The sequence below is a fragment of the Streptomyces sp. NPDC059373 genome (assembly GCF_042751495.1).
Classification (GTDB): Bacteria; Actinomycetota; Actinomycetes; order Streptomycetales; family Streptomycetaceae; genus Actinacidiphila.
Genome location: NZ_JBHYXC010000051.1, coordinates 1 through 45,033 on the forward strand (window position 1 = coordinate 1; position 45,033 = coordinate 45,033).

38 protein-coding genes and 1 pseudogene are annotated in these 45,033 nt (G+C 71.0%); 15 read left to right on the plus strand and 24 right to left on the minus strand.

The features are described from left to right. Nucleotides 1-180 precede the first annotated feature (180 nt). A complete protein-coding gene (locus ACFXJ5_RS36660; RefSeq protein ID WP_384641297.1) occupies nt 181-1,266 on the minus strand; it encodes a branched-chain amino acid aminotransferase in 1,086 nt (361 codons plus the stop codon). A gap of 217 nt (nt 1,267-1,483) precedes the next feature. After that, entirely contained in the window at nt 1,484-2,521 is a 1,038-nt protein-coding gene (locus ACFXJ5_RS36665) for a 3-isopropylmalate dehydrogenase (protein WP_384641300.1), read from the minus strand. A 128-nt stretch (nt 2,522-2,649) separates the two neighbouring features. Between ACFXJ5_RS36665 and ACFXJ5_RS36670 the strand changes: the two are divergent. Together ACFXJ5_RS36670 and ACFXJ5_RS36675 are read left to right on the plus strand one after the other, a co-directional pair. Then, nucleotides 2,650-4,248: pseudogene (locus tag ACFXJ5_RS36670) on the plus strand (purple acid phosphatase family protein). A gap of 468 nt (nt 4,249-4,716) precedes the next feature. Then, complete coding sequence (locus ACFXJ5_RS36675; protein ID WP_384641303.1) at nt 4,717-5,337, plus strand: hypothetical protein; 621 nt, start codon at nt 4,717-4,719, stop codon at nt 5,335-5,337. Here the strand turns inward: ACFXJ5_RS36675 and ACFXJ5_RS36680 are convergent. Together ACFXJ5_RS36680 and ACFXJ5_RS36685 are read right to left on the minus strand one after the other, a co-directional pair. Further along, the gene (locus tag ACFXJ5_RS36680) at nt 5,277-6,275 is read right to left on the minus strand and encodes a DMT family transporter (RefSeq protein ID WP_384641306.1); all 999 of its coding nucleotides are present in this window, start codon (nt 6,273-6,275) and stop codon (nt 5,277-5,279) included. The two genes, ACFXJ5_RS36675 and ACFXJ5_RS36680, sit on opposite strands and share 61 nt — an antisense overlap. Beyond that, the gene (locus ACFXJ5_RS36685) at nt 6,275-7,036 is read right to left on the minus strand and encodes an aspartate/glutamate racemase family protein (RefSeq protein ID WP_384641308.1); all 762 of its coding nucleotides are present in this window, start codon (nt 7,034-7,036) and stop codon (nt 6,275-6,277) included. Before ACFXJ5_RS36685 ends, ACFXJ5_RS36680 begins: the two co-directional genes overlap by 1 nt. 201 nt (nt 7,037-7,237) lie before the next feature. Between ACFXJ5_RS36685 and ACFXJ5_RS36690 the strand changes: the two genes are divergently transcribed. Further along, on the plus strand, nt 7,238-8,188 hold the full coding sequence (locus ACFXJ5_RS36690; RefSeq protein WP_384641311.1) for a LysR substrate-binding domain-containing protein: 951 nt from the start codon (nt 7,238-7,240) through the stop codon (nt 8,186-8,188). 28 nt (nt 8,189-8,216) lie between these two features. Here ACFXJ5_RS36690 and ACFXJ5_RS36695 read toward each other — a convergent pair whose 3' ends face one another. Genes ACFXJ5_RS36695 through ACFXJ5_RS36705 form a run of 3 tightly spaced genes read right to left on the minus strand, consistent with a single transcriptional unit; the run spans nt 8,217 to nt 10,545 of the window. Then, a complete protein-coding gene (locus ACFXJ5_RS36695) occupies nt 8,217-8,639 on the minus strand; it encodes a hypothetical protein (protein WP_384641313.1) in 423 nt (140 codons plus the stop codon). Then, nucleotides 8,636-9,562: a fatty acid desaturase family protein gene (locus tag ACFXJ5_RS36700; protein WP_384641316.1), complete on the minus strand. Its 927-nt coding sequence runs from the start codon at nt 9,560-9,562 to the stop codon at nt 8,636-8,638. Before ACFXJ5_RS36700 ends, ACFXJ5_RS36695 begins: the two co-directional genes overlap by 4 nt. A gap of 23 nt (nt 9,563-9,585) precedes the next feature. Continuing rightward, nucleotides 9,586-10,545: an iron-containing redox enzyme family protein gene (locus tag ACFXJ5_RS36705; RefSeq protein WP_384641319.1), complete on the minus strand. Its 960-nt coding sequence runs from the start codon at nt 10,543-10,545 to the stop codon at nt 9,586-9,588. Nucleotides 10,546-10,787: 242 nt separating this feature from the next. On the opposite strand from ACFXJ5_RS36705, the gene ACFXJ5_RS36710 reads away from it, so the two are divergent. From ACFXJ5_RS36710 to ACFXJ5_RS36740, 7 genes are all read left to right on the plus strand, one after another. Then, a complete protein-coding gene (locus tag ACFXJ5_RS36710; protein ID WP_384641322.1) occupies nt 10,788-10,928 on the plus strand; it encodes a hypothetical protein in 141 nt (46 codons plus the stop codon). An 82-nt stretch (nt 10,929-11,010) separates the two neighbouring features. Next, on the plus strand, nt 11,011-11,286 hold the full coding sequence (locus ACFXJ5_RS36715) for a hypothetical protein (RefSeq protein ID WP_384641325.1): 276 nt from the start codon (nt 11,011-11,013) through the stop codon (nt 11,284-11,286). Further along, nucleotides 11,283-12,932 carry a B12-binding domain-containing radical SAM protein gene (locus ACFXJ5_RS36720; RefSeq protein ID WP_384641328.1) on the plus strand — a complete coding sequence of 550 codons (1,650 nt, stop codon included), beginning with the start codon at nt 11,283-11,285 and terminating at the stop codon, nt 12,930-12,932. Before ACFXJ5_RS36715 ends, ACFXJ5_RS36720 begins: the two co-directional genes overlap by 4 nt. Then, a complete protein-coding gene (locus ACFXJ5_RS36725) occupies nt 12,929-13,849 on the plus strand; it encodes a multinuclear nonheme iron-dependent oxidase (RefSeq protein ID WP_384641331.1) in 921 nt (306 codons plus the stop codon). Before ACFXJ5_RS36720 ends, ACFXJ5_RS36725 begins: the two co-directional genes overlap by 4 nt. Then, the gene (locus ACFXJ5_RS36730; RefSeq protein WP_384641334.1) at nt 13,846-14,619 is read left to right on the plus strand and encodes a hypothetical protein; all 774 of its coding nucleotides are present in this window, start codon (nt 13,846-13,848) and stop codon (nt 14,617-14,619) included. Before ACFXJ5_RS36725 ends, ACFXJ5_RS36730 begins: the two co-directional genes overlap by 4 nt. After that, a complete protein-coding gene (locus tag ACFXJ5_RS36735; protein ID WP_384641337.1) occupies nt 14,616-15,896 on the plus strand; it encodes an MFS transporter in 1,281 nt (426 codons plus the stop codon). The genes ACFXJ5_RS36730 and ACFXJ5_RS36735 overlap by 4 nt, the downstream gene beginning before the upstream one ends. Then, nucleotides 15,893-17,191, plus strand: coding sequence for a hypothetical protein (locus tag ACFXJ5_RS36740; RefSeq protein WP_384641340.1), 1,299 nt, complete (start codon nt 15,893-15,895; stop codon nt 17,189-17,191). Before ACFXJ5_RS36735 ends, ACFXJ5_RS36740 begins: the two co-directional genes overlap by 4 nt. A 20-nt stretch (nt 17,192-17,211) precedes the next feature. Here ACFXJ5_RS36740 and ACFXJ5_RS36745 read toward each other — a convergent pair whose 3' ends face one another. From ACFXJ5_RS36745 to ACFXJ5_RS36755, 3 genes are read right to left on the minus strand one after another with little or no spacing between them, the layout of a single operon-like run. Then, nucleotides 17,212-17,724, minus strand: a complete 513-nt coding sequence (locus tag ACFXJ5_RS36745) for a DinB family protein (protein WP_384641343.1) — start codon at nt 17,722-17,724, stop codon at nt 17,212-17,214. Beyond that, a complete protein-coding gene (locus tag ACFXJ5_RS36750) occupies nt 17,721-18,638 on the minus strand; it encodes a LysR family transcriptional regulator (RefSeq protein WP_384641346.1) in 918 nt (305 codons plus the stop codon). The genes ACFXJ5_RS36745 and ACFXJ5_RS36750 overlap by 4 nt, the downstream gene beginning before the upstream one ends. Before the next feature lie 55 nt (nt 18,639-18,693). Next, nucleotides 18,694-18,861, minus strand: coding sequence for a hypothetical protein (locus ACFXJ5_RS36755; protein WP_384641349.1), 168 nt, complete (start codon nt 18,859-18,861; stop codon nt 18,694-18,696). Nucleotides 18,862-19,021: 160 nt separating this feature from the next. Here ACFXJ5_RS36755 and ACFXJ5_RS36760 point away from each other — a divergent pair, with 160 nt between their 5' ends. Continuing rightward, the gene (locus tag ACFXJ5_RS36760; RefSeq protein WP_384641352.1) at nt 19,022-20,128 is read left to right on the plus strand and encodes a LuxR C-terminal-related transcriptional regulator; all 1,107 of its coding nucleotides are present in this window, start codon (nt 19,022-19,024) and stop codon (nt 20,126-20,128) included. 3 nt (nt 20,129-20,131) lie between these two features. Here the strand turns inward: ACFXJ5_RS36760 and pruA are convergent, their stop codons facing one another. Further along, nucleotides 20,132-21,763, minus strand: coding sequence for an L-glutamate gamma-semialdehyde dehydrogenase (gene pruA, locus ACFXJ5_RS36765; protein WP_384641400.1), 1,632 nt, complete (start codon nt 21,761-21,763; stop codon nt 20,132-20,134). Between the two features lie 19 nt (nt 21,764-21,782). Beyond that, complete coding sequence (locus ACFXJ5_RS36770; RefSeq protein ID WP_384641354.1) at nt 21,783-22,712, minus strand: proline dehydrogenase family protein; 930 nt, start codon at nt 22,710-22,712, stop codon at nt 21,783-21,785. A 137-nt stretch (nt 22,713-22,849) separates the two neighbouring features. Between ACFXJ5_RS36770 and ACFXJ5_RS36775 the strand changes: the two genes are divergently transcribed. Further along, nucleotides 22,850-24,016: a PucR family transcriptional regulator gene (locus ACFXJ5_RS36775; RefSeq protein WP_384641357.1), complete on the plus strand. Its 1,167-nt coding sequence runs from the start codon at nt 22,850-22,852 to the stop codon at nt 24,014-24,016. Here the strand turns inward: ACFXJ5_RS36775 and ACFXJ5_RS36780 are convergent. From ACFXJ5_RS36780 to ACFXJ5_RS36815, 8 genes are all read right to left on the minus strand, one after another. After that, entirely contained in the window at nt 23,997-24,479 is a 483-nt protein-coding gene (locus ACFXJ5_RS36780) for a phosphate-starvation-inducible PsiE family protein (protein WP_384641360.1), read from the minus strand. The genes ACFXJ5_RS36775 and ACFXJ5_RS36780 overlap by 20 nt on opposite strands. Before the next feature lie 84 nt (nt 24,480-24,563). Then, nucleotides 24,564-26,156 carry a DUF2079 domain-containing protein gene (locus ACFXJ5_RS36785; RefSeq protein WP_384641364.1) on the minus strand — a complete coding sequence of 531 codons (1,593 nt, stop codon included), beginning with the start codon at nt 26,154-26,156 and terminating at the stop codon, nt 24,564-24,566. Nucleotides 26,157-26,266: 110 nt separating this feature from the next. Next, nucleotides 26,267-27,856 carry a phosphoglycerate dehydrogenase gene (serA, locus tag ACFXJ5_RS36790; RefSeq protein ID WP_384641367.1) on the minus strand — a complete coding sequence of 530 codons (1,590 nt, stop codon included), beginning with the start codon at nt 27,854-27,856 and terminating at the stop codon, nt 26,267-26,269. A gap of 434 nt (nt 27,857-28,290) precedes the next feature. Continuing rightward, entirely contained in the window at nt 28,291-29,289 is a 999-nt protein-coding gene (gene ilvC / locus ACFXJ5_RS36795) for a ketol-acid reductoisomerase (protein WP_384641370.1), read from the minus strand. A gap of 76 nt (nt 29,290-29,365) precedes the next feature. Beyond that, nucleotides 29,366-29,893: an acetolactate synthase small subunit gene (ilvN, locus tag ACFXJ5_RS36800; protein WP_384641373.1), complete on the minus strand. Its 528-nt coding sequence runs from the start codon at nt 29,891-29,893 to the stop codon at nt 29,366-29,368. A gap of 20 nt (nt 29,894-29,913) precedes the next feature. Next, nucleotides 29,914-31,794 carry an acetolactate synthase large subunit gene (locus ACFXJ5_RS36805; RefSeq protein ID WP_384641375.1) on the minus strand — a complete coding sequence of 627 codons (1,881 nt, stop codon included), beginning with the start codon at nt 31,792-31,794 and terminating at the stop codon, nt 29,914-29,916. A 204-nt stretch (nt 31,795-31,998) separates the two neighbouring features. Next, nucleotides 31,999-34,836 (minus strand): putative bifunctional diguanylate cyclase/phosphodiesterase, encoded by a 2,838-nt coding sequence (locus tag ACFXJ5_RS36810; protein ID WP_384641378.1) that lies wholly within the window; start codon nt 34,834-34,836, stop codon nt 31,999-32,001. 274 nt (nt 34,837-35,110) lie between these two features. After that, nucleotides 35,111-36,061, minus strand: coding sequence for a 2-hydroxyacid dehydrogenase (locus tag ACFXJ5_RS36815; protein ID WP_384641381.1), 951 nt, complete (start codon nt 36,059-36,061; stop codon nt 35,111-35,113). 47 nt (nt 36,062-36,108) lie between these two features. Between ACFXJ5_RS36815 and ACFXJ5_RS36820 the strand changes: the two genes are divergently transcribed. From ACFXJ5_RS36820 to ACFXJ5_RS36830, 3 genes are all read left to right on the plus strand, one after another. Then, nucleotides 36,109-37,101, plus strand: coding sequence for an aldo/keto reductase (locus tag ACFXJ5_RS36820; protein ID WP_384641384.1), 993 nt, complete (start codon nt 36,109-36,111; stop codon nt 37,099-37,101). Nucleotides 37,102-37,208: 107 nt separating this feature from the next. Then, entirely contained in the window at nt 37,209-38,375 is a 1,167-nt protein-coding gene (locus tag ACFXJ5_RS36825; protein ID WP_384641387.1) for a PQQ-dependent sugar dehydrogenase, read from the plus strand. Nucleotides 38,376-38,414: 39 nt separating this feature from the next. Further along, complete coding sequence (locus ACFXJ5_RS36830; RefSeq protein WP_384641389.1) at nt 38,415-38,612, plus strand: DUF6191 domain-containing protein; 198 nt, start codon at nt 38,415-38,417, stop codon at nt 38,610-38,612. Here ACFXJ5_RS36830 and ACFXJ5_RS36835 read toward each other — a convergent pair. From ACFXJ5_RS36835 to ACFXJ5_RS36850, 4 genes are all read right to left on the minus strand, one after another. After that, the gene (locus ACFXJ5_RS36835) at nt 38,609-41,653 is read right to left on the minus strand and encodes an AAA family ATPase (protein WP_384641403.1); all 3,045 of its coding nucleotides are present in this window, start codon (nt 41,651-41,653) and stop codon (nt 38,609-38,611) included. The two genes, ACFXJ5_RS36830 and ACFXJ5_RS36835, sit on opposite strands and share 4 nt — an antisense overlap. A 50-nt stretch (nt 41,654-41,703) precedes the next feature. Next, a complete protein-coding gene (locus ACFXJ5_RS36840) occupies nt 41,704-41,889 on the minus strand; it encodes a hypothetical protein (protein ID WP_384641391.1) in 186 nt (61 codons plus the stop codon). Nucleotides 41,890-42,019: 130 nt separating this feature from the next. Beyond that, nucleotides 42,020-42,643 carry a hypothetical protein gene (locus ACFXJ5_RS36845; protein ID WP_384641394.1) on the minus strand — a complete coding sequence of 208 codons (624 nt, stop codon included), beginning with the start codon at nt 42,641-42,643 and terminating at the stop codon, nt 42,020-42,022. Continuing rightward, on the minus strand, nt 42,621-44,861 hold the full coding sequence (locus tag ACFXJ5_RS36850; protein WP_384641397.1) for an MMPL family transporter: 2,241 nt from the start codon (nt 44,859-44,861) through the stop codon (nt 42,621-42,623). The genes ACFXJ5_RS36845 and ACFXJ5_RS36850 overlap by 23 nt, the downstream gene beginning before the upstream one ends. Nucleotides 44,862-45,033 lie beyond the last annotated feature (172 nt).

Consider the following 45,033-nt stretch of genomic DNA (forward strand, 5'->3'; position numbering starts at 1 on the left):
TTTTGCCTTTGGGGTTTGTGGGTTGTCTGTCGGCCTGTGTCTTGGGACGAGTGGGGGGGGTCCCCCCGGCCGAAGGCTGGGGGAGGGCTGGCACAACACGGCCCCAACCACCCACCGCCGTAGTGCGCGCCCGCCGCCTCAGGCGGACGGCCTACCCCCGACGCGGGTTGGCGCTCGGCGTCAGCCGAGCGGGTGCATCCAGCCGTGGGGGTCGGCGGCGCGGCCGGTCTGGATGTCGAGGAGGGCCTTGCGGAGTTGCATGGTGACGTCGCCGGGGCGGCCGGCGGACTGGGTCCAGTCGCCTTGGGCGGACTTGACGGTGCCGACGGGGGTGATGACGGCGGCGGTGCCGCAGGCGAAGACCTCGGTGAGGGTGCCGTTCTCGGTGTCGCGCTTCCACTGGTCGATGGAGACGCGGCCCTCCTCGGATTCGTAGCCGAGGTCGCGGGCGACGGAGAGGAGGGAGTCGCGGGTGATGCCAGCGAGGAGCGAGCCGGTGAGCTCGGGGGTGATGATCTTGTTGCCGTACACGAAGTACAGGTTCATGCCGCCCAGTTCCTCGACCCACTTGTGCTCGACGGCGTCGAGGTAGGCGACCTGGTCGCAGCCCTTCGCGGCGGCCTCGGCCTGGGCCAGGAGGGACGCGGCGTAGTTGCCGCCGGTCTTGGCGTCGCCCATGCCACCGGGGACGGCGCGCACGCGGTCCTCGGACAGCCAGATGGAGACCGGCCGGACCCCGCCGGGGAAGTAGGCGCCGGCCGGGGAGGCGATCACCATGAAGAGGTACTCGTTGGCGGGCTTGACGCCGAGGCCGACCTCGGTGGCGAACATGAAGGGGCGCAGGTAGAGGCTCTGCTCGCCCTCACTGGGGACCCATGCCTTGTCCTGCGTGACGAGGGCGTCGACGGCGGCGATGAAGGTCTCGACGGGCAGTTCGGGCATCGCGAGCCGACGGGCGGAGGCCTGGAAGCGCTGGGCGTTGGCCGCCGGCCGGAACGTGGCGACGGAGCCGTCGGGCTGGCGGTAGGCCTTGAGGCCCTCGAAGATCGTCTGGGCGTAGTGGAGCGTCATGTTCGCCGGGTCGATGGACAGCGGCGCGTACGGGACGAGCTGAGCGTCGTGCCAGCCGCGGCCCTCGGTCCAGCGGATCGTCACCATGTGGTCGGTGAAGTGCCGGCCGAAACCGGGGTTGGCCAGGATCGCCTCGCGCTCCGCGTCGGACAGCGGGTGCGAGGAGGGCTTCAGCTCGATCGTGGGCGTCGTCATGTGTGTGATGTCCTTTGCCGTCAAGGCCGTCAGGTTCAAGGCGGACCGCACCCGCCGTCCTCCTGCTACTGCTAGGACGTCCGAGTTTCCCCTCGCACAGCGGCCCCACCGCCGATTATCGCAGCGGTGGGGCCGTGGTCGTGCATGCGCGGCCCGAGAGGTGCTCTGTCAGTCGCCGGGCCGACTGCTGGGGTGGTGGAGCGGTTACTCCCGGCGGTCAGCCGGCTACTCGCGCCGCGAGCGCGTCGCCGACCTCGCCGGTCGACCGCACGCCTGAGCGCTCGGCGAGGTCCGCGGCGACAGCGGTGTCGATCCGCGCGGCCTCGTCGGCATAGCCGAGGTGCTGGAGCAGCAGGCCGACCGACAGGATCGTGGCCGTCGGGTCCGCCTTTGCCTGGCCCGCGATGTCCGGGGCCGAGCCGTGCACCGGCTCGAACATCGAGGGGTACTCACCGCTGGGGTTGATGTTGCCGCTGGCGGCGACGCCGATGCCTCCGGAGACGGCGGCGGCTAGGTCGGTGATGATGTCGCCGAAGAGGTTGTCGGTGACGATCACGTCAAAGCGCTCGGGCTGCGTGACGAGGAAGATCGTCGCCGCGTCCACGTGCAGATAGTCGGTCGTGACCTCGGGGAAGTCCTCGCCGACCTGGTGGAAGATGTTGGTCCACAGGTGACCGGCGTGCACCAGCACGTTGTTCTTGTGGACGAGCGTCAGCTTCTTGCGCGGGCGGGCCTGGGCGCGGGTGTACGCGTCCCGGACCACGCGCTCGATGCCGAACGCGGTGTTGAGGCTGACCTCGGTGGCCACCTCGTGCGGGGTGCCGGTGCGGATACTGCCGCCGTTGCCGGTGTAGGGACCCTCGGTGCCCTCGCGGACCACGATGAAGTCGATCTCCGGGGAGCCGGCCAGCGGTGTGGGGACACCGGGCAGCAGCTTGCTCGGCCGGAGGTTGACGTGGTGGTCGAAGGCGAAGCGCAGCTTGAGCAGGAAACCGCGCTCCAGGACGCCGGACGGCACCGACGGGTCGCCGATCGCGCCCAGCAGGATCGCGTCGTGCGCCTTGAGCTGCTCCAGGTCAGCGGCGGTGAGGGTCTCGCCCGTCGCGTGGTAGCGCTTGGCGCCGAAGTCGTACTCCTTGGTCTCCAGTTTGACGTCCTGCGGGAGGACGGCGGAGAGGACCTTGAGGCCCTCGGCCACGACCTCCTGGCCGATACCGTCACCGGGGATCACTGCGAGACTGATGGTGCGAGACATGCCGGTACCTTACTCCGCGTCCCATGGAATGACACTTGATGTCCGCATGGCGGACACTTGAGCCGCCGGTCAGATGCCGTTCATCCGTTCGACGGCCGGTAGTTGACGCGGGGTGGCAACTTTGCCCCATGGACACACCACGTATGGGGATCGACGACAGACTCGCCGACCGCATGAGCATGGCCGAGCAGCACGAGTACCTGCGGACGAAGCTCTCCCGCCGCAAGATGATCCGCGGCGGCGTCGCGGCCGCCGGACTGGCCGCCGGGACGGGCCTGCTGGCGTCCTCGGCCTCCCCGGCCTACGCGGACACGGGATCGGCGGGTTCACCCGATCTGCTGACCTCGCCCGCCACCGGCCATGTGGACGGCTCGCTGGTCGCGCCGTTCGGCCGGCACCTCGCCCTCGGCGCCGACCCGAAGACCCAGTTCCGGATCTCGTGGCAGGTACCGCTCGCGGTGAAGAAGCCGTTCGTCCGGATCGGGCTCAAGCCCTGGGACCTCGGCCGCAAGATCGAGGCCGAGGTGCGTACGCTGCACACCCCCGCACTCACCTCCGCGCTCCCGGCCGTCGACCAGTACTACCTGCACGCCGCGCTGGACGGGCTGCGCCCCGGCACCACCTAATACTACGGCGTCGGCCACGAGGGCTTCGACCCGGCGACGGCGCAGGCCTTCGCGACCATCGGCTCCTTCACCACCGCCCCCGCGCGGCCCGAGCGCTTTGTCTTCACGGCCTTCGGCGACCAGGGCGTCAGCTACCACGCCCTCGCCAACGACAGCCTGATCCTGGCTCAGAACCCGTCCTTCCACCTGCACGCCGGTGACATCTGCTACGCGGACCCCTCGGGCTCGGGGCACGACACGGACACCTACGACGCGCGCACCTGGGACCAGTTCCTCGCCCAGACCGAGTCGGTGGCCTCCCGGGTCCCCTGGATGATCGCGGTCGGCAACCACGACATGGAGGCCTGGTACTCCCCCAACGGCTACGGCGGCCAGGAGGCCCGCTGGACCCTGCCGGGCAACGGCCCCGACGCCGCGAAGTTCCCGGGCGTGTACTCCTTCACGTACGGCAATGTCGGCGTGGTCTCGCTGGACGCGAACGACGTCTCGTACGAGATCCCGGCCAACCTCGGCATCAGCGGCGGCCTGCAGACCGAATGGCTGGACAAGGAGCTGGCCCGGCTGCGGAAGCGCAGTGGCGTCGACTTCATCGTGGTCTTCTTCCACCACTGCTCGTACTCGACCACCACCTCCCACGCGTCCGAGGGCGGGGTGCAGGAGGCGTGGGTGCCGCTGTTCGAGAAGCACGGTGTCGACCTGGTGATCAACGGCCACAACCACGTGTACGAGCGTACGGACGCGATCAAGGCCGGCGCGGTCTCCAAGAAGGCGCCCATCGGCACGACTGTGCGCTCCGAGACCGACGGCATCGTCTACGTCACGGCGGGCGGCGCGGGCCGGAGCCTCTACAGCTTCCCGGTGCCGGACAGCTACGAGGGCCACGTCGCAGACGTGGACAGCGTGGACACCTGGCACTCGGGCAAGGACGGCAGGGTCAACGAGACGGTGGAATGGTCCCGGGTGCGCTACACGGGCTACTCGTTCCTGGCGGTCGAGGTCCAGCCGGCCACGTCCGGGCACACCACGACGCTCACGGTGTCCGCGCTGGCGGAGACCGGTGAGCGGGTCGACCACTTCACGGTGGCCCGCAAGGCGAAGTAAGCGAAGTCAGCGGTCAGCCGTTGGAAAATGCAGGCAGCAGGGGGGGCCGGGCCGCGCGTCAGCGCGGCTCATGCCCCGTGCGGCCACCGTTGTCGCGGCGGTCGAGGGCGCGCTGGAGGGCTTCGGCGGCGTTCTTGCGGGCGGTCTCGTCCATGGTGAACAGCTCCAAGGGAATCGGAGTCGACAGGTCGCCATAGAACGGGCGGGGAGCAGACGCACGGCAGGGGGTGGCCCTGCGCCAACTGGCGCGGCTCTCATCCGCCGATCGCTGGTGGAGCGAGACGTTCGGCTCCTACAAAGTTAGGACAGCTCCGGCCGTCTGTCTCCACAATTACTCGGACTTCCTACTATCTGAGACGGACCCGTCGTGTTCCTGCCATGCGGGTAGCCGACGTCCTGCTCACATGCCGTCTCCGGCCGGCCCGATGCCATAGTCGGGGCAATGACCGCGCCAGAGAAGGCTGCCGCATGACTGACCCCTCGCATCCCACCGCCAGCGCGTTCGTCTACTGCCGCGTGGAGGGTTCCTGGAGGATGGGCGTCCGGATGCTGGCACTGGGTCCGCTGACCGCCGCGCGCAGTGCGCAGTGGGGGACGCCGAGCCTGCCGGTGGCGCAGGCGGAGTCGCCGGACGCCGTGGCCTTACGGGCGGTGACCGAGCAGTTGGGCGTGGTCGCGCGGCTGGTGACCTCGCCGGTGCCGGTGCTGCCGGACCGGCGGCCGGGCCGGCCGAAGCGCCCGGACCGGCCCTGCGGCGGCGCCCCGTGGTGGGTGGTCCACCTCCCGGCCCCGGCGGACGCATGGCTGTCCGGGCCGCATCTGCACGTGGACCACCAGTACGTGGCCGTGGCGGGCCGGCCCGCCGATCCGGCGCCGTCACATCTGGGCCCGTTCCTGTGGGTGGCCGCCGACCAGCTGCTGAAGCTGCCGGTGCGCAGCGACGTGAAGATGGTGGGCCGCTCGCTCTTCCGGGGGCTGGACGGCGTGCTCGCAGGAGAGCCGGATCCGGCTCTCCTGGACACGGTCGTCTACGGCCTGAGCCGGACCCGCACGGTGCTCGAGGAGTCCGCCGAACCCCCGGCGTGGTGAACCCGCACCGGCGGCAGATCCGCCGGCTTCGGGGCGGACGACGCCCCTGAACGCGCCTCCCGCGCGACGATGAACACCCCGGTGACGACCAGCAGCATGCCCACCACGTGGTACGTGTGCAGCGCCTCGCCGATGAACAGCACCGACAGGATCGCCCCGCTGACCGGGGTCATCGCGGTGAAGGCCGACGCGACGGTGACGTCCACGCTGTCCATGCTGTCGTACATCAGGACCACCGCGAGCCCGTTGATCGCGACGCCCGTGTAGACCATCAGCGCCCACGTCTGCCAGGAGATGTGGGAGTGCAGCACCCCGTGGAACTCGAAGCCGGCCGGCACCAGGAAGAGCAGCGCGCCGGTGACCGACAGCAGCAGGGAGAGCTTCGCCGGGGGGATGGGCCGGGTCAGCAGCTTGCCGAAGGTCATGAAGACCGCCTCGCACAGCACGGCGCAGACCAGCAGCAGCGAACCCAGCGCCACATTGCTGCCGGCCTCCCCGCCCGAGGACCTGGAGGCCAGCACATTGATGCCCACCGCACCGACCACCGCCACGGCGATGCCCATCACCCGGCGCGAGGTCATGGACTCCTTGAGGAACACCAGGGCCACGAAGCTCATCGAGATCGGCACCATGCCGAGTACGACGCCGGATTCGATGGCGCCGGTGTATTTGACGCCGTACATCGCGAAGACGCTGAAGAGGAAGACCCCGAGCAGGCTCTGGGCCAGGATCACCGTGCCGTCGCGGCGGCTGGGCCGCTCCCAGCGGACGCCGCGGTACTTGGCGCCGACGTACACCGCGAGCACCACGCTCGCGCTGACCAACCGTACGAAGGTGGCGGTGAAGACCGGCACCTCACGCAGGATGATCTTGCTGGCGACGAGATAGGAGCCGAGGAGCGCCGTCGCGAGGGTCATCTTGAGATACGCGGCGCGCATCAGCGGCTCCCGGTGAGGGCCGGAGCGGCGGTCCGGCCGAGGGCGTGGGCGACGATCGCAGCCGTGTGCACCTCGACGGTGTCGAGCAGCGGGGCGTCGATGTCCTGCGGCCGGATCACCAGCGGGATCTCGGTGCAGGCCAGGACGAGGACGTCGGCGCCGCCGCGCAGCAGGTCGCGGGCAATCCGCAGGAAGCGCTCGCGGGTGGCGGGCGAGACGTCGCCGCGGGGCAGTTCGGTCTCGATGGCGTTCTGGACGAAGGCGCGGTCGGCGGGGGCGGGGACGGCCACCTTCATGCCCTGGGCCTCGAACTCGTCCCGGTAGAAGGCCTCTTCCATGGAGAAGGACGAGCCGAGCAGCCCCACGGTCGCCGCCCCGCGCCGGGCGGCCTCGTCGGCCGTGCAGCGGCAGATGTTGACCAACGGCAGCCGGATCCGCGACTCGACGTCGGCGGCGAACTCATGGACGGTGTTGCAGCAGATGGCGACGAAGTCGGCGCCCGCCGCCTCCAGTCGCTCGGCGGACTCGACGAGGGCGTCGGTCACGGCGGGCCCGTTGCGGGCGGCCAGCCACTCCACCATCGGCTGGAAGTCCAGGCTGTCCAGCACGATGCGGGGCGAATGCGCCCTGCCGAGCCGCTGGTTGACCATGCGGTTGATGCGGTCGTAGTAGGTGATGGTGGACGGGAAACTCAGGCCTCCGATGAGGCCGATCTTGAGCAGTCCCCCGGCGGCACCGCTGTCGTTCGTGCTGTCAGCCATAGGGCCCTCCTTTTACCCGTCACGCTAGGAGGACCAGGCCAAGGGCCCCAGGACCGTACGGAATTCCTGCACGGACGCGGCCGTGCGCGACCCGCGCAGCCGCCCGGAAAATCCGCTTTCTGCCCCTCGTGTTGCCGCCATTCAGCAATACGACGACCGGCCACCACTGCCGGGAGGCTCCCGGTCGCCCAACCTGGCTGTGTGACGAGCCTGAAGCAACTCAAGACATTAAGGGCGCTGCAGCAGCACGGCACGGTGCACGCGGCCGCCGCAGCGCAGAACCTCTCCCCCTCGGCCGTGTCGCAGCAACTGCAGGGGCTGTCCGAGGCGTGCGGCTTTCCGCTGGTCGAACGGCATGGCCGGGGAATCCGGCTGACCCGGGGCGGGGCGGAGATCGCGGGGCTGGCCCACGAGATCATCGCGCTGTGGGAGAGCGCGCTGGGGTCCGGCCGGGAACGCCCCCGGCTGCCCGGCGCGCCGGCCCGGCGCATGGTGCGCATCGGGGCGTTCGCCTCGGCGCTCCAGCTGTGGGTGCTGCCGGCCGTGCAGAGTCTGCGCGGCACGGTCCCTTTCCGGCTGGAGATCTTCGAGACCGAGCAGCAGGAGGCCGAGCAGCTGCTCGGCACCGGCGAGCTGGATGTGGCGGTCGCCGCCTGCGACGCCGGGCAGCCGGCCCACGGGCCGCTGCTGGCCTACCGTCCGCTGCGGGACGAGCGGTTCGCCCTCGTGGTGCCGGCCGCCTGGCCGCAGGCGGCGGCGGACGGGACGCGGCTCGCGTCCTTCGCGCGGGCACCCTGGGTGCTGCCGAGGCCCGAGTCCAAGCTGAACGAGCTGGTGGTCTCGCGCTGCGCCCATCAGGGCTTCCGGCCACGGGCGGTGGCCCGCACCGGGGACTGGCGGCTGATGCAGGAGATGGCCGTCTCGCTGGGGGCGGCGGCGCTGGTGCCCCGCTCCTGCCTCACCGGCGCGCCCGGGCTGCGGGTGGTGGACATCGCCGCCGAGGGGCTGCCCAGGCTGTCCATCGGCCTGCTGACCCGTACGTCCGCCGTGGCCGCGCCCTGGTTCGCCGTGCTGCACCGGCAGTTGCTGGCGGCGTCTGCGGCCTCCAGCGGCGCCGTGACCACTGCGGCCTCCTCCCCCGCCGCCGCGTGACGGTGGAGGAGGAGGCCGCCGGGGGTGGTCAGGCCGCCGCGCTCAGACTGCCGTGAGCGGCGCGGCCTCCGCGCCCGGCCGCTGTACGGAGTCCGGCGTCGGCGATCATCCGGCCGAACCGGCTCCGTGCGGCGGCGATCTCGGCCACCACGGTCTCGCCCACCACCCGGTCCACCGGCGCGGCGTCGGGCAGTTCGAGTTCCCAGCTCGCCCACCACGTCCCGCCGGCCGGCCGGGCCTCCCGGAAGGTCGACTGGAAGGCCAGCCGCGTTCCTCCCCGGGACGCGGCTTCCAGGGTCACGCTGAAGTCCGCCTCCGGGACCTCGACCCGGATCACATCCCCCACGCAGGACATCCGCAGGGCGCCGGCCACCGCCTCGCCGCTGAGCAGCCGGGAGTGGTGAATGGCGGTGCCCTCGACCCTGATCCGTGCCTCACTGATCCGCTTCATCGCGCGCTCCTCGCGTTACGCCGGGCCTCCTTGGCCACGAGCCGGAAGAAGTCGGCGTACGACCGCTCGACGTACGCCGCGTGGATCTGCACCTCGCCGTGCCGCTCGCGCAGCCGGTTGATGGGGACGACCATGGCCGCGTGGTGCTCGACGTGCAGGTTGTTGCCGTTGGTGAACCAGGTGCTGAGCCAACTCCCGCGTATGGACCGGGTGTTGCGCAGCACGTCGGTGGTGTCGGTGTCGCACAGGATGTGCTCGGGCAGCTCCAGCAGGAAGTGCATCGGGATCGCGAAGAGCAGCGGCAGCACCCACAGCCGCAGTACGGGCCCGCCGGCGCCCAGCAGCGCCGCACCGGCGGCGCCGGCCATCACCACGCCGAGCAGCCGGTACTCGGCGACGACCTCGCGGCGGCGGCGCTCGGCGATCTGCCCGAGGTCGTACGTCCACCGGCCGGTGAAGCTGCGGCCGATCTCCCCGAGCACGGTGAGCACGCGGACGTAGTCGAAGGAGCCGCGCGCTAGCATTCCCCAGGTCAGCGGCTGCCGGGTGTCGAAGCCGAAGAACTCCGAGTCCTCCGGGGTGCCCAGGCTGCGGTGGTGCTGGAGGTGCCGCACCCGGTAGTGGCTGTAGACCACCAGCAGGGGGAGGCCGAGCGGGATGCCGGCGATGCGGTGCGCCTTGGAGTTACGGAAGGCGGAGTGGTGCAGGCACTGGTGCTGGAGCTCCACCATGTGGGTGTACACCGCGCCGAGAACAAAGGCCCCGGCGATCGCCGCCGGCCAGGACGGCCGCAGCGCCAGCCAGCCGCCGGCGGTCAGCAGCACGGCGACCACCAGCAGTTTGCCGACGAAGACGGCCTGGTCGGAGGAGGTCACCCGGACTTTGCGGAAGAGCAGCAGCGAGCGCTGTTGCTCAGGTGCCATGGTCGACATCGCGCTCCCCTGGCTCAGGCGGACCGGACGGCGCGCATGGCCGCCCAGATCTGCCGGTAGTAGGCGTTGGCGATCCGGACCCGGGTCAGGATGCCCAGGCTGATCTCCCGCATCAGGTCGGGCGAGCGCTCGACGAGCGGGGTGAAGACGCCCTTGAACCACTCCTCGCCGTGGTCGGCGTCCACGTGGACGTGGATCCGCTGGTAGTCGATGACGTCCTCGGGCACGCCGAGCCGGCGGCAGCCGTCGACCATCGCCTGGAAGCGTGGCGACGCGCTCTGCTCCAGGACGCCCATGGCGCCCAGCGCCCGCGGGTTGAGGTGGCGGTGGATTCCGTAGGTGAGCAGGAGTGACGCGTTCTCGTAGGCCTCGCTGCAGTGCAGGTTGGTGAAGTCGACGCCGTTGCGGGCGAGGTGGGCCCGCATGTAGATGGCCGAGTGCTCGAACATCCTGGTGTGGACGTGCGCGATGTCGCCCTCGCCCATCTCGTCCCAGTAGTTCTCGGCGATGGTGAGTTTGGTGTGGCCCTCGGTGCCGATCTGGACCAGGGCCATCAGGTCGTCGAACTTGCTGTCCACCAGCTCCTCGCCCATGAAGAACAGGGCGATCTCGTTGAGGGTGGCCTCGTCGGCGAGGTAGGCACAGAATTCCGGCTGGGTGTGCCGGTCGGCGGTCTCCAGGAACCAGCTGCGGAACTCCTCCGGGGTCGTCGGCAGCGAGTCCTCGTCGACCTGGGCGTCCTCCCAGGCCAGCCAGGCCGTTTCGATGGCGGTGATCTGCGGGTCCGCATTGAGCCGGGGTATGGCGGCGAAGTTCTCCGGGCCGGCCATATAGGCGACGTAATGGGAGTGCAGTTTACGGAACAGCCGCAGCCGGGTCGCGGCGTCGGGCGTTCCGCTCGCGGGGAACGCCCGCAGGAGGTCTCCTTCGAACGTGGGGATGTGGATGATTTCCTCAATGGCGGGTGCAGACATGACCTGTGGGTCTCCTTCGTGCACGGAAGCTTGACCCGGCATATCCTTCCGGCCGGGGGCCGCCGACCCCAGATCAGTGCAGTGAAACTGTACAATCGAATCCGCCGATCGGGGTCATCGGCATCCTCAATCGATTTGGTATTGCGGGCCACTTGGCGGGCAGCGCATAGTCGTTCTCGTCGCCGCAACACAGCGGCGAAGCCCGAAAGGGCGAAACGCAGAACAATACGAGGAGGTTTGCCATGACGATGCGTGAGCGCGTTGAGAAGGCGGTCAAGGAGGAGCTCAAGGGCTTCAAGACCGTTGAGCAGCAGCCGGCGGCCAAGGTCGTGTCCCTCGGAAACGCCAGCTACACCAAGATGCTGGGCAAGACCGCCAGCTGACCTCGCATGACCGTGGCGGCGCCCGGGACCCCTTCCTTCGCGGAACGGGTCCCGGGCGCCACCGGATTGGGCGGAGAAGATCATGGATGTCCTGCAGGCGCGGCCGGGTGCTCCTTTTCTCGACGAGGCCGACCACGTTTACCTTGCCGTGTCGAAGCCGGCCCGGCAGTGCATCAAGCTGAATCTCGCCGCCTCCGTGCTGTGGCGGCGCATCATCACCGAGGGTCTGCCGGAAAAGGACGCCACCGAGCCGGTGGCCGGCGATCTGATCGCACAGCTCGTCACGGTCGACGCATTGACCGGCCTCACCTGGACAAGCGTCGCGGACGCTGTCACGGACGCCCGGGAGGAATCGTGAGAATCGCGTTCGTCAATCCGTCGGTGGGTTTCAGCGACCGGCGGAAATCAAAGCCGATCGGTCTCGCCTACATCATGGCGTACATTCGCGACCACGGTTTTCCCAGTGACGGATTCGACTTCGGTGACTCCGAGGACGATCCGGCGGAGCTCGCCCGGCAGTACGGATTGGGCGAGTACGACATCGTGGGCTTCTCCGTCTACAACGAGTCCTTCCTGCCCGCCATCACGATGGCCCGCGTGGTCAAGGAACGCAATCCCGACGCGCTGATCATCATGGGCGGCCCGCACGCGACCGCCGTCCACGAGCACATCATGGCCAAGTACCCGCTGGTCGACGCCGTGGTGCGGCGCGAGGGCGAGGAGGCCATGCTGGAGATCCTGCGGGCACTCGCCGACGGCGGCGACCCCACCGGGATCGCCGGCACCACCTGGCGTAACGCCGACGGCGCCCCGAAGGTCAACTGCGAGCGGAACTTCATCGGCGAGCTGGACGAACTCCCCTTCCCGCAGGCCGATTTCATCTCGCATTCCGGCTATCCCCCGCTGACCTACTTCGACGAGGTGCAGGGCAGCCTCAAGCGCGCGCTGAGCATCAACTCCAGCCGCAGCTGCCCGTACAACTGCTCGTTCTGCGGGGTGCTCACCATCGGCCGGCGGTACCGCATCCGCTCCCCGAAGTCGATTACCGACGAGATCGCCTTCTTCCGGAAGACCGACGGCGTCGACTACCAGCACATCTACTTCAGCGACGCGAACTTCTTCGTCTCGGTGAAGCGCTGCGTGGAGATCGCCGAGGCGCTGCACGCCTTCGACCCCGAGCTGACCTTCAGCTTCGGCACCCGCGTCAACCAGATCCTGGCCGCCCGCGACCACATCCCCCGGCTCAAGGAGTGCGGTCTGCGCTTCATCGAGCTGGGCGTCGAGAGCTTCTCGCGGCCGATGCTGGAACGCCTCGCCAAGGAGGTCGAGCCGGAGACCAACGCCGCCGCGCTCGCGCTGCTGGAGCGGCACGACATGGACCTGGCCCTGGACTTCATCATGATCGACCCGATGACCACGCTCCAGGACATCGCGATCAACATGCAGTTCTTCCGCACCCTCGGCCTGTACGACTACGTGCCGCACGACCACCTCTACACCAGCCTGATCCTGTACGAGGGCACCCCGATCCGCGGCTTCTACGAGCAGCGCTACGGCCTGGAGTTCGACCCGGACGTGCTGCCCGACCACCGCGAGCTGATCGAGGACCCGGCGGTCTCCCGGCTGTACTGGGAGATGCAGTGGTTCCGCCGCGAGTGGCAGGAGCGGATCGACGACGCCCTCGCCCAGCTGGAGCTGGCCCTGGAGTCGGGCCGCCGCGACCCGACCCGTACGCCCTGGGACGACGAGGTCTTCGCCCACTACTCGCTGGACGCCTTCGCCCTGCGGCACGCCCCGAACCTCTTCCTGGAGAGCCTGCTGGACGACGCCATGTCGGGCTTCCCGGTCGCCGACGGGCCGGGCGGCGTCCCGGCGCTGCTCCCCCGGCTCAGCTATGACAAGGTCACGTTGCCGGAGCTGGTCGAGCGGGTGGAGGCCGCCACGGCGGGCCTGACCCTGGACACCGACCTGGTGCTACCCGGCGCGCTGGGGAGGCTGCGGTGAGCGCGGTCATCCCGGCCACCCCCCGGGGAGTGGCGTACAGCTGCGAGGCCGCGATGGAGCTGGAGCTGGCGGCCCGGGTGGCGGACGACGACGAGATCAGCCTCGCCGCCAAGGTCGCCGACGACGCCGACTCCGCGGTGACGTACTACAGCGTCGGCATCCTCGCCGACCAGGAGGACCTGGCGGCCCGCGCGGTGGAGCTGCTCGGCTCGCGCGGGCTGCGGCTCACGTACCACCCCATCGACATGGACCTCGGCGGCAACGACCCGCTCGACGACCTCACCGTGAAGCGCATGCGGCAGCGCGCCGAGGAGCTGGACGCGCCGTGGGTCACCGTCGACCTGGCCCAGTGGGTCAAGCGCGGTGAACCGCTGATCAACAACCTGGTGCCGATGCCGCTGATCCGCGAGGCCGTGGACTGGGTGGTGCCCAGGATCCAGCGGTTGCAGGACGAGATCGGCCGGCCGCTGGCGGTCGAGAACGCGCCGTATCCCTTCATGGTCGGGGACTGCGACATCCTCCAGCTGATGACCGAGATCGTGGACCGGGCCGGCTGCCTGGCGACCCTGGACATCGGCCACCTGTACGGCCTGCGGCGGCAGCAGCACAGCGAGCTGGTGAAGCCGTCGGACGCCGACTTCTGCTGGGACCGGGTCGTCGAGGTGCACATCGCGGGCAACTTCGACCGCACCCTGCCCAGCGGCGAGTTCCTCTTCGAGGACTACCACACCTACCGGGTCTCCCCGCAGGTGTGGGAGCTGGCCGAGGAACTGGTGCCGCGGGCGGCCGGGGTCCGGGCGCTGATGGCCGAATGCGAGTACATGCCGCACGACGACCTGGTGGCCTCCATCAACCAGATCTCCGCCGCCGTGCACCGGTGGTTCGGGACCGAGCCGGGGCAGGGTGGGCAGCGATGACCGTCGAGACCGTCGACTACGAGCGCCTCATGAAAGCCACCTGGGACCTGCTGTACGCGGCCCCCGACGCCCGGCAGGACACCCTCATCCGGCTGCCCTACCGCGAGGCCTCGCTGCTGCGGGCCGCCATGACCGGCGGCTTCGAGCAGGAAGTCGCCCGCCGCCGGGGCCGGATCAGCCCCGACCTGTCCCGCGCCTTCCCGCTGGCCTTCCGTGTCCACTGCGGACTCGGCGGCCCGACGCCGCTCACCGGCTTCCTGAACAGCCCCGAATGGCGCGACCGGGACTACGAGTTCGCCCGGCAGTTCCCCGCGCCCGGGCCTCTCTACGCCGCCTTCCACGCCTACGCGCTGCGCACCTGGCCGGCCGGAGCGCCCGCCTGGTCGCTGGACGCGTTGCGCCTGGAGGCCGCCCGGCTGCGGGTGGGCCCGCTGCGCGGCGGGGTGGACCGGGGGCCGGAGAACCTGCGGCTCGCGGAAGGCGTATGGGTCGCGGAGTGCTCCTTCGACCACGCCCGTACGACCGCCCAGCTCGACGAGCGGTGCGAGCACCTGCCGTGGTCGGAGGCGATCCATCTCGTACCGCCCTACCCGGAGCGCCAGGTGGAGCTGCTGCGGGTCGGCGACGACGGCGAGACCAGTCAACTGCTGCTGAAGGGGCCGGAGATCGACGCCATGGAGTGGCTCTGGGAGGGCTCGGTGCCGGTGCCGCGCGGGGCTGAGGACACGTCCGTGCTGCGTACGGCGTTCAGGACGGGATTCGTGGCATGAGCCCTGCGCTTTCGCTGAAACGGGTGACCCGGGTCTTCGTCGCGCTCAGCTCGCTCGACATGTGCGCGGAGTTCCTGTGGGGCGCGACCGGGGTGCTGTACTTCCGGCAGGAGGGGCTGACGGCCGGTCAGGTCGGGCTGGTGCTGGCCTGCTTCTGGTGGTCGGAGGCGGTGTTCCAGGTGCCGACCGGGCTGCTGGCCGACCTCATCGGGCGGCGGCCCACCGTGATCCTCAGCTATCTGCTGCGGGCGGTGGGCTATCTCCTGCTGACCCTGCCCGGCGGCTTCGGTACGGCGGTCGCCGCCTTCGCGGTCGTCGGGCTCGGCTCGACCTGCGCCGCCGGGGCGCTCAATGCCTGGGCCGCGGACTCCGCCGAGGCGGCGGGCGGCTCCGGCGGCCTGGACCGGCTGTTCTCGCTGGCCAGGATCGGGGAGAACGCGGGAGTGGTGGCCGGTTCCATCGCGGGCGCCCTGATCGGGGGCGCCGGGCTGGTGTTGCCGTTCTACGGCACCGCGGTGCTGTTCCTGGTCACGGCGGCGGTGGCCGCCCGCTGCATGGTGGAACCACGCAAGCCCAAGTCCGGCGGCAACGCCCGGGCGGATCTGGTGCGTTCGGTGCGCGAGATCGCCTCCGGGGTCACCGTGCTGCTGCGGTCGGGCCGCGAACTGCGCAAGCTGATGGTGCTGGGTGCGCTGCCCCAGCTCGCCTCGTCGGCGCCGGGCATCCAGTGGACGGTCTACCTCAGCACCTTCACCGGCGGCCAGTTGTGGCTGCTCGGCGGCACCCGCAGCGTCGCCTACCTGCTGGGCATCGGCGGCGCCGTCGTGGTCGGCGTGGCCGTCGCGCGATGGCGCACCCGCACCCCGGTGCTCGCCGCCGGGGCGGTGCTCGGGGCGGCCGGGCTGGTGCTGGCCGCGTGGGTGCCGGTGGCGGTGGCCGCCTTCACCGGGTACATCGTCTACGTCGCCAGCCGCTCCATCGTCGAGCCCGGCGTCATGGCCGCCCTCAACGAGCAGATCCCCGCCAGGACCCGGGCCACCGCCCTGTCCGCGTACAGCCTGCTCGTCAGCCTCGCGGCGGGCGGCGGCTTCACCGTCCTGGGGCTGCTGCTGTCCGACCTGTCCCTGGTCCGCACCTCCTGGACCGTCGGCGGCCTGCTCCTGCTCGCCGGTGGCCTTCCGCTGGCCTGGCAGGCCGGTGCGCACCAGCGGGCGCGGGCACTTCGCGCCGGCCCGGAACCCACCCCGTCACCGGTCACGTCAGGAGCGGCGTCATGATCGCGACCGAGACCACGCTCGGCGACCCGCTGTCCGCCGCGCCGGCCGACGCACTGGCCGACGCACTGGCCGACGCGCTGGCCGACGTACAGCTCGGCATCGCCGGCGTCGGCGAGGAGCCCGCCGCCCGGCGCGGGCTGGAGCTGCTGCGGGCGCACGCGCCGGACGGGCCCCTGCGCAGGCTGGTCGAGGACCTGGACACGCCCCCGCCGCCCGCCGCCGCGTACGACCTCACGGACGCCTTCGACGCGTCCTTCAACCCCGACCCGTACGGCCGCGCCGCCGCCGTACGCACCATGCGCGCCGCCGCCCACCAGGCCCTGCCCGAGCTGTGGCGATGGCTGGCGGAGGTCCGGGCGGCGCCGGGCGGCTGGGAGGGCCGATGGCTGCCGTGGGTGCCGTCCTCCGAGACGGTGCGGGTGCTGCGCCGGCCCGCCGCCGGGCCCGCCGACGCGGCCCCCGGGCTGGAGGGGCTGGCCCGCGCGTGCGGACTGCCCGCCCAGCGGGCCGAGCACGGCTGGCGGTGGCTGCAGCAGGGCACGGTGTTCGGCCCGCAACTGCCGGACTTCCCCGACGCCGTGGAGGCCGTGGCCGCCGCGCTCCGGGCCGGCGGACTGCTCCCGGTCACGCACCGCGTCACCGGCGTCTTCGACGTCCCCGGCCGCGCCGCCTCCGTACCGGTGCGGCTGCCCGGGCACAGCGTCCTGGCCGTCTACGCCAGCGGCACCGCCGCCGACCTGCAGTACCTGCACCATGAGCTGGCCCACGTCGCCGAGCACGCCGCCCGCGGCAGCGGTCACCCGCTCTCCGGCCGCTGGTCCTTCGACCCTGCCGTCTCCGAAGGCTGGGCCCTCCTGGTCGAGAGCCTCGTCCAGGACCCCGACTGGCTCGTCCTGCTGGGCGTCCCCGACTCCGTACGCGGCCGCCTCGCCCGCTTCTACGCCGCCGAGGACGCGCTCACCCGCGCCCTGATCACCGCCCACGTCGCCCTGGACGACCGCGTGGCCGCCGGCGATCCGCCGTCACGGCTCCTCGCCGAAGCCGAACGCCTCGTCGCCGGCCTCGGTATCGACTACGACCCCGCCTGCCTCCTCATGGCCGTCCCCAACAGCCTCCAATGGCGTGCCTACCTCGCCGGCTACACCTGGCGCACCCGCGCCACGGCTCTCCTCGAGCCCCGCTCCGGCACCCCTTGGTGGGACAGCGAGCACGCCTGGGCCCGCCTCCACGACGTGCTGCGCACTCCCGCTTCGTACGACAGCTCGCTGAAGCTGCTGGCCCAAGCGGGAAGTTGAGCCCGTCCGGCGATTGAGGACTACCGGCCCACCGATCCGTCGAGGTGTTCGCGGAGGATGTCGGCGTGGCCGGCGTGGCGGGCGGTTTCCTCGATCATGTGGACGAGGAGCCAGCGCATGGAGGGGGCGGGGGTCTCGCGGAGGGACCGTACGCCGGGGCGGCCGAGGTCGTCGCAGGCGGCGATGACGGCGTTGCAGCGGTCGACGGCCGCGCGGTAGTCCGCGAGGAGTCCGTCGACCGTGTCGCCGGAGGCGGCGGGGGCCTCGTCGTCCCACTGGGGGACGTCCTCGCCGGCGTAACCCCATACGAACCAGTTGAGTTCGACCGCCGTCAGGTGCTTGACGAGCCCGGCGACGCTCGTGCCGGAGGGTACGCCGGGCGCGGCGGCCGAGCCGTCGGAGAGCCCGACGGCCTTGGCGGCCACGGACTCGCGCAGGTAGTCGAGAAAGACCACCAGGGTGGTCTTCTCGTCGGCTTCGACCTCGGGCGGCCGCAGGTCGGCACGGGGGCGTACGGTGATGGATTCGGTCACGCGGTAAGACTAGACAGTCGGGTCACGGCGGGTGCCCCTTCCGCGATGACGCGCACCGTCTGCTCGATGAACAGCCGCATCTCGCAGGACAGATGCTTGCCGCGCCGCCAGACGAGCTGGTTGTAGACGGTGAACGGCGGCTTCCACGCCACCGCCGCCAGGGCGCGGGAGGCGAGCTCCCCGGCGACCGCCACCGACGGGAGCAGGCTCACGCCGAGGCCGCCCGCCACGCCCCACTTGATGGACTCGATGGTGCCGAACTCCAGCAGCTGGGGCCGCCCGTCATCGCTCAACGCCCGCTCGAACAGCTCGCGGTAGCCGCAGCCGGCCTGTGGCATGAGCACCGGGACCCCGCGCAGGTCGGCGACGGTGACCGAACGGGAGTAGACCAGCGGGTGGGAGGGGGCCGCGACGAGGGTCAGCGGCTCGGGGCCGAGCACCTCGCCGCGCAGGCCGCGGTGGTCGGTCTCGGCCTCGGTGAGGAAGCCGAGGTCGAAGGCGCCCTGGCGGAGGGCCTGGCAGGTCTCGTCGCCCAGGCTCGGTCGCAGGGCCAGTTGGAGCAGCGGATACCGGTGGTGGAAGAACTCCAGGAGCGGGGGCAGCCGGTAGGAGGTGACGTTCTCGGTGGTGCCGACGGTCAGCAGACCTGCCGGTTCCCTTCTGCCGACCGCCACTCCCCGGGCCTCGTCCGCGAGCGCCACCATCTGCTCGGCGTACGGCAGGAGCCGCCGGCCCGCCTCGGTGAGCTGGACCCTTGCGCCGACCCGCTCGAAGAGCTCGACCCCCAGGGAGACTTCGAGGTTCTTGATCTGTGCGGTGACGCTGGACTGGGCGTACTTCAGTTCCCGTGCCGCCCGGGTGAAGCTGAGCACCGTCGCTGCGGTACGGAAGGTGGTGAGCTGCCGGATGTCCACTCCGCCTCCAGGGCTTGAGTGAGGTCGCGTGAAGGGGGTTGGGTGGCCGGTCCGGTCATCCCCAGCCCGTGTCGTCGCCGGCGCTGACCGTCGTCACGGCGCTCGCCGTGGCGGTGATGCCGGCCGGGGTCGCGGCGGCCTGGGCGGCCGAGGCGCCGGCGAGGGACATGACGGAGACGGCGGTGGCGGCGAGGAGGGCGAAAAGGGTGCGGCTGCGCAGCATGAGCGTTCCTCTCGGTGAGGGCGGGGTGCGGTTCACCCCACCTTTTCCAACCGGTCGGTCGGTTTTGATTGCGTGACTTCAATCTGCCAGCCGGTCGGCGCCTGGTGCGGTCCCACCAAGGGTGGTATTCACGTATGGCGGCAATACGAGAGGTGACAAGGTGGATGGATTGCGGGACATAGCCGGACATGTCCAGGGGGAGCAACCAGGCCAAGAAGCACTGGCGATCTATCGGTTCGCCGTCGGTCGGCCCGCCTTCGGGCCCGACGACCTGTCGGAGCTCCGACTGCCCCCGGGCACGGCGGAGAAGGCCCTCTGCGACCTCGTGGCCATGCGACTGCTCAGCCGGGTCGGCGAGGATCCGGAGGCGTACACGGCCATCGCGCCACGGATCGCCGCAGGCCGCATGCTCTCCCCGATGGAGCGTCAGATCCGGGAGAAGCAGGAGGAGATCGAGCGGCTGCGGCTGACCTTCGAGGCGCTGGTCCCGGCCTACGAGGCCCAGGCGCAGGCCCATGAGCGCAGCCGGGCGGTGGAGTTGATCACCGATCTGCCCACCGTGCTGGAGACCATCGAGGAGCTGGCGCACTCCTGCACGTCGGAGGCGCTCACCTCGCAACCGGGCGGCGCCCGGCGCCCGGAGGTGCTCCAGGAGGCGATCGAGCGGGACGAGCGGATGCTCGCGCGGGGCGTGCTGATGCGGACGATCTACCAGCACCCGGCCCGCTACAGCCAGCCCACCATCGCGTACGTCCAGCGGATGACCGAGCTGGGCGCCCAGGTGCGCACCCAGACCGACGGGCTGATCCGGATGCTGATCTTCGACCGCCGGATCGGGGTGATCAGCGTGAAGGACAACCCGCACGCGGCACTGCTGGTGCGGGAGCCGAACATCGTCGACTTCATGATCGCCTCCTTCAACCACGCCTGGCGGAACGCCGATCCCTTTCCGGTCGGCTTCGACCGGGGAGCGACCAAGCGGATCTCGGACGAGGTCAAGCAGTCGATCGTCGCCCTGCTCGCCGAGGGCCTGGAGGACAAGGCGATCGCGCGCCGGCTCGGTATGTCGGAGCGCAGCTGCCAGCGCCATGTCGCCCAGATCATGAACGCCATCGGGGCCCGCAGCCGCTTCCAGACCGGTTTTCTGCTCGGCCGCCAGCAGCCGGCGGGCGAAAGCGACGGCGAAGCCGACGGGAACGGCGAAGAGCCCGGCCCGTCCGTCACCGTGCTGGAGGCGGCGGAGGACCGGGCTCTGCCGGGGGCGTGAGGCTCAGCCCATGTGCGGGTAGCGGTAGTCGGTCGGCGGGACCAGGGTCTCCTTGATGGAGCGGGTGGAGGTCCAGCGGGCCAGGTTCGACGCGGCGCCCGCCTTGTCGTTGGTGCCGGAGGCGCGGCCGCCGCCGAAGGGCTGCTGGCCGACGACGGCGCCCGTCGACTTGTCGTTGATGTAGAAGTTGCCCGCGGCGTAGCGCAGCTTCTCCATCGCGTCGGCGGCGGCGGCACGGTCCTGGGCGATGATCGAGCCGGTCAGCGCGTACTTGGACACCGACTCCATCTGGGCCAGCATCTCCTCGTACCTCTCGTCCTCGTAGACGTACACGCCGAGGATCGGGCCGAAGTACTCCTCCCGGAAGATCTCGTTCTCCGGGTCACTGGAGACCAGCACGGTGGGGCGTACGAAGTAGCCCACGCTGTCGTCGTACGTGCCTCCGGCCACGACCTCGACGGTCGGGTCGGCCTGGGCGCGGTCGATGGCGGCCTTGTTCTTGGCGAAGGCGCGGTCGTCGATGACGGCGCCGATGAAGTTGGACAGGTCGGTGACATCGCCCATGGTGATGCCGTCGATCTCGGCCGCGAACTGCTCCTTGAAGCCGTTCTCCCAGATGGAGCGCGGGATGTAGGCGCGGGAGCTGGCCGAGCACTTCTGGCCCTGGTACTCGAAGGAGCCGCGGGTGAGGGCGGTCTTGAGGATCGCCGGGTCGGCGGAGGGGTGGGCGACGACGAAGTCCTTGCCGCCGGTCTCGCCGACGATCCGCGGGTAGTTGCGGTACTTCTCGATGTTGCTGCCGACGGTCTTCCACAGGTACTGGAAGGTCCTGGTCGAGCCGGTGAAGTGGATGCCGGCCAGCTCCGGGTGCTCCAGCGCGATCTCGGAGACGGCGATGCCGTCGCCGGTCACCAGGTTGATGACGCCCTTGGGCAGCCCGGCCTCCTCCAGCAGTTGCATGAGCAGCACCGCGGCGTGGGTCTGGGTCGGGGAGGGCTTCCAGACCACGACGTTGCCCATCAGGGCGGGCGCGGTCGGCAGGTTGCCGGCGATGGCGGTGAAGTTGAAGGGCGTGATCGCGTAGACGAAGCCCTCCAGCGGCCGGTGGTCGCTGCGGTTCCAGACGCCCTGGGAGTTGGCCGGGGGCTGCTCGGCGAGGATCTGGCGGGCGAAGTGCACGTTGAAGCGCCAGAAGTCGACGAGCTCGCAGGGGCTGTCGATCTCGGCCTGCTGGGCGGTCTTGGACTGGCCGAGCATCGTCGAGGCGGCGATGGTCTCGCGCCAGGGGCCGGCCAGCAGTTCGGCGGCGCGCAGGATGATCGCCGCGCGGTCGTCGAAGGACAGCGCGCGCCAGGCCGGGGCGGCGGCCAGGGCGGCGTCGATCGCGTCCTGGGCGTCGGCCTGGGTGGCGTTGGCGTAGGTGCCGAGGACGGCACCGCGGTTGTGCGGCTGTACAACGTCGAAGCGCTCGCCGCCGCCCATGCGCCGCTCGCCGCCGATGGTCATGGGCAGCTCGACCGGGTTGCCGGCCAGCTCCTTCAGCTTCGCCTCGAGGCGGGCCCGCTCCGGGCTCCCCGGGGCGTAGGAGTGGATCGGCTCGTTGACCGGGGCGGGGACCTGGGTCACAGCGTCCATGGGCATGGGATACAGCTCCTTATCGGGTGGGGAGGAAGGACCGCAGGAAGAAGGCGAGGTTGGCCGGACGCTCGGCGAGGCGGCGCATGAAGTACCCGTACCAGTCTGCGCCGTAGGGGACGTAGATGCGGACCCGCTCGCCCGCCTCCGCGAGCCGCCGCTGTTCGGCGGTGCGGATGCCGAAGAGCATCTGGAACTCGTACGAACCCTGCTTGCGGCCCTGGCGGCCGGCCAGCTCCTGGGTGATGGCGATCAGGCGCGGGTCGTGCGAGCCGATCATCGGGTAGCCGTCACCCGCCATGAGGATCTTCAGGCAGCGGACGTAGGCCCGGTCGACGTCCTTCTTGTTCTGGTGGGCGACGCTCGCGGGCTCCTTGTAGGCGCCCTTCACCAGACGGACCCGCGAGCCCTCGCAGGCGAGCCGGGCGGCGTCCTCCTCGGTGCGGAAGAGGTACGACTGGAGTACGGCGCCGGTGGCCGGGTGCCGCTCGCGCAGGTCGGCGAGGATCGCCAGGGTCGAGTCGACCGTGGTGTGGTCCTCCATGTCGAGGGTGACCGTGGTGCCGGTCTCGGTGGCCAGCTCGGCGACCTGGCGGACGTTCTCCAGGGCGATGTCGTGGCCGCCGTCGGGCAGCGCCTGGCCGAAGGCCGACAGCTTGACCGAGACCTCGGCGCGGGTGCCCAGGCCCTCGGTCTTCAGGGCTTCCAGGAGCCGCAGGTAGGCGTCCCGGGTGGCGGTCGCGGTCGCCTTGTCGGTGACGTCCTCACCGAGGTGGTCGAGGGTGACCTGCAGGCCCGAGGCGGTCAGTTCGCGGACGCTGTCCATCGCAGGGTGCAGCGCGTCGCCCGCGACGAAACGGTTCACCACCGGACGGGTGACGGGCGCGGCGGCGACGACGCGGCGCATACGGTCGCTGCGCGACGCGGCGAGCAACACGGGACCCAGCACGGGCTCCTCCTGGATGTGGCGGGATATAGGGGCTGCCCTGGCCGTGAATCTATGGTTCACCTACCCCGGGATCCATCGACAGCTGTCACGCATCCGGTACGTGTCCCTCATACAGATGTCTGAGGGACAATGGCCGGGTGCGTGCTGACTACCAGGAACTCGTCGACGAAGTCTCAGCCCTCCTCGGCGCGCCCGCGACCCTGGAGGACCGCGACTTCCGGCTCATCGCCTTCGGCGCCCACGACAGCGAGTCCGCCGTCAACGAGGCCTCCATGGACCCGGTCCGCACCCGGTCCATCCTCACCCGCCGCTCCACCGCCGAGGTCCGCGCCTGGTTCGAGCGCTTCGGCATCACCCGGGCCGCCGCCCCGGTACGCATCCCCGCCGCCCCGGACGCCGGGGTCGTCCGGCCCCGCCTGTGCCTGCCGGTACGCCACGGGGGCGTCGTCCACGGCTACGTATGGCTGCTGGACAGCGCCGAGCACACCGAGGCGCAGCTGGCCGCCGCCATGGACGTGGCCGCCAGGATCGGCGTCCGGCTGGCCGCCGAGGCCGGCGCCGCCACCGACCTGGGCCGCGAACTGCGCGCCGCACTGACCGGGCCGGCCGACGCGCTGCGCGCACTGCTGGGCGCCGACGCCGACGAATGGCACGCCCTGGTCTGCGTACTGCCCTGGACGGCGGAGGACGTTCCGGGGATCCGTACGGTGCCGGGGGCGGCGGCGCTGTGTGCGGTGCCCCAGGCGCAGGGCCCCCAGGCACAGGGGCCCCAGGGGGCGGCCCTGGCGGCGCTGGTCCGGCTGCGGTCTCCCGAGGTGGTCACCCCCGCGCACACCGCCGCCGCCCGGTTGCTGGAGGCCGGCCCGGGCGCGGGCGCCGGGGTGAGCGCGCCCCGCCGGGGCCTGGACGCGCTGCCCGAGGCCTGGGGCGAAGCGCTGGCCGCCGCCCGGGTGGCCCGGGCCCGGCCCCGGCTCGGACCGGTGGCCGACTGGTCCACCCTGGGCCCCTACCGCCTCCTGGCCGCCCTCACCACCACGCCCGACCCGGCCGTACGCCCCCTCCTGGAACCCCAGCACGCCGAACTCGCCCGCACCGCAGAGGTGTACCTCGACTGCGCCGGGCAGGCCGGACGCACCGCCGCCGAGCTGCGCATCCACCGCCAGACGCTCTACTACCGGCTCTCCCGGGTCGAGCAGCTCACCGGCCTCGACCTCGACAGCGGCGAGGACCGGCTACTGCTGCACATGGCGCTGAAGTCCGCCCGGCTCCAGGGCACGCGGCGGGTCAGTGACCCGGGACCCTGACAGGCGTGAAGTCCCGGGGTCGCGTCGCGCGCCGCCAGACCAGGATGGCCAGCGCCATGACGAAGATCAGCCCGACCAGGATGACGAGCTCGATTCCCTGCGGATTCCACCGGAACGACTGCTCGGCCTCGGCGGTGACGATGAGGACCTTGCGGACTCCCGCGATCAGCCCCACGACGAGGAAGGGTTCCGCGTCCAGTGCCCGGTTCCTGATGGTGAGGCGGACCGTGTGCAGAAGCTCGGCCACGATGAACAGCACAAGGCCGTTGTCCAGCGCGGAGAGCACGATCGTCGCCTCGTGATAGGGCCCTTTCAGGGCGTCCACGAGGTCGTTGACGACACCCACCAGAAGGATGCCCCCGAGAAGCAGCAGAAGCACCGCGACGACCAGATGGATGGTGTCCTCGGCGCCCTGCAGGAACTTCTGGATGCGGCCCTCGAGCCCGTCGGAAGGGTGTGGCACACACAGCAATCTACGACCGCCGGAGCCGTCCCGCCCGGGTTCGGCCGCCGCCCGGGCGGAGGAGCCGCAGGCGGGGGTGCCCGCTCACGAACCTGCGGACGGCGCGGGCGGCGGGACGTCCTTGACCGGCGTGCTGTTCTTGTCCGGGATGTGCATGCCGGGGATGGGCTCGTCCACGGTGCGGTACAGCAGGACCACACCGTCCTCCGACCACAGCTGCGCGTAGCCGTGGGCGAGGAGCAGCCGTACCCGGGCCTGCTCCTGGGCGGCGGAGGTGAAGGGGAAGGTCCGCTTCACCGTCTGGAGCAGGACGTAGTCGGCGCCGCGCGGCGTGTCGTCGGCGATGAGGGTGCGTGTACGGGCGGTCAGGTGCGGGGCGACATTGTTGTCGGCCTCGACCGTGACGCCGTCGGGGATGAACGAGGCCGCCTCGACCAGGGCCCGCTCAGGGGCGTTCGGCTCCCAGTGGGCGGGGTCGGCGAGCCGGGCGACGCCCAGCGCGAGGCCCAGGACCAGGCAGGCGGTCACCACCGCAGCCGCCCAGCGGCGGGTCCGGCCGGGGGCGCGCGCGTGCAGCCGGGCCAGGGTCTCGATCGCGGCGACCAGCAGCACCGGCCAGAGGAAGGCGTCGTAGTGGTGCGACATCGACCAGTGGCTGGGGTTGTCCGAGAAGAGCCGCTCGGCCAGCAGCGGCAGCGCGCACAGCACGGTGGCCGATCCGAGCGGCAGGAACAGCAGCGGGAGGAACAGCCAGAGCAGCAGGGAGACCTTCTCCCAGTTGTTGACGGCCAGTGAGAACGACGCCACCGGGTCGGTCAGCAGCCGTACGAGGACCGCGCCGACGTTGGGCCCGAGCTGGCCGTAGTTCCAGTAGTAGCCGGACACGCCGCCCATCGCCGGGATCAGCCAGCGGATCGCGGTGAAGCAGGCGACCGGCCCGGCCACGAGCAGGGCGAGCCCGGTCCGTACGCCGCGCCGCTCGCCGTCCAGGGCGCCGCTGCGCAGCGCGAGCACGGCACCGTACGTCGCCACCAGCAGCCCCATGTCCTCCTTGGTGCACAGCAGCAGGACCGCCGCGACGACCACCCCGCCGTAGCGGCGGGCCTGGCCGCGCTCCAGCATCAGCAGGGTGAGCGGCACCGCGAAGGCCACTTCGTGGAACCCCTCGCGGGAGGCCATGAAGAGCGGCCAGCCCAGCGCGTACACCAGCCCGGCGAGATCGGTGGCGGTGCGCGAGGTCTCGGGGGCGGCGTCGGCGAAGCAGCGCACGGTGATCCGCCGCACCAGGGGCACCCCGGCAGCGAAGAGCGCGGCCTGGGCGATCAGCAGGACGCGGGGGTCGTCCCAGATCCAGTAGAGCGGCGCGAGGAACGCCAGGACCGGGGAGAAGTGGTCGCCGAGCAGCGAGAAGGCGGGCGGGAAGTCATGGTGGAAGTTCTTGATCGGCGAGCGCGGCAGATGGAAGTGCGCGTAGGCGCGGATCGCCTGGTCGAAGATTCCGAGGTCGAAGCCGCCGAGCCGGACGTTCGACCACTGCTGCAGCCCGACACCCAGCATCACGCCGAAGCAGAGCACCGTCAGTGCGACGGTTCGTATTCGGTGACGGTCCGGTGCGAAGGTGAGCAGCGGGGCGAACGCCCTGGCGAGCTGCTGCTCCGTGGTCGGTACCGTCCCCATCCGTTCCGGTCCCCCCACGGTCCTCATCGACAACCGGTTAACCCTAACGGGCCCGATCATGCCGCACTGTGACCCACGCCACAGTGCGGCATGATCAACTGGGGTGGATCTCAGTCCTCGAGGTTGACCGCGCGGGCGGAGGTCGCCCCGATCTCCTCGGCGATCTCGATGAGCACCTGCGCCGGCACCGCGGAGTCGACGGTCAGCGCCACCAGCGCCTCACCGCCGGCCGTCGCCCGGGCCACCTGCATACCGGCGATGTTGATCCCGGCCTCGCCGAGGATCCGGCCGACCGTGCCGACCACGCCGGGGCGGTCCGTGTAACGGAGGAAGGCCATGTGGTCCGCCAGCACCAGGTCCACGTCGTCGTCGCCGACGGCCACGACCTTCTGAATGTGCTTCGGGCCGGCCAGCGTGCCGGAGACCGAGACCTCCTGGCCGTCGGCGAGGGTGCCGCGGACGGTGACCAGGTTGCGGTGGTCAGGGGACTCGCTGCTGGTGGTGAGGCGGACCTCGACGCCGCGCTCCTGCGCGAAGAGCGGAGCGTTGACGTACGACACCGTCTCGTCGACGACGTCCTCGAAGACGCCCTTGAGGGCGGACAGCTCCAGCACCTTCACATCGTGCTGGGTGATCTCGCCGCGCACCTCGACATCGAGGCGGGCCGCGACCTCGCCGGCCAGCGCGGTGAAGATCCGGCCGAGCTTCTCGGCGAGCGGCAGACCCGGCTTCACGTCCTGGGCGATGACCCCGCCCTGGACGTTGACCGCGTCCGGCACCAGCTCACCGGCGAGCGCGAGACGGACGGAGCGGGCGACGGAGATACCGGCCTTCTCCTGCGCCTCGTCGGTGGACGCGCCCAGGTGCGGGGTCGCCACGACGTTGTCGAACTGGAACAGCGGGGAGTCCGTGCAGGGCTCCTTCGTATACACGTCCAGACCGGCGCCCGCGACCCGGCCCTCCTTGAGCGCCGAGGCCAGCGCCTCCTCGTCCACGATCCCGCCACGCGCGGCGTTGACGATCCGGACCGACGGCTTGACCTTGTGCAGCGCGTCCTCGCCGATCAGACCCACCGTCTCGGGGGTCTTCGGCAGGTGCACGGTGATGAAGTCGGAAACCTCGAGCAGCTCGTCGAGGCTGACCACCTTCACGCCCATCTGCGCGGCCCGCGCGGGCTGGATGTAGGGGTCGTACGCGACGATCTTCATCCCGAACGCCGACATCCGCTGCGCCACCAGGGCGCCGATGCGGCCGAGGCCGACGACGCCGAGCGTCTTCTCGGCCAGCTCCACGCCCGTGTACTTGTTCCGCTTCCACTCGCCCTGCTTCAGCGCGGCGTTCGCCGGCGCGATGTTGCGGGCGACGGAGATCAGCAGGCCGCAGGCCAGCTCGGCGGCGGTCACGATGTTGGAGGTCGGGGCGTTCACGACCATCACGCCGGCCTTCGTGGCGGCGGACACGTCGACGTTGTCCAGGCCGACGCCCGCCCGGGCGACGACCCGCAGTTTCGGGGCGGCCGCGATGGCCTCGGCGTCGACCTTGGTGGCGCTCCGCACCAGGATGGCGTCGACATCGGTGATCGCCGAGAGCAGCTCGGCCCGGTCGGCGCCGTTGCAGTGCCGGATCTCGAAATCCGGCCCCAGCGCGTCGACAGTGGCGGGCGACAGCTCTTCAGCGATGAGTACGACGGGGTTGCTCACGTGAGTCCTCACTAGTCCCTGGCGAACGGCCGCGTCCCGACGGCCGAAGGCGGTGGAGAGGGATGGCATGTCGCGTGGAAGACGCACGACGCTGTGAGCCTGACGCGCTTGTTAATGGAGTGTATCGGCGCCGCGGACCGCGTCCTGCGCCGTTTGGTAAGGATCACCCGCACGTGGCTGTACGGGCTGGACAAACGGGGGTTGTCCGCCGTGACGGCGAGACGCGAAACGGCGCTGTCCGGCGGTGCCGAGCGGCCCTGGCCCGCGGAGACACGGGGGGCGGCCGGTTCGGCGCCGCCGGACAGCGCCGTCCGGCGTCCCGCCGTCGCGGCGGAAAAACATCCCAGACGGCCTGGAGTTCGCCCCGGACCCCGGGGACGCCTGTGGGGCTCCCCGGGGCCGAGCAGTGCGAGCCCGCCGTCAAGGATCGGAGGCTACGCCTCCTCGTCCACCCAGGACATGAGCTTGCGCAGCTTGCGGCCGGTGGTCTCCAGCAGGTGGTTCTCGTCGGCCTTCTTGTACTCGTTGTACTTCGGCAGGCCGGCGTTGTACTCGGCGATCCAGTTGTTGGCGAAGGTGCCGTCCTGGATCTCGGCGAGAACCTTCTTCATCTCGACCTTGGTCTGGTCCGTGATGATGCGGGGGCCCGTGACGTAGTCGCCCCACTCGGCGGTCTCGGAGATCGACCAGCGCATCTTCTCCAGGCCGCCCTCGTACATGAGGTCGACGATGAGCTTCAGCTCGTGGAGGCACTCGAAGTACGCGATCTCCGGCTGGTAGCCGGCCTCGACCAGGGTCTCGAAACCGGCCTTGACCAGCGCGGTGGTGCCGCCGCAGAGCACGACCTGCTCACCGAACAGGTCGGTCTCGGTCTCCTCGGTGAAGGTGGTCTTGATGACACCGGCCCGCGTGCCGCCGATGCCCTTGGCGTACGAGAGCGCGAGCGCGAAGGCATTGCCCGACGCGTCCTGCTCGACGCCGGCGATGCAGGGGACGCCACGGCCCTCTTCGTACTGGCGGCGCACGAGGTGGCCCGGGCCCTTGGGGGCGACGAGGGCGACGTCGACGCCGGCCGGGGGCTTGATGAAGCCGTAGCGGATGTTCAGGCCGTGGCCGAAGAACAGCGCGTCGCCGTCCTTGAGGTTGTCCTTGATGGACTCCTCGTAGACACGGGCCTGGATCGGGTCCGGGGTGAGGATCATGATGACGTCGGCCTCGGCCGCCGCCTCGGCGACCGACACGACACGCAGGCCCTGCTCCTCGGCCTTGGCCTTGGACTTGGAGCCCTCCTGCAGGCCGACTCGGACGTCGACGCCCGAGTCACGCAGGGACAGCGCGTGCGCGTGACCCTGGCTTCCGTAACCGATGACCGCGACCTTGCGGCCCTGGATGATCGAAAGATCGGCGTCGTCGTCGTAGAACAGCTCGGCCACTTTGGGGTCTCTCCTTGGATCTGGCGGGTTGCCCACACAGTACGTCCGGCGGGCGGATGAGGGTCTGGCGGTCTCGCTATGCGGATCGGTCGAGGGCGCGCAGCGAGCGGTCGGTGATGGAGCGGGCACCGCGTCCTATGGCGATGGTGCCGGACTGCACCAGCTCCTTGATGCCGAACGGCTCGAGCATCTTGAGCATGGCTTCGAGCTTGTCGGCGCTGCCGGTGGCCTCGACGGTGACGGCCTCCGGGGAGACGTCCACGGTCTTGGCGCGGAACAGCTGGACGATCTCGACGATCTGGGAGCGGGTCTCGTTGTCGGCCCGCACCTTCACCAGAACGAGTTCCCGCTGAACGGCCGAACCGGCTTCCAGCTCGACGATCTTCAGGACGTTGAGCAGCTTGTTGAGCTGCTTGGTGACCTGCTCGAGCGGGAGTTCCTCGACGACGGTCACCACGATCGTGATGCGCGAGATCTCGGGGTGCTCGGTGGTGCCGACGGCGAGGGAGTCGATGTTGAAGCCACGGCGGGAGAACAGGGCGGTGATCCGGGCGAGGACACCGGGCTTGTTCTCGACCAGGACGGAGAGTGTGTGCTTGGACATGGGGGCGTCTTACCTGTCTCTCAGTCGTCGGCCGCGTCGCCGAAGTCGGGACGCACGTCGCGGGCTGCCATGATCTCGTCGTTGGAGGTGCCGGCGGCGACCATCGGCCACACCATGGCGTCCTCGTGGACGATGAAGTCGACGACCACCGGGCGGTCGTTGATCGAGTTGGCCTTGGCGATGACCGCGTCCAGGTCGGCGGGGTCGTCGCAGCGCAGGCCCACGCAGCCCATGGCTTCGGACAGCTTGACGAAGTCCGGGATGCGGGTGCCGGCGCTCGGGCTCTTGCTGGCGCCGGTGTGGGAGCCCTGGCCGGCGTTGGTGTCGCCGGCGTGCAGGACGGTGTTGGAGTAGCGCTGGTTGTAGAAGAGCGACTGCCACTGGCGGACCATGCCCAGGGCGCCGTTGTTGATGATGGCGACCTTGATCGGGATGTTGTTCAGCGCGCAGGTGACCAGTTCCTGGTTGGTCATCTGGAAGCAGCCGTCGCCGTCGATCGCCCAGACGGTCGCGGAGGGCACACCGGCCTTGGCACCCATCGCGGCGGGGACGGCGTAGCCCATGGTCCCGGCGCCGCCGGAGTTGAACCAGGTGTTGGGCTTCTCGTACTTGATGTACTGGCTGGCCCACATCTGGTGCTGGCCGACACCGGCCGCGAACAGGGTGTGGTCGGGGGCCAGCTCGCCGATGCGCTGGATGACCTGCTGCGGGGACAGGCTGCCGTCCTCGGGGAGGTCGTAGCCCAGCGGGTAGGTGTCGCGCCAGCGGTTGAGCTGCTTCCACCAGTCGCTGTAGTCGCCCTTGTGGCCGGCCTCGTGCTCGGCCTGGACGGCGACGATCAGGTCGGCCAGCACCTCGCGGGCGTCGCCGACGATCGGCACGTCGGCGGTGCGGTTCTTGGAGATCTCGGCCGGGTCGATGTCGGCGTGGACGATCTTGGCGTGCGGTGCGAAGGTGTCGAGCCGGCCGGTGACACGGTCGTCGAAGCGGGCGCCGAGGGCGACGATCAGGTCGGCCTTCTGCAGCGCGGTGACGGCGGAGACGGCGCCGTGCATGCCGGGCATGCCGACGTGCTGCGGGTGGCTGTCGGGGAAGGACCCGAGCGCCATCAGCGTGGTGGTGACCGGGGCGCCGGTGAGCTCGGCGAGGATCCGCAGCTCGGTGGTGGCGCGGGCCTTCATGACGCCGCCGCCGACGTAGAGCACCGGGCGCTTGGCCTCGTTGATCAGCCGGGCGGCCTCGCGGATCTGCTTGGCGTGCGGCTTGGTCACCGGGCGGTAGCCGGGCAGGTCGGCCTGCGGGGGCCAGGAGAAGAGGGTCTGGTTCTGCAGGGCGTCCTTGGCGATGTCGACCAGGACCGGGCCGGGGCGTCCGGTGGAGGCGATGTGAAAAGCCTCGGCGATGGTCTTCGGGATGTCGTCCGCGTTGGTGACCAGGAAGTTGTGCTTGGTGATGGGCATCGTGATGCCACAGATGTCCGCCTCCTGGAAGGCGTCCGTGCCGATGGCCTTGGAGGCCACCTGGCCGGTGATCGCGACGAGCGGGACCGAGTCCATGTGGGCGTCTGCGATCGGGGTCACCAGGTTGGTGGCGCCGGGGCCGGAGGTCGCCATGCAGACACCGACCTTGCCGGTGGCCTGGGCGTAGCCGGTGGCGGCGTGACCTGCGCCCTGCTCGTGGCGGACCAGGATGTGGCGCACCTTGGTGGAGTCCATCAGCGGGTCGTACGCGGGAAGGATCGCACCGCCCGGGATGCCGAACACGGTGTCGGCGCCGACCGCCTCGAGAGAACGGATGAGGGACTGGGCGCCCGTGACGCGCTCGGCGGGGTGGGCGGAGTGCGGCGCGGCGCCGCGGGCCCGCGGCTGCGGGTGGTGGGCCCCGGTGGCCTGCTCGGTCATCTGCGATCTCTTCTCTCGGAAGATTGAGGGTGGTTTGTCTAAGTCCCGGGCAACAAAAAACCCCTCGTGCCGGTAGGCAAGCGAGGGGAGCGCGTCGGTGCGTTCCACGAGGCGGTGAAGGGCCTCGGGTCAGCCGACGCGCTTTCCAAGTACGAGAATTCGGGTGCGCATGGCACTGACCTTCCTCCTGGCCTGGGCGGAGTGTCAAGCGGGCGGGACGGCAGTCTCACTATTTGAGCGCAGCTCGTCCGCTGTACGACTGCTGCGCACGGTCAGCTGACCGCCGGAAACGGCCATCACCTCCCTCGGTACCGGATAGCTGCCCCGGGTCAGCGAGGAGCGCAGCCGGTGCTCGTCGAGCGGCCCGGAGAAGGCCATGCCCTGGCCGTGCGTACACCCCATCGAGCGTAGCGCGACGACCTGTTCCGGGCGGTCCACCCCGTCGGCCACCGTACGAATGCCGAGCTCCCCGGCGATCCGGATCAGGCCGCCGGTGATTTTGTGCAACCTCGGCGATTCCACCACACCGTCGGTGAAGGAACGGTCGAGTTTCACCACATCGACGGGGAGCCTGCGCAGCGCCGTCAGCGCCGCGAATCCGGCGCCGAAGCCGCCGAGGGCGATCCGCACGCCGATCCGGCGCAGGGTGCTCAGCCGGCGCTCCAGGTCGGTGAGTGAGATCCGGGGGTCCTGCTCGGTGAGTTCCAGCACCAGGCCGCCGGGCGGCAGTTCGTGGCGGGCCAGCAGGGACTCGAGGTCCCGGGCCGGTGACTCGCGGTCCATCAGGCGGTGCGTGGAGATCCGTACGGCCACCGGGACCGGGTGCCCCGATCCGTAGCGCAGTGCGGCCTGCTCGACGGCCTCGGCGAGCAGCCAGCGGCTCAGCTCGGAGGTGCGGTCGGTGTCCTCCGCGACCCGCAGGAACTCGGCGGGGGTGAACAGGATGCCCTGGGCGGAGCGCCAGCGGGCCTGCGCCTCGACGGCGGTGATCCGGCCGCCCTCCAGGTCCACGACCGGCTGGTGCAGCAGGGTGAACTCGCCGTCGTGCAGTGCGGCGCGCAGCCGGCCCGCCAGCTCGGTCCTGCGCACGACGTCGGCCTGCATCTGCGGCGCGTACAGCTCGACGCGGCCCTTGCCGGCCTGCTTGGCCCGGTACATCGCCAGGTCCGCGTTGCGCAGCAGCTCGCCCGGGGTGACGCCGGGCTCGGCGAAGGCGATGCCGATGCTGGCGGCGACCCGCAGTTCGGTGCCGCCGAAGCGGTACGGCTCGGAGAGGCGGGCGCGCAGCCGGTCGGCGATCTCGTGCACCTGGTACTCGCGCTTGTGCCGGTCGGTGCTGGTGCCGCAGATGAGGGCGGCGAACTCGTCGCCGCCCAGGCGTGCCGCGGTGTCGCCGGCCCGCACCGACTCCTGGAGCCGCCGGGCCGCCTGGACGAGCAGCTCGTCCCCGGCCTGGTGGCCGACCGTGTCGTTGACCGCCTTGAAGCCGTCGAGGTCGATGAAGAGCACCGCGACGCCGCCCGCCTCGCCGTCGCCGGCCCGGCGGCCGCTCAGCGCCTGGCGGGTCCGCTCGGTGAACAGCGCCCGGTTGGGCAGGTCGGTGAGCGCGTCGTGCGAGGCGCTGTGCTGCAGCTGGGCCTGGAGGCGTACGCGCTCGGTGACATCGCGGCTGTTGAAGATCAGGCCGCCCTGGTAGCGGTTGACCGTGGACTCGACATGCAGCCAGCCGCCCCGCCCGGAGCGGATCCGGCACTCGATACGGGTCGCGGGCTCCTCGGTGGGATGGGCGGCCAGAAACCGGCGCACCTCGTGCAACACACGGCCCAGGTCCTCGGGGTGGATGTGCGAGGCCAGCTCGGTGCCGACCATGTCCTCGGCGTCCCGCCCGTACACGCCCTGGGCGGCCGGGCTGACGTACCGCAGGATGCCGGTCGGGGCGGCGATCATGATGACGTCGCTGGAGCCCTGGACCAGGGAGCGGAAGTGGTTCTCCTTCTGGGCCAGCTCCTGGGTGAGGGAGATGTTGTCCAGCAGCATGATGCCCTGGCGTACGACGAGGGCGAGCACCACGCAGCAGCCCGTGAGCAGCACCACCCGGTCGGTCTTGTGGCCGCCGATGACGTTGTAGAGGATGCCGAGCACGCAGACCGCCGCCGCGAGGTATGGCGTGAGTGCGGCGAGCGATCCGGTGACCTTGCGGCCCGAGGCCAGGGCGGCCGGCGCGGCCGGGCGGGGGAAGTCCGGCCCGCGCCGGGCCACCCAGGGGGCGTACGCGAGGAGCATGCTGCCCGCGAACCAGCCCGCGTCGAGGATCTGGCCGGACCTGTAGTGCTCGCGCAGCAGCGGTGAGGTGAACAGCGCGTCGCACAGCACGGTCAGGGCGAGCGCGGCGATCGCGGTGTTCACCGCCGCCCGGTTGGCCGACGTACGCCGGAAGTGCAGCGCCAGCACCATGCTGACCAGCATGATGTCCAGCAGCGGATACGCGAGCGAGAGCGCGACGCGGAAGGTGCTGCGGCCCTCCCACTGCGCGGCGTGGGCCAGCGCGAGGCTCCAGGACAGGGTGAGCAGCGAGCCGCCGATCAGCCAGGCGTCCAGCGCCAGGCAGACCCAGCCGGCCCGGGTGACCGGACGCTTGGCGAGCAGCAGCAGGCCGATGATGGCGGGCGGGGCGAAGAGCAGAAAGCAGAAGTCGGCGAGGGAGGTACGCGGCACGGGCTCGCGCAGCACCACCTCGTACCAGCCCCACACGCCGTTGCCGAGCGCGACCATGGAGGAGGAGACCGCGAACAGCGCCCAGGCGGGCCGGTGCCGCCACCCCGAGCCGTTGACCGCGTACACCAGGCAGGAGGCGGCGGCGGTGAGTGCGGCGGCCGAGAGCCCGAAGTCGCCCATGACGAGGCCCACCTCGGCCGAGCCCCAGCCGAAGGCGGCACCGGTCGCGTATCCCCCGCAGAGCACCGCGACGAGCAGCTGGGGCAGCAGCCCCGCCCTCCCGCTCTGCAGCGGCGGTCCGGCGAGCACCGCCCCGGTCGCACTCACCGTGCGGTCCGGCGTTGCCGTGGCGGGCCGGTGAGGTCCCGCGTCGGGTTCTTTCTCCATTGGCAGTGCACGCCCGTCGCCCCCCATCAAGTCCTGTGTCTTCCTGCGCGCGTTCGTGGCCTTCTGTGGCCCCGCGAGGCGCACACCCCCATCGGGACGATACACCAGTTCCGTCACTCAGGGACATAGTTCCTCTACACAGCGTGACCACAGGAAAGAGGGGCGGTCACCGGGCGCGGTCACGCGGTGACGCAAGGGAGTTCGGGTGACGGGCTCAGGTCGTCGCCACCACGTTCTCGAGCGGCTCACCGGCCACGAAGCGCCGTACCTGGTCGCGCAGCAGCCGCTTGGCGCGCGGCAGGAACGCGGAAGTGGATCCTCCCACGTGGGGGCTGATGAGGACGCCCGGGGCGTGCCAGAGCGGGTGACCGGCGGGCAGCGGCTCCGGGTCGGTGACGTCGAGTGCCGCCAGGATCCGGCCGGATTCCAGCTCGGCCAGCAGCGCCTTGGTGTCGACGACGGGTCCCCGCGCCACGTTCACCAGCAGCGCGCCGTCCTTGAGGCGGGCCAGGAAGTCCGCCCCGGCCAGGCCTTTCGTCGCCTCGGTGAGCGGGGTGGAGAGGATCACCACGTCGGCGGCGGGCAGGAGTTCCGGCAGCTCGGACAGGGCGTGGATCGGGCCGCGCGGGGTGTCGCGGGCGGTGCGGGCGACGCGTACGACCCGCTCGCACTCGAAGGGCGCGAGCCGGTCCTCGATGGCGGCGCCGATCGATCCGTAGCCGATGATCATCACTGTCCGGTCGGCGAGCGCCGGATAGAAGCCCGCGTGCCACTCCTCGGCGTCCTGTCCGTGTACGAAGCGCGGGATGCCGCGCAGCGAGGCCAGGATCAGGGCGAGGGTGAGCTCGGCAGTGCTCGCCTCGTGCACGCCGCGGGCGTTGCACAGGCGCACGCCGGGCGGGAGTTGCGACAGATAGGGCGTGACGTGGTCGACTCCCGCGCTGAGGGTCTGCACGACCCGCAGCCCGGTCATCTCCGGCAGCGGGCGGGCGGTGACCTCGGGCGGTTTCATGTACGGCACGGCGTAGAAGGCGGCGGAGGCCGGGTCGGCGGGGAAGTCCGCCGCGCCGTCCCAGAAGACGTACTCCGGTCCTTCCGGTAGTCCGCTGATCTCGGCGGGCGGAATCGGCAGCCAGACGGTGGGGGCGGATGCGTGGTCGGTCATGGTCAGCACGCTATGGCACAGTTGGCGGCCGAGGGAGGTCACCCAAGGTGGAGCGCAGGACAATCGGCGCGGCAGCTCTGGAAGTGGGCGCCGTGGGGCTGGGATGCATGCCGATGAGCTGGGCGTACAGCGCTTCGCGACAGGACGGCGAGACCTCCCTGCGGGCGGTGCACGCCGCGCTGGACCTCGGCACGTCGCTGCTGGACACGGCTGACATGTACGGCCCCTTCACCAACGAGTTGCTGGTGGGGCGGGTGCTCAAGGAGCGGCGCGGGGATGTTTTCGTGTCCACCAAGGTCGGTCTGCTCGTCGGCGAGCAGCACCTCGTCGCCAACGGTCGGCCGGGGTATGTGAAGCGGGCCTGCGACGCGTCGCTGCGGCGGCTCCAGACCGATGTCATCGACCTGTACCAGCTGCACCGCGCCGATCCCGAGATACCGGTCGAGGAGACCTGGGGTGCGATGGCGGAGCTGGTCACGGCCGGCAAGGTGCGGGCGCTGGGACTGTGCGCGGTGGGCGCCCGGGCGGGGCGCCGGGCCGGGGCGCGGATGCACGACGAAACGCTTCGCCAGCTGCGGTCCGTCCAGCAGGTCTTCCCGGTGAGCTGCGTCCAGGCCGAGCTGTCGGTGTGGTCCCCCGAGGCGCTGGACGCCCTGCTGCCGTGGTGCGCCGCGCGCGGCGTCGGTTTCCAGGCCGCCATGCCGCTGGGCAACGGCTTCCTCACCGGCACCCTGAAGCCGGGGCAGGGCTTCGAGCCCGATGACGTACGGGCCCGGCATCCGCGCTTCACCGCCGACATGATGGCCGCGAACCAGCCCATCGTCGCCGGCCTCCGCCGGGTCGCCGAGCGGCACTCCGCGACCCCCGCGCAGGTGGCCCTCGCCTGGGTGCTGGCCCAGGGCCCGCACGTCGTCCCCGTCCCCGGCGCCAAGCGCGGCCGCTGGACCGCCGAGAACTCCGCCGCGGCCTCGCTCCGCCTCACGCCGGAGGACTTCACGGAGATCGCCTCGCTCCCCGCGGCCCAGGGGTCCTGGGACTGAGCCCGTCCGCTCCTTGCGGCCCGCCAGGAGGAACCTGGAAGCGCGGGGCGCCGGGGTAACGGATGTGGTGTGCTTGATCCGTGCCGATCTGCCGGGGAGGGTCCGCTGTGCGAGGTCGTACCGGGATCGTGGCGACCGCGGTGGTGGCCGCCGCCGCCCTGCTGGCGGCGGGCTGTTCGTCGTCGGGCGGGGTGCCGCCGTTCGCGACGTCGTCGCCGCCCGCCTCGTCGGCGACCACGACGGGCTCGAGTCCACAGGTCTCCGAGTCGGCCGCCCCGGCCAAGGGCACGGCGAAGGTGACGGGCACGGTGGCGACGGGGCTGAACACGCCGTGGGGCGTGGCCGTCCTCCCGGAAGGGGATCTTCTGGTCGCCTCCCGGGACAGCGGGAAGATCACACGGGTCGCCGCGAAGAACGGCGCGAAGACCACGGTCGGCAGCGTCCCCGGCGTCTCGTCGGGCGGCGAGGGAGGCCTGCTGGGGCTGACGCTGTCGCCTGGCTTCGCCACCGATCACCTGGTGTACGCGTACTTCACCACCGAGTCCGACAATCGCATCGCCCGCCTGCTGTACGACGCCTCCAAGCCCGCCGGGGAGCAACTCGGCGCCCCTGACACGATCCTGCGCGGCATCCCGCACGGGGCGATCCACAACGGCGGCCGGATCGCCTTCGGCCCGGACGGGATGCTGTACGCCGGCACCGGTGAGAGCGGCGACCGGGGCCTCGCGCAGGACCTGAAGTCGCTCGGCGGCAAGATCCTCCGGATGACCGCCGACGGCGAACCGGCGCCGGGCAATCCATACGCCGGCTCGGTCGTCTACTCGTACGGCCACCGCAATGTGCAGGGCCTGGCCTGGGACGCCCAGGGACGCCTGTGGGCGTCGGAGTTCGGCCAGGACACCTGGGACGAGCTCAACCTGATCCGCCCCGGCAAGGACTACGGCTGGCCGGTCGTCGAGGGCATCGGCCACCAGCCCGGCTACGTCGACCCCGTCGCCGTATGGCGCACCGACGACGCGTCGCCCAGCGGCATCGCGTACGCCAAGGGCTCCATCTGGATGGCCTCCCTCAAGGGCGCCCGCCTGTGGCGGATCCCGCTCAAGGGCACGAAGGCGGCGGCCGCCCCGCAGGCCTTCCTCGTCGACCGTTACGGGCGGCTGCGTACGGTCGTCGCCGACGAGGACGGCAGCCTGCTGCTCACCACCAGCAACACCGACGGCCGCGGCAACCCCCGAAGCGGCGACGACCGCATCCTCCGGCTGTCGGCGGGCTGACGTACGCTGGCCGCACGACATGCTGCTGGGGGGTACGCGATGTTCGACCTCTTCGACGAGCTGTTCGCGCCGGGCCGTAAGCACACCGACGACGAACGAAATCGCCTTGAGCTCTTCCGCGAAGAGGAGGGCGACGGCGACCCCGGCCGCGGTCCGATAGACCTCGACTCCGGCACGGTCGTGATACGCCCCCAGGCCCCGCCCCCGAGCGAAGAGACCGCCTCCTCTGACACCTAGGACCCCACGGCGTCCGCGAACAGCCGGAGTCGGTGGGCCAGCGCGGCGGCCTCGCCCCGGCTGGAGACGCTGAGCTTGGCGAGGATGTTGGAGACGTGGACGCTCGCGGTCTTGGGTGAGATGAAGAGTTCCTCCGCTATGCGGCGGTTGGTGTGGCCCGCGGCGACGTGGCGCAGCACCTCCCGCTCGCGCGTGGTGAGGCCGAAGGGCTCGACGAGGTCGGCCGGCGCGGCCGGGCTGTCGTCCGGGAGGACCGGGACCCCGTGGCCGCCCAGCGGGATGCGGGCGCGCTCGGCGAGGAGAGCGGCCTCGTCCCGGACGGGGACGGCACCGAGCCGGTCGGCGGTGGCGTGGGCGGCGGTGAGCAGGGCGGTGGCGGCTTTGCGGTCGCCGTGGGCGAGGTGGGCCTCGGCGAGCCGGAGGCGGATCCGGGCCAGCTGGTAGGGCCGGTCGAGGGCGGCGAAGGCGGCTTCGGCGGCGCACCAGGGGGCGGGGGCGGAGTGGCCCTCGGCGCGGGTGAGTTCGGCCTCGACCAGGAGGGCGTACGCGGCCCAGACGGGGGCGAGCGTCGGCAGCTTGGTGGCGGCCTTGCGGAGGCGGACGAGCATGTCGGCGCGGCCGGGTTCGGCGGCGGGGAGGCCGATCGCGTCGCTCTCGACGGCAGCGGCGGCGTACAGCAGGGGCCAGGCGTGGCGGTGCATGCCGGGGGCGAAGCCCGCGTCGAGGGCGGCCTGTGCCTCGGCGCGGGCCTGGACGAAGCGGCCGTGGCCCGCCTCGATGGCCACGGCGAGGGCGTGGAACGGGATGGCGTGCTGCGGAGGTCCGGCCTGGCTGCTGCCGAGCGTGGCCCGGGCTGCCGCCGCGGACTCGGCGGCGGCGGTGAAGTGGCCGCGCAGGGCGTCGAGGTGAGCGGTCATCAGCAGCACCCAGCCGCGCGTGATGGCCGAAGTGGCCGCCTCGGCGGCTTCCTTGACGGCGTCCGCCGCCTCGCTCCAGCGGCCCATGGCCAGCAGGGACGAGGCCCGGTTGCTCAGGGCGAAGGCCCGCTGGTCGCGGAGCCCGAAGCGGGCGGCGGCCTCCGCGCCCGCGCCGGCCGCCTCGGCGGCTTCCGCGGAGCGGCCGACCGCTTCCAGGGCGGCCGCGAGGTTGATGCCCGCCCGGCAGATGGCGCCGGCGGCCTCCAGCTCGACGGCCCGGTCCCGGACGGCGGCCAGCTCCGTCAGGCCCTCGTCGATGGAGCCGGCATCGACCATGATGATGCCCAGTGTCGTGCGGGCGTCCAGCTCGGTGTCCTGGGCGCCGACCAGCCGGGCCAGCTCGACCGCGCGCTGGGCGGTGGCCAGGGCGTCCGGGCCCGGCGCGTGGATCATGCCCCAGGAGGCGGCGGCGCCCAGCACCTCGGCGTGCACCGGGGACGGCGGCAGGCCCCGCACCAGCTCCTGGGCCTTGCCGATCTCGTCCCAGCCGTCGCCTCGGGCCAGGTCCTCGGTGAGGCGTGAGCACTGCACCCAGAACCACGCCGAGCTGAGCGGATCGTCGGCGTCCTCCAGCGTGCGCAGGGCGCGCCGGGCCACCGCGAGGGCCCGTTCGCGCTCACCGCTGCGGCGGGCGGCGACGGTGATCTCGGACATCAGGTCGAGTGGCCGCAGCCGGGTCGCACCCGGGTCGCAGCCGCACCACAGCGGGTAGATCTCCCCGTAGTCGGCCAGGATCAGCCCCTCGCGGACCTCGTCCGGGACGCTGTCCCACAGCTCCAACGCCCGTTCCAGCATGTGCCGTTGCTCGGCGTACGCATGCCGGCGCCGGGCCTCGACGGAGGCCCGCAGGACGGCGGGCAGGGCTTTGGCGGCGTCATGGGCGTGGTACCAGTAGCTGGCCAGCCTGGCGGGGCGTTCGTCGCTGCGTATGAGCGAGGGATCGGCCTCCAGCGCCTCGGCGTAGCGGCGGCTGATGCGGCCGCGCTCGCCGGGCAGCAGATCGTCGCCGACCGCCTCGCGGACCAGGGAGTGGCGGAAGCGGTAGCCGTCCCCGTCGTCGGTGGGGAGGAGGATGTTGGCGCCGACGGCGGCCCGCAGTGCCTCGATGAGATCGTCCTCGGCGAGTCCGGCGACCGCCGCGAGCAGCGCGTACTCGACGGTGGAGCCGCCCTCGGCGACCACCCTGGCCACCCGCTGGGCACCGTCGGGCAGAGTCTCGACGCGTACGAGCAGCAGGTCGCGGAGGCTGTCGCTCAGGCCGGTGCGGCAGCCCTGCGTGATGCTGCAGGCCAGCTCCTCGACGAAGAACGGGTTCCCGTCGGACCGCTTGAAGACGGTGTCCACGAAGGCCTGTACCGGCTCGGCGGCGAGGATCCCGGCGACCTGCTCGCGCACCTCGGCCCGGTTGAAGCGGGCCAGCTCGATCCGCTCGATCGTACGCATCCGGTCCAGCTCGGCGAGGAAGGGCCGCAGGGGGTGGCGGCGGTGGATGTCGTCGGAGCGGTACGTCGCGACGACGATCAGGCGGCCGCGGTGGAGGGAGCGGAAGAGATAGGCGAGCAACTCGCGGGTCGACTTGTCGGCCCAGTGGAGGTCTTCCAGGGCGATGACGAGGGTGCGGCCGTCCGCCAGCCGCTCCAGGAGCCGCGCGGTGAGCTCGAAGAGCCGCGCCCGGCCGTGCTCGTCGTGGGACTCCCGGTCGGTCTCGCCCAGCTCGGGCAGCAGCAGGGCCAGTTCGCCCTCCTGCCCGGCGGCCGCTGCCTCCAGCTCGTCCCCGAGCTGACGGTGCAGTACGCGCAGCACCGTCGACACCGGGGCGAAGGGCAGACCGTCCGCGCCGATCTCCACACAGCCGCCGACCGCGGTGACGGCCCCGGACGCGGCGGCCGCGCCCAGGAACTCCTCCAGGAGGCGGCTCTTGCCGACCCCGGCCTCACCGCCGACCAGCAACGCCTGCGGCTCGCCCGCGCAAGCGCGGGCGAGCGCGGAGGTGAGGCGGGTCAGCTCACGGCTGCGGCCGACGAACACCGGGCTGACGGACTGGGTCTGCACGCTCCCGAGCATCGCACGCGGGTACGACAGCCGGGTACCGGATTCGGCTTCCGCCGCCGTGGTCATGCGGCGTTGTGCTGGCGTACGGCCCGCAGCGCGTGCCGTACACCGCCCTTCCGCTCGACCACCCGCCCCTCGGTGCTCTTCTCGGACCTGCCGGCCTTGGCCGCCTCGTGCGCGAGGCGCCAAGCGGCCGCCTGGCCGCGGAGTTCGGCGGACCTGAGCTTCGACATCTCGTACTCGTACATGGCTTGCTCCCTTGGGGACTTGTCTCGTTCCGTTGAGACAAGACTCGTCTCCAAGGGGGGTACGCCACATCGGGCAACTGCCCGAACTACGCGCCTCAGAAGACTTAGCCGGCGGCTGGGACGCCTTAGGTCAGCCGGTGGTGGACGTGGTGGCGGTCGCGGGGACGGCCGGAAGGTCGGTGAAGACGTCGAACCACATCACACCGGCGATGAGCAGACCGAGGACACCGAGGGCGAGGCCGCCCCAGGCGACGGCGCGGGTCCAGGGGGCGGCACTCTTCGCGGTGAGGAGCACGGCGCCGGCGACGAGGATCGCGACGAGGCCGAAGAGGCCGTTGAAGAGGGCGACGGTGTGCCAGGGGGATCCGTAGATCTGGGCGATCTGGGTGGCGGTGGCGGCGGAGGAGGAGTTGATCTGGCCGATCAGCTGCTGACGGTCGGACATCAGCGTGCCGAGCCAGGTGCCGGTCAGCGAGGACAGGCCCAGTCCGGCGCCGATCACGGCCCCCGCACCGGCCAGGACGCCGCTGGAGGCAGCCTTGGGCTCCGACCCGTCGTCGTACGACGCGATGAAGTCCGCGTCGTCGTCCGCGTCTGTCTCGTCGTCGGTGTCTATCTCGTTGCCGGTCTCGGTGCCTGTCTCGGTCTCGTCCTCGACGAGAAGGTTGTTGTCCGGTTCGACCTCGGCCGCCTTGGCGTCGATTTCGGTCTCGGTGGCGCTTTCGGCCGCCTCAGCGGTCTTCGTGGTCTCCATGGGCGCTCACCGTAGGTGCGGATTCTGAGAGTTCTCTGAGCGTTTCCGAAGAATCCCCGGCCGTCGCTGCAGCATCGGCCGTTCCCTCGATGCTCAGACGTGGCAGGCGGCGCTCCAGCCACTCCGGAAGCCACCAGTTCCAGCTGCCCATCATGTGCATCAGGGCCGGGACGAGAAGCGTACGGAGGACGAAGGCGTCCAGCGCGGCAGCCGCCGCCAGGCCGATGCCGAACATGGCGATCGTACGGTCGCCGCTCAGGACGAAGGCGAGGAAGACGGAGATCATGATGACCGCCGCCGAGTTGATCACGCGGCTGGTCTCGGCGAGGCCGACCCGGACCGCGCGGCGGTTGTCATGGGTCTCCTGCCATTCCTCGTACATGCGGCTGACCAGAAAGACCTGGTAGTCCATGGAGAGGCCGAAGAGTACGGAGACCATGATCACCGGCAGGAAGGGCTCGATCGGCCCGGCGCTGCCGAGCCCGAGGAGCTCACTCCCCCAGCCCCACTGGAAGATCGCGACGACGATGCCGAAGGACGAGGCGACGGCGGCGATGTTCATGACGGCGGCCTTGAGCGGGATGCCGATGCTGCGGAAGGCCACGAGCAGCAGCAGAAAGCCCACCGCCACCACCGACCCGATGAAGAGCGGCAGCTTGCCGACGAGCACCGAGGCGAAGTCGCCGTAGCTGGCCGTCACCCCGCCGACGTACACCTGCAGCGAGGTGCCCTCCGCGGCTTCCGGGATGACCTCGTCGCGCAGGTGGCTGACCAGGTGGTCGGTGGCCTGCGACTGCGGGGAGGTGGTCGGGACGACCGTGACCACCTCGACGTCGCTGCCGTGCTCGGCGGACTGGACGCCGACCTCGGCGATGCCCGCGGTGTGCTTGAGGGTGTCGGTGAGCTGCTCCAGGGCGACCGTGTCGGCGGCGTTGCTGGTCTGGGCGACGAGCTGCAGCGGGCCGTTGAAGCCGGGCCCGAAGCCGTGGGACAGCAGGTCGTACGCCTTGCGGGTGGTGGTGGTCGCCGCGTTGTTGCCCTGGTCCGACGAGCCGAGGTGCAGGGACAGCGTGGGCAGCGCCAGCACCAGCATCACAGAGGCCGCCAGCGTGCCGAGCAGCCGTGGGTGCCGCTCGACGAAGGCCGACCAGCGGGCGGCGAGCCCGGTGGGCAGGGTGGGCTGCGGGCCGTGCTCGGTGAGCCGGTGGCGTTCGCGCCGGCTGAGGGCCTTCATGCCGATCATGCCCAGCAGTGCGGGCAGCAGGGTCACGGAGGCGGCCACCGTCAGCAGCACGGTCAGCGACGCGGCGATCGCGACGCCGTTGAGGAAGCTCAGCCGCAGGATCAGCATCCCGAGCAGCGCCACGCACACCGTGCCGCCCGCGAAGACCACCGCCCTGCCGGTCGTGCTCACCGCCTTCTCGGCGGCCTGGCGCACCGACAGGCCCTGTTTGAGGCCTCTGCGGTGCCGGGTGACGATGAAGAGCGCGTAGTCGATGCCGACGCCCAGGCCGATGAGCATGCCGAGCATCGGTGCGAAGTCGGCGACCGTCATGAGGTGGCCGAGCAGCTCGATGCCCATGTACGCGGTGCCGACGCTGACCAGCGCGGTGATGATCGGCAGGAACATCGCGAAGAGCGAGCCGAAGGCGAGCAGCAGCACGACGGCGGCCACGGCCACCCCGACCAGCTCACTGATGTGCGTCGTGGTGCCCTCGGTGAGGGCGATGGCGCTGCCGCCCAGCTCGACGTCGACGTTGGCGCTGGTGGCCTTCTGGGCGGTGTCGACGACGGCCTGCGCCTGGCTCGGGCTGATGTTCTGCGACCCGGCGGAGAAGGTCACCGTCGCGTAGGCGGTGTGGCCGTCCTGGCTGATCTGCCCGCTGCTGTCGGCCTCGTACGGGCTGGTGACGGAGGCCACTCCGGGGAGCTTGGCGACCTTGTCCAGGGCCGTGGTGAGGCTGCTCTTGACGTCGGCGGCGCGGACGGTGCCCTGGCCGGTGTGCCAGACGATGGTGTCGCTGTCGCCGGACTGGCCGGGGAACGCCTGCTGGAGGAGGGCGGTGGCCTTGCTCGACTCGGTGCCCGATATCTCGTAGTTGTTCGAGTAGGCGGAGCCGGTGAGGGCGGCCGCGGCGCTCAGGCCGACCAGGGCGGCAAGCCACAGAGCGAGAACGACGAGACGGCGGTTCAGACACCAACGTGCGAGTGCGGCCATTCCCTGCCCTTCCCTGAGAAACATGGATCTTTCAGGGAAATGGCCCTCAAAGAACACATCACGAACGCCAGCCACTCTTTCAGGCCGAAAAGATCCTTTGGGGCGTACGTGGGGATGGTCACAGCTCGCTAACGGAATTCTCAGGCGGGATTAAATGGGCGAGGGGCGGTTC

Bases quoted from the DNA above. Each gene is read 5' to 3' on its own strand.
- ACFXJ5_RS36665 (WP_384641300.1), bottom strand. From the start codon at position 2,521: ATGTCTCGCACCATCAGTCTCGCAGTGATCCCCGGTGACGGTATCGGC.
- ACFXJ5_RS36740 (WP_384641340.1), top strand. From the start codon at position 15,893: ATGATCGCGACCGAGACCACGCTCGGCGACCCGCTGTCCGCCGCGCCG.
- ACFXJ5_RS36695 (WP_384641313.1), bottom strand. From the start codon at position 8,639: ATGAAGCGGATCAGTGAGGCACGGATCAGGGTCGAGGGCACCGCCATT.
- ACFXJ5_RS36850 (WP_384641397.1), bottom strand. From the start codon at position 44,861: ATGGCCGCACTCGCACGTTGGTGTCTGAACCGCCGTCTCGTCGTTCTC.
- ACFXJ5_RS36835 (WP_384641403.1), bottom strand. From the start codon at position 41,653: ATGCTCGGGAGCGTGCAGACCCAGTCCGTCAGCCCGGTGTTCGTCGGC.
- ACFXJ5_RS36700 (WP_384641316.1), bottom strand. From the start codon at position 9,562: ATGGCACCTGAGCAACAGCGCTCGCTGCTGCTCTTCCGCAAAGTCCGG.
- ACFXJ5_RS36685 (WP_384641308.1), bottom strand. From the start codon at position 7,036: ATGGCTGACAGCACGAACGACAGCGGTGCCGCCGGGGGACTGCTCAAG.
- ACFXJ5_RS36730 (WP_384641334.1), top strand. From the start codon at position 13,846: ATGACCGTCGAGACCGTCGACTACGAGCGCCTCATGAAAGCCACCTGG.
- ACFXJ5_RS36660 (WP_384641297.1), bottom strand. From the start codon at position 1,266: ATGACGACGCCCACGATCGAGCTGAAGCCCTCCTCGCACCCGCTGTCC.
- ACFXJ5_RS36815 (WP_384641381.1), bottom strand. From the start codon at position 36,061: ATGACCGACCACGCATCCGCCCCCACCGTCTGGCTGCCGATTCCGCCC.
- ilvN (WP_384641373.1), bottom strand. From the start codon at position 29,893: ATGTCCAAGCACACACTCTCCGTCCTGGTCGAGAACAAGCCCGGTGTC.
- ACFXJ5_RS36735 (WP_384641337.1), top strand. From the start codon at position 14,616: ATGAGCCCTGCGCTTTCGCTGAAACGGGTGACCCGGGTCTTCGTCGCG.
- ACFXJ5_RS36840 (WP_384641391.1), bottom strand. From the start codon at position 41,889: ATGTACGAGTACGAGATGTCGAAGCTCAGGTCCGCCGAACTCCGCGGC.
- ACFXJ5_RS36715 (WP_384641325.1), top strand. From the start codon at position 11,011: ATGGATGTCCTGCAGGCGCGGCCGGGTGCTCCTTTTCTCGACGAGGCC.
- ACFXJ5_RS36705 (WP_384641319.1), bottom strand. From the start codon at position 10,545: ATGTCTGCACCCGCCATTGAGGAAATCATCCACATCCCCACGTTCGAA.
- ACFXJ5_RS36845 (WP_384641394.1), bottom strand. From the start codon at position 42,643: ATGGAGACCACGAAGACCGCTGAGGCGGCCGAAAGCGCCACCGAGACC.
- ACFXJ5_RS36675 (WP_384641303.1), top strand. From the start codon at position 4,717: ATGACTGACCCCTCGCATCCCACCGCCAGCGCGTTCGTCTACTGCCGC.
- ACFXJ5_RS36830 (WP_384641389.1), top strand. From the start codon at position 38,415: ATGTTCGACCTCTTCGACGAGCTGTTCGCGCCGGGCCGTAAGCACACC.
- ACFXJ5_RS36755 (WP_384641349.1), bottom strand. From the start codon at position 18,861: ATGCTGCGCAGCCGCACCCTTTTCGCCCTCCTCGCCGCCACCGCCGTC.
- pruA (WP_384641400.1), bottom strand. From the start codon at position 21,763: ATGGACGCTGTGACCCAGGTCCCCGCCCCGGTCAACGAGCCGATCCAC.
- ACFXJ5_RS36785 (WP_384641364.1), bottom strand. From the start codon at position 26,156: ATGGGGACGGTACCGACCACGGAGCAGCAGCTCGCCAGGGCGTTCGCC.
- ACFXJ5_RS36805 (WP_384641375.1), bottom strand. From the start codon at position 31,794: ATGACCGAGCAGGCCACCGGGGCCCACCACCCGCAGCCGCGGGCCCGC.
- ACFXJ5_RS36680 (WP_384641306.1), bottom strand. From the start codon at position 6,275: ATGCGCGCCGCGTATCTCAAGATGACCCTCGCGACGGCGCTCCTCGGC.
- ACFXJ5_RS36710 (WP_384641322.1), top strand. From the start codon at position 10,788: ATGACGATGCGTGAGCGCGTTGAGAAGGCGGTCAAGGAGGAGCTCAAG.